The sequence below is a fragment of the Crocosphaera watsonii WH 8501 genome (assembly GCF_000167195.1).
Classification (GTDB): Bacteria; Cyanobacteriota; Cyanobacteriia; order Cyanobacteriales; family Microcystaceae; genus Crocosphaera; species Crocosphaera watsonii.
In genome coordinates this window covers 1-57,671 of the sequence record NZ_AADV02000004.1, presented here as the reverse complement: position 1 = coordinate 57,671, position 57,671 = coordinate 1, and the positions used below count along the sequence as shown (strand labels likewise).

Genomic DNA, 57,671 nt, shown 5'->3' with positions numbered 1-57,671 from the left:
GTTCTACAGCCACAGAAATGACCGGTTCTGGGATGTATAAAGATTCTAGGAGAATGGGATGTTTATCATCACATAGGGTATCCCCGGTGATGGTATTCCGCAGGCCAATGGCTGCACCTAAGTCTCCGGCCCGCAGTTCGTCTACTTCGATGCGATCGTTCGATTTCAGGACAATTAAACGAGATATACGCTCTTTTTGGTCTTTGGTGGCGTTGTAAACATAGTTGCCTTTTTCTAAGACTCCAGAATAAACTCGCATGAAGGTTAAACGACCGTAGGGATCGGAGGCTATTTTAAAGGCTAAGGCAGAAAATGGCTCATTATCGTCCGCTTTGCGGCTGTCTTCTGTTTCATCTTTTAATAACCCGGTGATGGGGGGAACATCTAGGGGTGAGGGTAAATAGTCAACTACTGCGTCTAATAGCAGTTGTACCCCTTTATTTTTGAAGGCAGAACCGCACAACATGGGAATAATGGTTTTATCTAAAGTACCTTTCCGTAGTCCCTGTTTAATTTCTGTTTCGGTGATTTCTTCCCCTTCCATATATTTCTCTAGGAGGGTTTCATCGATTTCTGCTACAGCTTCGACGAGTTTTGCTCGGTATTCCTGGGCCTGTTCTAAGTATTCGGCAGGAATTTCTGTATCTTCGATGTTTTGTCCTAAATCATCTTGATAAATTTTCGCCCGCATTCTCACTAAATCAACAATGCCACGAAATTCGCTTTCTGTGCCGATAGGTATCTGGATGGGAACCGCATTGGCTTTGAGGCGATCGCTGATTTGTTGGTAAACTTTGAAAAAATTAGCCCCTGTACGATCCATCTTATTAACAAAGGCAATGCGAGGCACGTGATAACGGTTTGCTTGTCGCCATACCGTTTCTGACTGGGGTTGAACTCCTCCCACGGAACAAAACACGGCGATCACACCGTCTAACACACGCATAGACCGTTCAACTTCGATGGTGAAGTCTACGTGACCTGGGGTGTCGATGATGTTGATGCGGTGATCGAGCCAGTTGGTACTAATGGCTGCTGCTGTAATGGTTATGCCCCGTTCTTGTTCTTGAGCCATCCAGTCCATTGTTGCTGTCCCTTCGTGGACTTCACCGAGTTTGTATGCTATTCCTGTATAGAACAGAATGCGCTCTGTGGTGGTTGTTTTGCCCGCATCAATGTGGGCAGCAATACCAATATTTCGCACCCTCTCTAGGGGGATATTCCTAGCCACAGCTACCTCCTTACTGCTTTGCCTTGTCTCTGTTTGAGGCGGTTTATAAGTTTACACTATTTACAATTCTATACTTTTCTTTGGAAAAATTTACCTTAGAGGAGCAAGAATCTGGGGGTTAGGGTTAAAATTTAGTAGCGGTAGTGAGCGAAAGCCTTGTTAGCGTCTGCCATACGGTGGGTTTCATCCCGTTTTTTCATGGCTGCTCCAGTTTCATTGGCTGCGTCCATAATTTCGTTGGCGAGTTTACCGGCCATGGTACGACCGCCTCTGATCCGAGAGTAGCGAATTAACCAGCGTAATGCCAAGGTAGTGCCTCTGGATGGACGAACCTCCATAGGAACCTGATAGGTTGCACCACCAACCCGTCTCGCTTTCACTTCTACTAAAGGGGTTAAATTTTTAATGGCTTTTTCAAATACGTCTAAAGGCTCTTCTCCGGTTCTCTCTTTAATCATAGTCATGGCATCATAAACGATACCAGCAGCCAGAGATTTTTTACCGCTTTTCATGACCCGACGGATGGTCATGTTTAATAAACAACTATTATAAATGGGATCGGGGGGAACGGGCTTTCTTTTGATATTTCCTCGGCGAGACATAGTGGTTTGTTCCTTTGAACTAAGTTGACATTACGATTTTCTTTATCGAACAACCATGAGGTTATTTATGGTTTTCAAGGTTCAGTATTGCTAATTCAAAGAGTGCTTATTTTACCCTTTAGGTTTCTTGGTTCCATACTTAGAACGACCCTGTTTACGGTCTTTTACCCCTTGAGCATCCAGGGTTCCCCGAATAATATGATAACGCACCCCAGGTAAATCTTTTACCCTTCCTCCGCGAATTAAAACCACAGAGTGTTCTTGTAGGTTATGACCAATACCAGGAATATAAGCTGTTACTTCAAACCCTGATGTTAAGCGAACCCTGGCCACTTTTCTTAGGGCGGAGTTGGGTTTTTTAGGGGTGGTGGTATATACTCTAGTGCATACACCCCGACGTTGGGGACACTGCTTCAGGGCAGGAGATTTCGTTTTCTTTTTCGCTTTGGAGCGTTCACTCCTAATTAATTGTTGAATAGTTGGCATAATTTCTCATATAACAAAGCTGCTGCAATTTTTAGTTTAATAAAATCGCTCACAAATTGCCATCATACCAATATATCCTATGCCCTGTCAAGGTTAACTGCTACAGGTTTGATGTTTTGTTGATTGTAAAGGATAAACCGCAACGACAGGAGGTAGTAATTAAGGAGTTATGGAAGCGAAACCCTCCTCCCATCAAGTCTTCTGCGTAGTCTAAGCGCAAGTCTGATAAATAGTTTAAACTTTGTTCATCTATGAGTAGGGAAATGTCTTCTATGGTGTGAAGGCGATCGCTGTTTTCTTTGGTATAACATAAGTCAAAGGTATAATACAGTCCATCACAACCTCCTGGTTTAACTCCTAAACGAAAGTAACTATCGGGTTGTTGACGACTATTTTGCATTCGTTTTATTTCTTTGATGGCTGCGGGTGTCAGTTCGATCATAATTTGGCTATCATAACCTATCAGTTATTAATTGTATTATGAGTTGGTCAGTTTTATTAGTAGGTGATGATCAATCTGGAATTAAAGAGAAATGCTTTAGGTTGGAATACGTTAAGAAATGTATCTTCTCCAGTACGTTGGGATACAGAATACCCAGAAATGTTTTCTAAAAAAATTATTTAGGATTATGACGAAAATGAAGGTTAACACAAAACAGGATATAATCACCTTAATTAAACAAAATCAAGAACGCTTTCAAGAGTTTGGAGTGTACCGTTTAGGGTTATTTGGTTCATTTATCAAAGCGCAAGTTAATCAACATAGTGATGTTGATGTATTGGTCACATTTCATCCTCATTTAAAAACCTTCGATAACTTTATGAGTTTATCAATTTTTCTTGAAGATTTATTAGAACGAAAAGTTGATTTAATTACCACTGAATCATTAAGTCCTTATCTCGGTAAAGAAATCTTACAAGAGGTTGAATATGTCCCCATCTTCGAGTGATTATTTAAGACATATTCTTGATGAAACTAATTACTTAATTACAACCTCTCAAGGTTTAAATAAGAAAGATTTTATCAATGATCAAACCTTAAAACGAGCTTGGGTTAGAAGTCTTGAAATTATTGGAGAAGCTGTCAAACAGTTACCCCCTAATTTTCGGACTGATTATCCAGAAATTGAATGGCGAAAGATAGCAGGAATGCGAGATAAATTAATCCATAATTATTTTGGTGTTGACTATGACATTGTTTGGGATGCTGTTATTAATGAAATTCCTCACCTTGAACAGAAAATTATGCAAATTTTGGAGGAAAATTAAACAGTATTCTTGCTATTTTTGCAGCTAGTGAGCAAGATGCTCACATTCCTATTGCCTCATTTTAGTTGAGAAAGTCCAGTATGGTGTACCTCATAAGTCCAAAAATGCCATAAATTAACTTAAAATATCTATTCTGGAAACCAATCTTTTTGTAATAATTCTTCTAAAGAATAAGGACATCTATCGGGTAAATTAGTTAACTGTACTTTTTTATTGACAATTAAACAAGCATTTTGATAAATTTTGTCTAATTCACTCCTTAAATAATTTCTAAGATTAGTTGTTAAGCGATCTTCTAACTGAACTCGAAAAGTTATAATTTCTGCTGACCAATGGTTAGAGTTTCTTTCTTTTTCTTCTGTCCAAAATTGGAGCAATAAAAGATGAATAATCACCTGTAAAAGTAAACTTTTTACCGCATTTTTTTCAGAACGTCTCAATGTTTCTAATTCCTCAATTAAATTATCATAATCTAATTGGTCTAATTGACGATTTTTTAAAATTTTTACTGTTTCCTCCAACCATTGATCATATTCCTGTTCGTAGAGTGTGTTTAAGTCAAGAGTTTCTATTTTCATCTCTAGTATTCTCTTTAAAAAATAATAGATTTAATAATGAATTATTTAGGGATTATTCATTATTAATCGTTAATTATTCTTGAAATTAAACAAGTTAACCTAGTTTAGCTTTAACTATTTCTTGAACTTGTTTACCATCAGCTTTACCTTTAAGTTCTTTCATAGCTGGACCCATAACTTTACCCATATCTTTCGGGGAACTTGCTCCCACAGATTCTATGATTTTATCGATAATAGCTTCTATTTCTTCAGGAGAAAGTTGAGCCGGTAAATAGGTTTCTATAATTGCTAATTCTTGAGCTTCTTTATCAGCTAAATCATCTCTACCACCTTTACGGTATTGTTCAATAGAATCTCTCCTTTGTTTAGCTTGTTGTGCTAATAACTCTAATTCCTGTTCAGGAGTTAATTGATCTTGTCCTTTGGGACGTACTTCGGTTTCTTTTTCTACAATAACTTTTTTAATACTTCTAATAGTTTCTAGACGAATTTTATCCCTAGCTTTCATCGCTGTTTTGATACCCTCACTGATTCTTTCTTTTAAGGTTCCTGTTGTTGGGTTAGATGTTTCACTCATGGCTTAATCACTGAGAATTAAAAATTTCCCTTATAGTATAACAGTTTGGAGGTTAAAGTTGCTAAAAATGTTTAAAGTAAATTTGCGATCGCCTGAGCAATATTGAGAGATCCTCCTGGTTTCCCGACTCTTTCTTCTCCATTTTTACGACATTTTTCTAAATAATCTTGATCTTGTAAAATAGATTGAATTGTTTTTGCAGTTGCAATAAAAATGTCAGAATTTTTATAACTTTTTCCCATAGTTTTAACCGATATTCCTAATAGTCTCATTTGTGCTTCGGCAAAAGGGTATGTAAACTGTGGACCTTTTCCTGGTAATTGAATCACTGGTTTCCCTAAACCTACAACTTGTTCTACAGCAGTTCCTGCCATACCCAAAGCTAGATCACAATGATTAATAATATCAGAAAATGCTTGATAATAACATTCAACTCTAATGGTATTTTCTTCTTGTTTTTTGATTAAAATACCACAAGATTGATATTGCCATCCTAAATTTTTAGCTAAAATTTCTAGCTCATTTTCTTGTATGGCTTTAACTAAAGCAACCCGAAATTGTACTTTTTCTAAACTAGCTAGAGATTCGCATACTTTTAACAATAATTCTAAATTATTAAGAGCTTCAGGAATACGACTTCCCGGTAATAAAGCGATGGTGGGGATATTATCATCAAGATGTAAATTTTTTTCCGTCGGGGTTAAAATATCCATGATGGGATAGCCTAAAAAAGAAGCTTGTTTAAATCCTTGTTGCTGTAAATCTTCTGCCGTAAAAGCATCTCTAGTAAAAATAGCTAAACAACGAGGCGATCGCAAACACAAACGGGTTAACCAAGGTAGATTTAATTTACCTTCATAATAACTAGAAGTAGACACAAGAAAAGCTACAAAAGGACGATTAGTTATGTAGGCCATGGTAACAGGAAAAATGTCCCCAACAGCAACAATTAAATCATAGCGAGAACAGTATTTAAGAAGGGTACGAATTTGATATAAAGTGAAACCAATCAATCCGGCACTGACATCCTTTAATAAAGTCAGGGGATTCATATAAAAAATGCCCCCAGAAGGTAAACTTTTGGGCTGCCCGATCAAAGGTAAATTAAGAGAACGATAAGTATTTCCTTCCCCCAACCAAAAGGCATTCCTGTAATGTTTATGTTAGGGGGCAATTTTTGGCAACTCTTGGAGAATTAAACTAGCATTTAAGTCCTCTCCATGGCCGTTACTCATAAATAAAATTTCTTTTTTCATTTATTTAATTAATAATTGAATAGATGTTGCTTTGGTTTGACTAAAAGGTAAATCTATGGTAAGTATAGATTAAGGATATAAAGTAATAATTCTTTAAATAAGAGGTTAACAAGGCTAAGGTTATTCTAGAATAGAAAAAGTTTGAAAATCATTCTAGCCCTCAAGGAGTCACCATTACCGATGACACAAGCCACTCAAACCCCCACAAAAGGAATTCAACTGACTGAAACAGCCCTCAAGCAAGTTCTCATGTTAAGGGAACAAGAAGGAAAAGACCTCTGCTTGCGTGTTGGGGTTCGTCAGGGAGGATGTTCCGGAATGTCCTATATTATGGACTTTGAAGACGTTAGTAATATTGGTGAACAAGATGAAGTCTATGATTATGATGGCTTCAAAATTGTTTGCGATCGCAAAAGTCTTCTTTATCTCTACGGCCTCGTCCTAGATTATAGTAACGCCATGATTGGGGGTGGTTTTGAATTTACTAACCCCAACGCCAACCAAACTTGTGGCTGTGGTAAGTCCTTTGGTGTTTAATCCACGAAATATATTGTATCTTGAGACTCCCTGGGTTAAAACCGCAGGGATTCTAGAGGTTGTCTAATCAGGGGATAAATCCACCTGATTAGACATTACTCTAGTTCAGGGGACTCCCATTGACCCCATCCTTTAAACCGTCTGCATCCATTACAAATACAGTTTTCTTAAGGTCTAAAGGACATGAAAACCCTAACCATTGACCTATATTTTGACTAGCATTCCAATCGCTATTACATTGATAACCGTCAAAACCTCGGAACCAATGTCCATTTCTTTTCCCAATCACACCGTTGCGATGGTCAGATTTAGAAGTATAAGGTGCTGGTATTAATTCAAAAGGTACACCATTTTTGATAGCTTTATAACGAGTTAGCGTTTCCAACTGAAAATATGACCAAGTATGGCGATTATTTTCAGCGTCAGACCTAACTTTTCTGGATTGCTTTGAAGTTTGTCTAATATTAAATAAATCTTCAAACCTTAATCCCATGCCATAGTCTTTAGCAAACTGAACTAACTGTTTAGAAATGCAATGGTTAATATAGGTAATAATTCGTCTTTCTTTTGATTCTAACCGTTTAATTACTTTGCGTTTATTGGCTTTTTGGAGTTGTTTTCTAAGTTTTTGATAGCGTCTTCTTAAATGTTTGATTTGACCACCATTCCAAAACTTACCAAATCCACTAGGCAAACTAGCAACAGCAATCTGGTTTTGCCCTCTATCTACTCCAATCCAGTTTTTTACTGGTTCAGCATCAGGAACATCCATTGACACTGACAACAAAACATACCAGATATTTTTCTTCGATTTCCATAGTTTAAGACTGCCTTTTCTTGGTGCGCATTCCCTAGGCGATTGCGAATCGCCGGGGTCGCACCGCTTTTTAGCTTCTTTTGCTATGACTTTATCTAAAGTATTAGTATGATTAGATTGGTGAATAGCTAAAGGAATGCGTTTTTTAACTCCTCTAATAATTGAGAAAGCCACTGAATAAGTATCACCTTTTTTCTCAATTCTCCATCCTTGATTGTTAACTTCAAGTGGCAAACATTTAAACTTTTTTACTTTAGTTGCAGCACAACTATTGCGGATAGTTTGATTAATCCAACCTGACCCAATCTCAACATGGTTGAAATCTTTACTGGTGTATTTTCTTCTATCCGTTTTAGGTACTTCTAATAACTGATTAGCAATACCCGTGTTCAACTCAGTTAATCGGTCAAACTCTTGCGCTTTGCATTGGTTTAACCGATAAAAAGGAAGTTTAAGTGTCAGAATTAAAATAGCCATAGACACATACTAACACATATCTTACACAAGTGTGCAAAATAAGATATAATTGGTTAAAACCAATTCGTAAGCATTTCATCCATCGCGCTATAGATGATGGCTTTCATGCTCCCGTGTTATTTTAGGTAAGTAATCGGGGCAGAAATAGGCTTTATGTCCCATTCTGTATTAATTTCATCGCTAAAAATGACTGAAACTGTTGAAAACGCCTTTGAGCAAGGGTTAGAACGTTATAAAGAAGGGGAATCTATTGATACTTTAATCCCTTATTTCAAAGAAATTTGCGATCGCTCCCCCAAAAACCCCACCGCTTGGGCCTGTTTAGCTTGGTTATACCTCTTAGCAGATAAACCAGAGTCGGCTCTCAAAGCAGCCAGAAAAAGCGTTAAAATCGATAGTAGACCGCCCCAAGCCCGAATTAACTTGGCTCTAGCTATGTTAGACACCGGCGCAAAAGGAGTGCGGGATCACATCGAAGCGGCCCAACAATTAATCTCCCTTGATGAAGATATCCGTAACGATATCATGGAAAACATCGAAGATGGATTAAGCCGTAAACCAGGCTGGAAAAGTCTGGAGCGTGTGAAAAAATGGTTAGTATCCCCTGAATAACAATGCAATTGACAAAAACCCCAGTTAATAGGCTTAAAAGCCGACGATTTTCGTCATCCTTTAGATTTAGAAGCCACCACAACGTTAAAACAACTCCCTGGCTTAGATATGATTGTGAGGAGTCTACTGGGTTCGGTGGCGGAACAGTTTTTCTATCTCAATAACATTGCTTCCTCGGTGTTAGTCAGTGAAAAACAATTACCCCATCTTCATAAATTATTAGTGGAAGCGTGTCGTATTATCGATCTCGAACCCCCACAACTCTATTTACAACAAAACCCTGTACCTAACGCCTACACCTTCGCTATGCAAGGGAAAAAACCTTTTATGGTGCTGCATACCTCTTTGGTGGAAATGTTGACCCCAGAGGAAATACAAGGGGTGATGGCCCACGAGTTGGGACACCTCAAATGTGAACACGGGGTTTACCTGACTTTGGCTAATATGATGGTCTTGGGTGCGAGTTTATTACCCAACTGGGGGGCAGCCCTCGCCCAATCTTTACAAGCGCAAATGTTACAATGGGTACGCTGTGCTGAGTTTAGTTGCGATCGCGCGGCTTTATTGGTGGCACAAGATCCCAAAGTTGTCATGTCTATTTTAATGAAATTGGCTGGCGGTTCCCCTACTATTGCCCCCCAGTTGAACCTAGAGGCATTTATTGAACAGGCGAGGCATTACGAAGCCATGAGCAACACTGTTTTAGGAGAAATGTTAAAACAGGCTCAAACTGAACAATTGACCCACCCTGTGCCTGTTTTGCGGGCTAAAGAGATCGATCGCTGGGCCAGTTCCCAAGATTATCACCACTTGTTAGAAACAGGCAAAACAGAGTATAATCAGAAGGCAACGACTAAGGGCGGATGGCGAAATTGGTAGACGCACCACACTCAAAATGTGGCGGCTTCGGTCATGGGGGTTCGAGTCCCCCTCTGCCCATTAACTCCTCTTACAAAATGTTAACCACTAAAACTCGTTTTCAAACATTTGAAGAGTATTTAGAATATGACGATAATTCAGAAAAACTCTATGAATTATTCAATGGAGAATTGATTGAAATGCCTCCAGAATCAGGTTTAAATATAGAAATTGCTAATTTTCTTTTTCTTAAATTTGCTTCTTTGGTAGGACATCGTAGGGTTAGGGGTCATGGGTTAGAATTAGAAGTGAGAGGGGAACCCAAAAACCGCTATCCTGACTTAACTATTATTCGAGAAGAACATATACAACAACTCTCAAAAAGGAATACTATTCGTCTGTTTATGTCCCCTCCTTTATTAGTGATTGAAGTGGTTAGTCCTGGTGACATTCAAAGGGAAAGAGATTATATTGCCAAAAGAATACAATACCAAGATTGTTCTGTTCCCGAATATTGGATTATTGATCCTCAAGCACAAAGTATTTTAGTCTTAGAATTGAAAGGAGATAGTTACCAAGAAGTTGGTAATTTTAGTAAAAATGGTTTGATTCAATCTCCTATGTTTCAAGAACTAGAATTAAAAGTTTCTGAAGTATTTTAAATAGACTCTTAACTAGGGATCCGATAAATAATCTAATGTCTTTTAGGATTAATTGTCATTATTGTCTAATCCTTCACCGTCTAGTTCAGAAAATAGATTTAATTCAGGATCATTGTTAACATCTTCAGCAATTTCTTGTATTATTGGTGATAATAGTTGATGTCTTTCTTCTAAATTATTAACTTGGGGGATAATTTTTAAGTAATTTTAAAAGGGGTAAATCTTGAATAGGAGTCTTATCTGTTTTTAATCTGAATATACAATCCTCTGTTTTACCTTTTTGTTTACCATTTCCATCAGATATAAAAAATAGCCAATTAGGGTTTGCTGAATAAAAGCAAAACCCTATTCTTTAAAAGGTTACACCCATATTCGCGATCGCAAAAAAGATCAGCTTTGTCGGCTACAAACCGCTATAATTGGTAGAAACACCTCCCAGTTGTTGGTCAAGAACAAATGTATCGAAAAGAGGAGCAACCTTTACCGCCCCCAGAAAAATTTGAATTACCTTTCGAGGGCAAATTGTCCCCCAATAATCGTTGGGTAATCATGGCAGAGTTGATACCTTGGGATGATTTTGAGGAAGAATATGCTAAACTTTTTTCAGCAGAAAAAGGTGCGCCAGCCAAACTATTTAGAATGGCATTAGGGACATTAATTATTAAGGAAAAATTAGGAACAAGTGATAGAGAAACTATAGAACAGATTAGAGAAAATCCCTATCTACAATACTTTATAGGTTTAAATTGTTATCAACAAGAGCCACCACTGGAATCTTCAATGCTAGTTCATTTTAGGAAAAGAATTGATGGAGAATTGATAAACAAAATCAATAAAAAAATAGTAAAAAGAGAAATAGACAAGAGTGATAAAGAAGTAAAAAAAAAGGATTATCTCCAAGAAAAAGGAGAAAAAATAAAAAATAAAGGTAAACTAATTTTAGATGCGACTTGTGCGCCAGCAGACATCAAATACCCAACGGATTTAGGCATATTAAATCAAGCCAGAATTGAGACAGAAAGAATAATAGATAATCTTTATACACCATTAAGAGTAAAATTGAGAAAAAAGCCGAGAACTTCTAGAAAAATTGCTAGAAAGGAATACTTAAAAGTAGCTAAAAAACGAAAAGTATCTTATCAAGAAAGAAGAAAAGCTATCGGGAAACAGTTAAAATACCTTAAGAAAAATTTAGGAAATATAGAAGACTTAATTCAAGCTGGGGCTTCCCTGGAAAATCTGAGTAAAAGACAGAAAAATTGTCTAGAGACTATCAAAAAAGTTTATGAACAACAACAGTCAATGTGGGAGAATAAGACCCAGAGTGTTCCTCAAAGAATTGTAAGTTTAACTCAACCGCATATTCGTCCAATAGTGAGGGGAAAAGCAGGAAAACCAATAGAGTTTGGAGCTAAACTCTCAGTAAGCTGTGTAGATAACTATGTGTTTCTAGACAAAATAAGTTGGGAAAACTTCAATGAATCTTGTCATTTAAAAGAACAAGTAGAAAAGTATAAAGAAACGTTTGGCTATTATCCCGAATCCGTCCATGTAGATAAAATTTATCGAACTAGGGAAAACAGAAATTGGTGTAAGGAAAGAGGGATAAGAATCAGTGGTCCGAAGTTAGGAAGACCTCCGAAAAATGTCAGTGAAGAAGAAAAGAAACAAGCCCACTCCGATGAATGCTTCCGTAATGCTATTGAGGGAAAGTTTGGACAAGCTAAACGAAGATTTAGCCTAAATCTCGTGATGACAAAACTCCCTGAAACCTCCATTACATCTACTGCTATTACATTTTTAGTTGTCAATCTTTCTAAACTTCTGAGGCAGTTTTTGTCGCTTTTTTTGTCCTTATTTACTAATAATAGAACAGGGGAACTCATCAAACCGCCTTTCATTAATTTTGATTATACTTTAAACAATTTTTATGTACTAAAACTTATTGATTTGTCAGAAAATTCTTGGTCAAAAGTGGCATAAATTTTGGAGAAACTTTTTCAGCAAACCCTAAATAAACACAAACATCCCACTCTTACCCCTTTGCTCTATATCGTGCCGTCATATCAAAGAAAAGGCAACGAAGATGTATCCTCACCGTGAAACAGAGAAGGATAGATGGTACTCCCAACTTACAGATGATTGGAGATATTGAGAGAAACCAAAGGAGTGTCTAAGAAATCAATTTATAGCAAAGCCACGGGGCCGATTAGGGGTCGAAAAAGTAATCACTTACCTCTCCTCCCAGTCCGAACCGTGCATGAAACTTTCATCTCACACGGCTCTCGGCAATTAGTCCCTTGTCATGGGTACTGTTAGTACATTGTCTCTCCATTCATAGCCATTATAAGTGCCAATCATAGAGGTAGTCATTTTTGCTTTTGACATCATGACAATGACGATGTAGAGCTTGTAAATTGTTGTACGTATCCTTTCCACCTTTCGATTTAGGGATAATGTGGTCAACTTCTATCAAGTCTTCAGGTGTAAAGTGTTGCTTACATTGAGGACATATACCTTTTTGTTTCTTTAAGAGTTTTGCAACCCTAGTTGGTGTCCCAGTATATGTACCCCGTATGTATGCTCCAATAAGTCCAATTTCCGTCATAAGGTGATGCTTCAGGCTTAACCAATGTATGTCTCATTATTTCCGTTTCGGCGTGACTGTAGAGGGCATATTTCCCGTTTTGGAATGTCCACTTTCCGTTTTTTCCGTTTGAGAAATATTTACTGAGAGCATTTTGTATTGATGTTTTTCCTTTTTTCCTGCTCACTGTCCATGCTCTGAGCATTCTCCATAATATGTGGTCTTCGGATGAGAATATTTCACTACTGGCAGCAGTTCTATAATAGTTACACCATCCTCTGATTATGGGATTTAATCTATTGATTAATGCTGATTGTGGGGCATTTCTGTTGGCTTTGATAACCTCTTTGATTGCCTCATGATGAGCTAGTATTTCCTTTTTACTTGGTTTCGTTAGGGTTATGAATCCTATCTTTTCTCTGGTTCTACCTCCGGTGTTACCACCTCTTGAACCAGATTTGTGTTTTCCAACTGGGTAGGACCTTATATTGAATCCAAGAAAGTCGAAACCTGCTTTTTCTGTCTTTCCATCAATTTTTATGTCATTTAGTGTATGACATATTCTGGTTTTTGATGGTTTGATTTCAAGTCCGACTTTTTCTAACCATTGAGCAATTAGTTCTTTACATTGTAGAATAATCTCGTACTCTCTATGAAGAACTACGAAATCATCGGCGTATCGGACGATTACTGGTCTGTAGTTATGTTCTGTTTTCCCGTTTCTATATTTAAATCTGGGAAATTTGGTTGTGATGTCGTTAATCATTCCGTGTAGTGCAATGTTAGCCAATAATGGACTTATTACACCGCCTTGGGGAGTTCCGGTTTTAGTTCCCTCAAATACGCCGTTATCCATTACACCGCATTTCAACCATTGTTTAATGATTCTTTTAATGTTGTATGGACAATCTACTTTGGACAGTAGGTAATCATGGTTAATCTTATCGAAACATTTGGCAATATCAGCGTCTAGGACATATCTTGCCTTCTTGTTGATGGTAGTATGTATCCTGCTTATTGCATCATGTGTGCTTCTGCCTGGGCGAAAACCATAGGATGTTTCCTCAAATTGGGCTTCCCAGTATGGCTCTAAGGCTGATTTAACCAAGGCTTGCATTGCTCTATCTTTCATGGTGGGTATCCCCAATCCACGTTTTTCGTCTCTTCCAGGCTTGGGAATCCAAACTCTTCTGAGTGCCTTTGCTTTGTAACCTTTTAGGGTAAGTTCGTTGACAAGCTTTACTCTTTGGTTAGGGCGTAGTGCCTTTATCCCATCAATACCAGCAGTCTTTTTACCTTGGTTATCTTGGGTCACTTTGCGTATGGCTAAGAGCTTTGCGTAATGTGACTTTAACAGTAACTTCTGAAGCTTTTTAGCTTTAACTTTATTACCTGATTTAACAGCTTGAAATATTCGCTTTTGAAGCTTGAACACCTTTCTCTGGACTTTTCCCCAGTTGATAGTATTCCATTCTGGCGTAGTCTTGGTTATACTCGCATTCGACATATTTACCTCTAATTGAGACTATTTCATCTAATTAACCAGCAATACGTTAGCTTATCCGTACTCATTACAAGTAGGCATTTGCTTCTTATTGCTTCTCACATCCATGACTCTTGCGGTTAAGTTTGTTCCTACTTACCTAATCGACCTTTTGGTAAGAGAAGTCATGGACTTAATTCGTTCCGTTGATTTGGGATTATTGGTTTTAGGTTTCATCTCTCCCCCAGGCTACTTTCAGGAATCTGTGTGGATAAGCGAAGAAGTTTTCCACTTTTCACCTTGTTCTTTTGAACACAGCCTGTCAAACAGATTAGGCTATATGGCTATTGTGAGGGTTCAAGTCGATGATTCAACGTAATGTTTAACCATGACCAATTAACTTGGGAATTTCATGTGCTGTTTCACAGTGGTTATTCCCTTTTAACCCTGCTTCCATCCTGGGTTTACTAAGTCCAAAACGGAGGGTTATGTCGTCACTCTTGGGTTTCCCCTTGATTCCGAGTTTGGCTCCAGATGCCAACAAATCAACAGTTATTCAGAAATCTTGGTGTATGTGTTGTTCGGTTATCCCTACTTAACTTGTTCGGTAAGTCGTTAGTTTTTTTTGTAACTTTCCGATTTTCTTACCTCCCGTTAGGATTTTTATCCGTTTGACTTTCTAGTTTTATTCCTTCGAGGATGCCCTTTGGGGGGTTTGTTCTTCTTAGGTCTAGTAGGTCGTTTACACCTTATTTTTACCCCTTTTTTGGGTTTCTGAATGAGCTACACGGTAAATCCTTGTCTAAGACTGGGTATTAGCTTTCTAGCTCAACGAATCGCACTCTTCAAATAGCCAAAGATAAGTGGTGAATAGACACCTCTATCGGTTTTTCAGAAGGGTTTGAACATGACCTTACTACCGCTACAAATTTATCAATTAAACGTTCAATAATCACCTTGGTTTCTCTTAATATCGCTGTTTGTCCCACTTTAAACTTGGGTTGGGCTTTGAGATCCTCCAAAAATTCTAGTAGTTGATTATCGGTTAACATCTGACAAGATTTTTTCCCATACTTTTCAAAGATGTACTGTTGACCTTTTTGCACATCCCATCCTAGTCGCTCCATTTGCTTATCGATGCCCTCAGTAATGTCATCCCACTCCACCATATTCACCTCCTCCTGTGGTGAGTCGGTGTTAGGTTGATGTTCCTCTGTAACCAAGGCAGGAGAACACTGTGGTGAGTGTGGTGGGTTATTTTCTAAATTTTCTATTTTTGTTTGAGACTTACTTGAGGTTAATGGTTGATCTAAAAGTGCAACAGACGATGGTTGATTTTTTTGGGAAGTTCCAGAAAAGTCTCCACAGTCTCCACATTCAACACTGATAGGCGTTTCAGCCATCACCTCCAGCACACAACTCTTCACAGACTCTCCACTAGAGAGAGTATAAATACCTTCAATCATTGGGGGACGATCCTCATCCAAATGATCACGAATTTTTAAACCCTCAATATAAGTTTTAACGTTATTGCGGTCTTTAATGATTGGTAAGCCTAGTTGATTGTTACACAGGTCTAATACTAGGTAGGAAAATCGGGTTAAGGAGATGGTGTTTATCCCGGCTGATGCACAATAAGCACAATAACTGGCATACAACCAAATTTCCTCTTTCGATTCTCCCAATGGTGATTTACACCCTACTTGGGTTTGGTATTTGGGCTCATAGATGATCTTCTCGTTTAACCATGCTGCTATACTATTGGTATCCATTAAGTTATCTAATTTGCTTTTGAGGAGTGCCGGGGCATAGTTATAGGGATCTTTAATGATTTGCGTCGCCATTTCACTATCCATCTCTAAAACCCAGTTCAAAAGTCCTGGGATGTGGGGGGCAAATTCTCCAATGATGTTATTTTGACGATCATGGTCGATTAATTTCTTTTGCTCTTTATCAGGAATTCGTCGGTTCATCGATAGGGGAATCTCTCGACGATATAAACCACTGGTATAGTCCCCTGTCTTTATGGGTTCGTTGGAGGTGATAATTACTAAGGCATCGGGATAGAAGCTGGCTAATGCTTGTTTATATTTCTGCTCGAATCTTAAGCGATCGCCCCCCGTCAATGCCTTTAATTTCTTCACCCCTTTATAACTGGTGGCTTCATTAATGATTACCAACCGTTTATCTTTAAGGTTAGAGGTTTCAAATTTATCTTTCTCTAATATATCTAAATCGGTGACGTGGACGTTCTCGAATCCCACTAGGGCGATCGCCAGTTTGATTAAGGTTGATTTCCCACTTCCCCCTGGCCCGCACAAGGCTAAAAATTTCTGCCAATCTGTCCGTCCAGTAACAATACCATGTAAGTAGGCTCTGATTAAGTTTACTAGGGATTCGTCTCCTTCCATCATCTCTAATAACCATTGTTTGATGGGGTTACATTGTGCCAAGGGGTTGTAATCGTAGGGTAAACTCCAGGTAAAGTAGTTTTGGGGGCTATGGGGCAGAAGTTCCCTTGTGTCTAAATCTAGCACTCCATTACGGAATGGAATTAATCCTTGTTGAGAGTTGGTTGCCATTTCTTTGACTAGCAATACTCTAGATAACCGTTTCCCTAATGCCTCCACAAAGGTGAATTTATAGTCTGATACTTTGGGTAATTGCTGCTTTAATTGTTCAATTATGTCTCCTTTCTCTGTTTTATCTCTGTTACTGGTTTTGACTGCATTTATGGCTTTGATGATTTGGTTGGTGATGGTTTGGGCTTTATCGATTAATGCGTCTAGTTCGAGCATTAATCTTTGTTCTAAGCGTTCTTTGCTTATTTGCTCCCAGATTCCATCTTTTTCTGCATTGTATAAATACCAGTCTTTTGTTACCTCTTCATAAATTAGCCTGTCTTTATATAAGTCCGCTAAATATTCACAGACCCTCTTTTCGTTCCATTTGGGTAGGTTATGCTCTAGGGGAGCGATTTTAATTGGGGCGGGCTTGATTCCACGTTTGGCCCATACGAATGTGAACCATTCTGAACCGTTGGCGACGATCGCATCATCTATCCCTTTCTCTTCTGTATCCCAACTCAGAAACAAAACTTTACAATAAGCTGACCGGAAACAATTGGCTAACCTCTCCCTCGCTGCTATGACACTGGCTTGGGTTTTTAGTTTACAGTCCTGGTCAAAGATAATCACTATCTCTCGTCCTGGTTGCGCAAAGTATTGTAGTTGTGGCAATAGTACGGGGTTTCCCTTATCGTCTTTGGGACTTCCGTTCCATATTCCGGGGATGCTAATGGCTGCTATTCCTTGAGATAGTAACGCTCCTGCTTTCTTGGTTCCTTCTACTACTGCGATCGCCACCTCCACATTCTCCTTCACCCATTTCCAGAATAACTTGTCCTTTTGGCGTAAGAATTCTTTATATGTTATCCCTTCGGTCATTATCCATTTTTCTCGGATACGCTCTCGGTATTCCTTTAATAGTCCTGCTTTTTTAGCAACTTTTAACCCAATACGATGAGACACTTTGGGACAGATTGCTTCAACTGGTTCAAAGGGGGGACATTCGTATTTTCGCACTTTTCCATCATTCGTTACTTTCGGTTTGTTGGGTTTGATTTGGCCCCAGAGGAGATCCTCTCCTGTTTCTGGATCAATGGCATTTACCCCCCATCCTCTGTCATCTAGGTGCTGGTAGGCTTTAAGGGTGTTTCCGTTTAGTCTTCCATCGTTTCTTCTTTTGAGTTGGTCTGAGTATAACAGGAAATCGTAGGTAGCAGGAGGGATTAGCGATCTCACATTCAATTTCACAATTTCTGGGTCAACACCGGAACCTGTAACCCATTCAAGGAGGTGTTTGTCATCAATTCGGTAATTATTCATGATTTCTCTAGATTTCTACAATTTACTAAGGTTAATTCGAGATTACTTGGTCAAATAATTTTTGAGACTAAAAGAGGAAAAGCATGACTCTATAGTTAGATAGTGAACTTACAGATCATGGGGTAGTTATCAAGCCATGACTACTCAAGGCATTTATGGCGGAGGCCATCTCCTCATTTCCACGCCTACGGCGTATGGCCTTTGGTTTTCAACTGTGTTTTTCAGGAAAATGGTCAAAGAGATCCTGTGACGACGTTAGTTAACGTCACCAGAAGAAGAACACAGCCTGAAAACAGAGGATAATCGAATTCGTCTAAAAATCATTAAAAACTGCGATAGATAAACAACGGAGTCAATCAATTGTAGGCTTGTGCTGAGGAACGAAGTATTGCATTCGCACGCCTGAAGCAATCTGCTTTTCGACAATCTCTTTGTCCAATCTTTGGGAAAATTTGCACAAAGAGAGTGCATGTCCCGCAAAATTTGATATGATATACTCATTGCGGGTTACATTCCGTTGTTCAATTCGATCTTACTTTTAACTTTTCATTGGATACCTCCTTTGAGTAACGAGTTTGAATCGATCATCTGTCACCCCCTTTGGCTTCTAGCCAAGTTACTTGACAAGGTAGAGAAACCCAGCACATAAGCTCTTTTAGAAACGTCCGTCAAACTTCCCCAAGCCGACGGCGTTTCGCTGTTTATAGAGCTTCTGTAACAAGTTGTTCTCTGTGTGAACATGATTAATCCTAATTTTTAACTAGGGATGTCCTTAATTATACTGCTAAAAGTAAAATGTTTGTAAGCATTGACTGTTAAAAAGGGATAGACAAAGATTGAACAGTCAAGATAAACCGCCGCCGGATGAAGAACCAAAGGAATAGGAGTTAGTAACGATAGGTCATCACTGCTCGCCAGTAGGGGGGACATAAATTACTCTCAAGAACAGCAGTATCTAAGAGTAATTATGCCTCAACTCAACAGTGGCCTGACATTAAGAATTTTGTAGCGATTACTTGGATTGACACTATCTATGAAAATCTGACAACGAATCGTTGTCAAATTTTACTAACAGCGAGAGACTCTTTGACGGAGGGTACCCGAATTTCTCACAAAATCTGCGATCGCCAAACACAGAAGCCTTACAGGAAGTGGGTTTGAACAGAGCGATCGCAGATTTCCCCAACCAACAGTCTGTTGTCAGATTTTAAGTTAAAATCAACCCGAATTAGACAAAGATGAAAAGATAAATCAATCACTCATTTTTCCAAAAAAATTATTAATAAAATGTAACTGCTCACCGCAACAAAAAAGTCTTATTGAAAAGCACTACAAACAACATCAGTTGAGTCAACAAAAATATAAGCCCTGTGATTTAGCGTAAAATTTAAGCTAATTTATTACGGCTATTTTAATGACTAACATTCCCAGAATCAAGTCTTTTAAAAACCTCAAATAAAAACAACAATATGAGAAAAAAAAATAGTAAGATAGTTTTTTGTTAGCGGAGATTATCCGCTAACCCTGTGTATTTTTGTGCAGAGAGATAGGGGGATCAAGAAAAATCTATCCCCCATCGGCTCCGGAGCCTTTTACATCTCTAATCCTGGGGGACTCCGACCAGCTAATGAAAATAATTCGCATAATTGGACAATGGCATTTTGCCCCTGTAATCTCATGGTCTCTAAAAAACTGAACATTTGGGTGACTAACTCTGCACCCCAGTCGCTTCTTGCTCCCCCACTTACTTTGCGGTGAATGACAATGGGACGTAAAGCTCTCTCAGCATCATTATTATCTGGTTTGACTTCAGGATAAGTTAGAAAGGTGAACCACTCTTCCCAATGACGTTTGAGACGGTTAATCAATCTTTGTGCATCATAAGGCCATCCTTTTTTGGGAGTTGCTTTAAAAATCTTTTGCAGTGAGTTCTCGACTTCTGTTCTTTTGGAGCCTAAGTCTTCAAGGGTTAAATTTCGAGCATGATAATGACGATAATGGATACGGGCGGTTGCTAAAACTTGCTGTACATCGGCAGCAAATTCTCGATTCGCTTGAAAACGACTGGTTTTAAGGGACTCTAACTCTCGTTCTAAATGTGCCAGACATTTCTGTTTGGCCATCGCACTTTGTCTAAAGTAGGCACTATAGCAGTCACTGGTGAGGATGCCCTTAAAATCTGCTCCTAACAATTTCTCGACTTCTGCGGAGCTTCTAGTGGGAGCCAACATCAACACACAGACCTCATTTGATGTGGCTACCCAAACCCAATACTTGATGCCATCGATGCAATAACTGGTTTCGTCAACACATCGGATTCCTGGCTGCTGGATGTACTTTAACCACTGTTTGGTCAAGGGTTCTAAACTTTCTTGAAACCATTTGTGCATTTTGGCAAGGCTCCCTTGAGAAATGGGAATGCCAAAGACATACTCTATAAAATGTTCCTGTTTACGCCATGTAAGATTACCCCCATAGCCAAGCCAGCCCACGATGCTACTTAATCGCGCCCCATAACTGAATCCTTCTTTAACTCCCAATGGAACAGGACTGTAATCTGACCATCCACAACTAGGACATTTATAGAATCCGCGACGATATTCCCTGATTTCTATGGGTTGGTCTACTACTTCAGCCACTTGCTGGACTTTTTCGGGAACTACTTCATCTCGTTCCACTGAACCCCCACAAACAGGACAGTTTTCTAGTTCTAAAGGGACTATCTTATCGGGCTGACCAAAACCATTACGGGTCTTCCCTGGGTGGTCATATTTTGGTCCGCGTTTAAATCCTTTTTTGCGTTTCTTTTTGTCAGAAGGCTTTTTTAGTGGGTCTGATGATGGGGGGACTGAACTGTTTTTTGAGTTACGGTTTTTTAGCTTATCTCTCTCTTCTTTCAATTTTTCAATTTCTTGCTGTTGTGTAGAGATTTGTTGTTGTTGCTGGTCAATCAGTCTTTGTTGAAGAGATAACTGTTGTTGTGCCTTGACTAGCCACTCAATCATGAAGACATTGTTCGCCAACTGTTCATCGGCGATAGCTCTAACTAGCTTTGAATCAATGGTAGCATTTGTGGTCATAACCCCCACTATACATAAAAATCCCCGATTTTACCTTTATGTTGTCAAGACAGATTCTTTATTGCGGTGAGCAATTACTAAAAATGCGCCAGGTGGTGACATCTTTGCCCGCTTCAAAAATTCCACCCTCAAAACTTTATACAAAAAAATACTGTCCGAGAGGCGAGATGGAAAATCGGATTAAAGAACAACAATTAGACTTGTTAGCTGATAGAACTTCAACTCAAACATTTCAAAGTAATCAACTAAGATTATGGATACATTCCTGGGCTTATGTTCTCATAAATGCTTTTCGTCAACACTGTTTAAAAAAAACTTCATTGGCTAAAGCAACTGTGGGAAGAATACGTCTAAATCTTCTTAAGTTGGGAGCCAGAATAAAGATTAGTTGTAGAAGAAATATTATCGCTATAGCTAGTGCTTGTCCTTATCAAGATATTTTGTCTATTGCTAACAAAAGAATTAAAACTATTCCTAATACTGGATAAGTAGAATAAGTTGTTTTTTAAAAAAGATATCTATCATAAGTTGTTGACTTACTGATACTTTCATTTAGTCTTATTTATCGTGGAGAAAATCAAAAGTTAATATAATTATTCCCTCTTAAACTCAATTTTTGGATAATCAAAGTCAATTTTTTTATTCATCTATATTCAAAATTTCTATTAGTCCTAAAAATTATCATTTTTCATCTCTGAATTGGGCTTTCAAATTAATTTGTGAGAAATCCGGGTATTGATGCTTACGAAGATGGAGGTTTAAATGCTTGGTTAAAAGCGATTGATAAATCATTAGGAATATGGAGAGAAGAAGTACAAGAAATTGTTAATGAGTATTTATATGAGCCAGAAATTATCGAAGTTGCCAAAGAATTAGAAATTAATCCGCAAAATCTTGAATTAGATGAAAATGGTAACATTTATTTTCTTACTTCTGATAATAATAAAATTTTAGTAAAAGTTAAATTTAGTCAAGAAATAAAATCATTAGGAGATGAAATTGATCAGCTTTCTTTCTCGGAAATGAAAGAAAAAATAGACGCTTTACCAGATGAGCAAAAAGAACAAGTTATCCAATATTTACGAGATAAATATGGTTCCGCAGAAAATTGGGAAAATGAACATCCTGTTTTAGTAGCTGATGGTGGAAATGTCGTCACAGATGTTGGGACTGATCCAGGGATAGAAGAAAGTTTAAAACAACAAGAAGTTAAAGATTTCATCTTTAATCCTTTCCTAACAGTTCCCAAGGGACAACTAACATTTGATGCAGAGGGAAATGATAATAAAAATAGCATTTATTATTCCCGTATTCCCCATGTTCCATTAGTTGGTAAATCAGGAGTAACTATTGGACGAGGATATGATTTATCTCAACATACAAAAGATACAATTATTAAAGACTTAACTAGCATTGGTTTATCAGAAGACGATGCCAAAATTTATGCAATTTTTTCTCAAGAATCTAACCTAACTGGAAATCAAGCAAAAGAGAAACTTGAGCAATATAAAGATCAATTACCAGAACTTACTCTTGAACAACAACACAAACTCTTTAATATTGAATGGAAAAGAAAAGAAGCAGTCGTTCTGAGTATTTACGAAAAAGCTGATACGGTACAAGAATATGGAAAAGTAGATACAGAAAATTTACATCCAGCAATTCATCAACTTATTGTTGATCTTACATATCGAGGAGATTACAATTCAGCAATCAGAAAACTTGTTCAACCTTTTGTAGCTAATAATGATTTAAAAGGGTTACTAGGATTAATGTCTGATGAAACTTGGTGGCAAAACAGTCAAATGACCGGGTTTGATGGTGAAACTTATAAACAAAAAATTCCTCAAGATAGATTTTATCGTAGAATGGAGTTTCTAGAAGAGGCAATTTCAAACTTAAATCAATCTGGTCAATCAAATACTTTAACCCAAGCAACATTAGGTTATAATAAGATAGACCCATTAACAGGAATTAATCTGTCAGATAATAGCTATCCTGGAAGAGATCGCCTTGATCCGATAACAGGTGCAAGCAGTTTAGACGTATTTGTTTTAGGAAATACTACGAATGTATTTTATAACGATAGTAATAGTACAAACACAACAGAATCAAAAAATGGCTATGCACAAATCAGAAACTTTGACAATAACATAGATAAAATACAACTTCATGGAGAATCTAATGATTATGTCTTAGGTTCAACCAATAAAGGACAAGCAATCTACCTCAAAACCTCTGGAGAAGATGAACTAATTGGTATTCTTGAAGGAGTCAATAACTTTGACTTAAATAAAAATGTAATTTATGTCGGAAAATATCAATGAACATTAATGTCAACTTAAGCAAGTCTAAACTGTCATTGCGAGGAGGCAAAACTTTTATTGAAGCTTGGTTTAAGACTTAATTCTGCCTCCGAAGCAATCTCTATTTTTCTGTTCAGTTGTGTTATAGATTGCTTCGGGGGGATAATGAGGACAAATCAGGATATAGTAGTAATTCACTCCCCTCGCAATGACAATCAATGAATAACTCCTATAATTTTCCGAAAAAATCAAGACTTTGTTATTAATCTTAATAACGAATTGACACTAACAGAAGCCGACTTTATCTTTTAATTAAGACTATCTTAGTAACAATAATACAGTTTGAAAAGTTCCCACTAAAAACCCTAAAATTCCCCCTAAATTAACAATGGCTTGTAATTCACTTTTAACAATACCTTGGACTGCCATTTCTAAATTTTGGGGAGTAGTGGCATTAACCCGATCAATAATAACTTGATCAATAGATAAAATAGGAATTGCTTGAGCAACAATTTTTTCTAAATCTTCCTCTAAATATCTTTCTAAAATTAAAGCTAATTCTTCACTAATAGTTTCCAAAGAAGAGGCGATCGCAGAAGAATCCTGTAGTCTATTAATAATTAAAACAGATAGTTTTTCCCAATCAACAGTTTTCCCAAAATCTTGAACAAATTTTGCCCCACTTTGTTGAATATAAAGTTGTACGGTTTCACGGGTAGTTTTGCGAAGTTGTCTAACAGTAGAAACAGGTAAATTCTGTAAGGCAAGACTCTGTAACCACTCTCGTAAACGACTGCGAACCTCTAAAGATAATAACAGTTCTTTCAAGCGAGTATTCGCCATTTCTTTGTCTTCCAAACAAAAACTTCTTAACCGTAATAACGTATTGCGAACCCCGAATAAATTAGCAACAACCCAATAAGTTCCACTGGTTTTTTCCCTAATACCTTCATCAATAACTTGAATATTTCTTTCCGTTAAAAAATCCACCAGTGTTTGTCTTATAGTATCAGGAGGTAAAACCCCTTCCAATAACCAATCAGCGAACTGTCTAGCTTGAGCATTATTGAGTTTAAAATCTAAAAGAATTTGGTCAAAAATTTGATTAATTTGACTTTCTAAAAAATCCTGTCTACGGGCTAAAGTTCTTAAAAGTCGGGGTAAAGATTCGCTAAATAAATCCTCTAAAATTCCTGATAAAATTTTAGCTGTTTTTTGCTGTTTATCTAACTTCACCTGTTTAATAGCTAGGTTTAAAAGCCATAAAATAGCTCCTTTTACCCTTTCCGTTTTTAATAAACGTTTGGCTAATTTTTGTAATTCATCAGGGGTTAATAATGACCCCATAATTGTATCAGAAACCTTCTGAGCTAATCGTTCTTGGTTACGAGGAATTAAACCAGGTGTAAACGGTAAACGACGCTTACCAATATAAATCGCTTTGTAAGGGCGAAATAACATATTAATAGCAATATCATTGGTAAAATAACCAATAATAGACCCCGCAATCGGCGGAATAATAATAGTAGAAATTAGAGATAAATCAATAGAAGAAATGTCTAACAAAGTCATGATCAAAAATCAATTATTTCAACTCATTTTTAAGAGTTACCAGTTATCAGTTATCAGTTACCAGTTATCAGTTATCAATGAGCTAGACACTAAAATTAAATTTACTGTTCACTGTTCACTGTTCACTGCTCACTGTTTTACTGCCAACCAAAACCCCCATAAATCCTCCAGCAATGGGATAATGAATAACAGAATTAAACCCCACTTCCTGAGCTAATTTTACTTGTTCTGTTCCGATAGGAAATCTCTCTAAACTAGGCATAATATAGGCATATTCGTCCTTTAGCCCATAATATTCTGCAAGAGGAACCACTAAATTATCAAGATACCATTTTTGGAACCCCTCCTGCCAAGGTTGGGAAGGACGATGGAAGTCCAGAATAGCAACTTTAGCCGATGGTTTCAAAACACGGTGTATTTCTTGTAAAGAACGAGAGATATCCGTGACATTTCGTAACCCATAGCCCATAGTGGCACAATCAAAAGTATTATCCTCAAAGGGTAAATTTAGGGCATCCCCTTGTATCCATTCTAACGGTAACGTAGGATACTTGTCATAGGCTCGTTGGGCCGCGATCGCCAATAATTCTTGAGAAAAATCTAAACCGATAACCTTCCCTGTTTTACCCACTTTACGGGCTAATAGTTGGCTTATATCACCACTACCACAACAGATATCCAAGCCAATATAACCCTCCTTAGGTTCACTCCAGTTTACGGTCATTTGCTTCCAGATACGATGCTGCCCAAAGCTTAACCAGCTATTAAGTTGATCGTAAACCGGGGCAATGCGATCGAAAATAGTTTGAATATCGTTGGGAGAATACCAAGTATTAGGGTTCATAAATACAAAAATTCAAAGTTAGAAATTAACTTAATGCAAATGTTTTGCTAATTATTTATTAAGCATCATTGTTTATCTCAATATCTGAAGATAAATGTTTTAAAAAAGCCTGAAGTTTCATCCGTTCGATGTAAGGCCATCCTCCTGTCTCGTCAATATCCCGTAATAACTCATACAAATCGTTGCGACTATTGGGTAAGGAAGGTTCTAATAAATTAACCCGAATATCTCTATGTAACGCCTCCAGGGTTCGCAGTAACTCAACTAACCGTTGGGGATCGTCGTCACACTGAGTTGAAGCAATATTGACCCTAATAACAATCTCTTCTAGAGACGCTGGAAAAGAACCATGTTTAGGATTAAGGGACGGATCGGTTGTTGCTGATAAGTTGGTTTGTTCCATTCTTTTTTTGCTCTTTTCCCTCGCCATACCAATCATAAAAGATTTTCGCCTCAAAAGAATTGCAAACTTAAAAGAGATGTGGGGGACGAATTTTGGTAGAGTAGATCCCGATGTGATTGCCTAACTCGTCCACTAGATGGCAAGCAATAGCCTGTTATGAGTGATGGCCAGAGGGACAAGACATTTGAATTTGAAATTAACAAAACGAGGATGATTATGAGATTTCGTGCATTACTGATTGCTTTTTTTGCCCTATGTTTAGGGTTAATCACCGCTTGTAGCGACGGACCCGATAGTACAGCTAACCCCCAAGACCTAACCTACGACGAAATTTTAAACACCGGAATTGCCAACAACTGTCCGCAAATTTCTGAGTTTACACGGGGTTCTCTTGCTATTGAACCCGGTCAAACCTATTTCGTTGACGATCTGTGCTTGCAACCCCAAGAGTATTTTGTCAAGGAAGAACCGGTTAACAAACGTCAAGAAGCAGAATATGTTCCTGGTAAGTTATTAACCCGTTATACCACTAGCTTAGAACAAATTAGCGGCAACATTACCGTTGATGAAGAAGGAGTTGTTACCTTCAAAGAAAAAGGTGGTATTGACTTCCAACCAGTGACAGTTCAACTTCCTGGAGGAGAACAAGTTCCTTTCTTCTTCACCATCAAAAACTTAGTGGGTAAAACCGAACCCGGGTTCAATTCTATTAATACATCCATTGACTTTGTGGGTGATTTCCGAGTCCCCTCCTATCGTGGTGCAACTTTCCTCGATCCGAAAGGTCGTGGGTTAGCTACTGGTTATGATAACGCCGTTGCTTTACCTGCTACTGCTGATAAGGAAGACTATGCTAATGTGAAACAAACTCCCATTGGTAAAGGATCTATTTCTCTTCAAGTGACCAAAGTAGATAAGGAAACAGGAGAAATATCTGGAGTATTTGAAAGTGAACAGCCCTCTGATACAGATTTAGGGGCGAAAGAACCTGTTGATGTCAAGATTCGTGGTATTTTCTATGCTCGTCTCACCCCCGAAGTATAAGGGGCAAAAGAATATAAATTGTCTCAGATTATTTCTATGAACCAAAGGGGCCAACAGCCCCTTTTTTTAATAAGACCGCGCCGTTAACTGCGGGGTCTAAATTCATTTACATTTTTTAATAATTAAACCCCATTTGTTGTAAAAATTCTTAATAAAAAATCCCTTTAAATTAGGATATGCTACACAACTAGGCGGGATTTTAAGCTTTTGCCATGAAGCCACCGGTCTAGTGTTCACTCAAAAATAACAGGAAAAGATAGGATGAGCGTTAATTTAGCAACCATGTTACGTGAAGGTACAAAAAAGTCCCATACAATGGCGGAAAATGTTGGTTTTGTCAAATGTTTTTTAAAAGGAGTTGTTGAGAAAAATTCCTATCGAACATTGGTGGCTAATCTCTATTTCGTATACAGTGCGATGGAAGAGGAAATGGAGAGATTATCTCATCACGAATTAGTTTCTAAAATTTACTTTCCCGAGTTAAATCGTAAACAGTGTTTAGAAAAAGATTTAAGTTTTTATTATGGAGCTAACTGGCGCGATGAAGTAGCCCCTTCAGAAGCAGCACAAGCTTACATAGCACGTATTCATGAGGTTGCTGAAACTCAACCTGAGTTATTAGCTGCACATTCCTATACCCGTTATTTAGGGGATTTATCTGGCGGGCAAATTCTCAAAAAAATTGCACAACGGGCGATGAATTTAGGAGAAAATGGCACAACTTTCTATGAGTTTGAAGATATCCCTGATGAAAAAGCCTTTAAAGATAAGTACCGTAAATCACTAAATGAAATGCCAATTGATCAGGCAACAGCAGAAAAAATAGTTGACGAAGCTAATGCTGCTTTTGGTATGAACATGAAAATGTTTATGGAGTTAGAAGGTAACTTAGTTAAAGCTATTGGAATTATGCTCTTTAATACCTTAACCCGTCGTCGCAGCACAGGAAGTACCGAGTTAGCAACTGCTGAAAATTAGGCTTTTTTGGTCTGACAGTAATTTTGAAATAACAATCCTGATAACTTGGTTTGGGTTATTCTTCTCTTTATCAAGTTCTCGGGATTGTTGTTCTATGTTTTTAGTATAATTGAATTATCTGGAAAAATTGATTGATGAGACGATAAGGAAGATAAATCAAGCAACGATGAGTCAAGTTCAGAATAAACAACTAGAATTATTTAACCATTCTAAACCATTAGAATTAATTTTTAAGCAAACCAGATTTACTTTTATTGACTTTTTTGCAACGGTTTCTATTAATTATGACAACCCTGAAGAGTATAAAAAGAAATTTATCCAAAAGATTTATAAACCTCAAAAATTTAAGCCCATAATGGCTCAACATTGCTGTAAATTACAAGGTTTTCCAGATTGGTTTGAATTCCATCATAAAAATAGTATTGCCAAAAAAAAGTTTGGAAATTCTGTTCCTATTCCTGTGGTTTATCATATAGCAAAAGAACTCATAAATTTCCTGACAATACCATAGTTTAACGGCTGAGTAAACTACCCCCTCTTGAAAGTAACTATTTTTTATTTTTCTCTTGGCTCTCACTTTTCTTAATTCTCCAACTGTTATTAGTCGAATCTATGATAAATTCACAGTTTTTAAGAATATCTTGGCCGATAATAGCATCCTCTTTAGGAATAGCTATTACTTCTATGTCTTCAAATAGATAATCATTGATTTTGATATTGATATAGTACGTTTTCAGAGATAAATTTCGTCCTTGAAAATCTTTCAATGTAATCTTACTATAAGTTAAAGCTCGGAGAGAATTCAGTGCAGCCTCGGGAACACAAGTCATAACTGCATCAGTATTAATAAAAGCATTAATTTTTTTTGTTAAAGAAGCATTTGATGGATTACATATTTCTATATAGGTTTTTGAGTTTTGATTTAATTTAGCTTCTTGTTGTTCATGACTGTACATCGATTTTTTTTGAGTTAAAAATTCAGCTTCATAATATTCAAGAGACATTCCAGTTGGTAAATTTACCTCCTTGCCTGAGACTTCTTCAATACGAATCTGTTGATTTCGATATTCTTCAGTCTGATATATTGATTGTAATAGATCATGTTTATTGTAACCTTCTTTGACTAATTTATTACCAATAAATGCCAAATATCTATTTTTGTATTCTTTTTGTTCTTCTTGATTAAATGATGACTGTTCATCCCTGGAAGTATTCTCTTTAACTTGAGGTTGAATATAAGCTCCTTGACTTAATAGATAATTCTGCATTGCTAAAGATAACCCTTGGTTATATCTAAAGATAGCATTTTCTACATTGGCATTAGTTAATACACTATTCCCTAAGTTAGCATAACTTAAGTCAGCATGACTAAGATTGGCCTCGCTTAAGTCAGCATAACTTAAGTCAGCATAGCTTAAATCTGTTCCTGTAAAGTCAGCTTTTCTTAAGTCAGCCCCTTTAAGATCACCGCCTTTCAAGCTAATTTGACTTAAATTAGATCCTGCTAAATCTCTCTTAATATCAAGTTTACCAATTTGCGCAGCTGCAAAAAAATCATCAGTATTGGCTTCAAGAATAGCTTTAATAGTTTGTTCATATTCTTGATCTTCAATAATTAAATACTCTTCTTCATTCATAAGACACCTCCGCAAAGCTTAGTGATCCAGTGTTTCTTTCGTAAATCGACTTTTGAGTAACAATTTCCATAACTCTTTGGCTACTTAAGTTAATATTGTTCTCATTAGCTCTTAACTCAAAAATATGAATATCACTTTTATATTTTAAGTTAAAAGTGGCTTCAATTCTACAAGGTTTAGCATTTATTCTGAATATTCCTAGTTGTTTTTTCTTGAGAAGTCCTAGTAATGTGGGTTGTTTACTTTTCACCTGAAACACCCAACAAGGACTTACTTCAATGGTTTTGTCTGGTGTTGCTCCTTTAGCGTAAACTTGACAAATTTCTTGTTTCTGTTTTTTCGATGATTTATAATTTTTTGTTATTTTCCCGTCAATTCCTGTTTTAAAACCAATTAACCCACCCAATTCTTGATTTGTTCCCTTTTCTTTTACTATTTCAATTTCTAAAATTTGACTAAAAGAGGGGGTTAGACCTAATGTTTCTAACAATAAAATTGAATTATTACAATCTAAGCGCAATTCAGCACTCTTGATCCCAAAAAGAACAATAGTTTTGCCAATTTTAAGATATTGTTGTCCAAAAAGAATCGTTGGTTTTAATTTTATCTTCTCAGTTGATGCTGATAGTTCAGTTTCTGTTCTATTCTCAGTAATAATCTCCCCCTGCAATTTCATAAATACACAATTGGGATATAGATTTTGATATTTCGAGGTTATCATGAATTATTACCATTTAGACGATTATCAAATTTAATGAAGAAGTTAAGGGGTGATGGTGAAGTGGCTGATCATTGCTAGTTAAAAATTAATATCAAGCTCGTCAAACCATAAAGAACTTGGTAAATCAATAGTTTTTTCTTCTACTTCCTCAACTTTTTTTAAAAATCTTGGTTTATCAGGGTATTCAATTCTTATTCGCTTGAGTATTTCCGACTTATTTCCATCGCTATCAACCAATTCACCATCAACAAACACAACATATTGATTTTTATAGTTTTCCAACCATTGCTGATCTTGTCTTTTGATGTTGTAAGCAATTAAATTAATATCTGACTTTAATATATCTAATTGAGATATTTGTTCATCAATTATCCCAATTCTATTATTCAATATCTTCTTCTTATGCTCCAACATAGCAGATGCTACTTCTTCAATATCCTTCCGACAGTTATACGGATCTACTGATTTTTCCTTGTATAAATCAGCCTTAAGCCTTTTTGCTATCGTCTCATTTCTTGGGTCTGGATGCCCAGTTAGAATGGTTACAAAAGCCTGTTTATCCCATTCTCTAATTACTTCCAGTGTATCAAACCCTTCTTGCTTATTGTGATTAATCCAATTATCTAAAATAAAATAAGCAGCTTCTCCGTTTTTTACTAGCTTAAGTGCTTCAGTTCTGTTGTCAACAAACCTAGTTTGCCAACCAATACGATCAATTACTTCTTGAATGGTGTTTTTCATCACTGTACTGTCTTCCATGACAACTACTTCGTCTATCATAAAAGGATTCAAATTGTGAGTACGATTGGCAATACTTGAAATCATTGAAACTTCTCCTAAAACAGGGTGATTTGACTAACTCAGTACGACGTTTTACAGTATGTTAAGGAATGTTTTGTATTTTGTTAACGTCTGCAGTCGAAATCCTTGTGATAATTGTACAACATAAATCCTAAATTTGATATCTTTTAAGGGGTAAGCACATATAAAAAGTTGTCCCTTTACCTACCTGAGACGTGAAGCTGAGTTTTCCTCCATAGTCACTAATGATTTCACGAGAAACAAATAAACCAATCCCCGTACCTCCTGACTCTGGATGACTTGTATAACCTTGTTCAAATACTGTTTCTTTGAGTTCATTAGGAATCTCAATACCATTATCTTCAATAATAACTTGAATGTATTGTATCTCATCAATTGTAACAATATTTGTTGTGATATTAATAGATTTATCTTTTTTGTTTTTTTCATTAATAGCTTCTACAGCATTATCAATTAAGTTATAAATTACATCTTTAATTCTATTTCCATCTATTTCTATCAAAGGAATGGTTAAATCGTATTGTTCTTCGATTTTAATTCTGTTTCTAGTCGATGAAAATAATTGAACGACCGCTCTAATGACTTCATTAACATCAATAGGACCTAAGTTATCGTGAGTTACTTGAAAAACCTCTTTCATTTCTTGCACTCGACTGTCAATCCAATTTTTTCTATTTTGAATAATTCTCCTTTTTTGCTGATTACTCTTTTGACTTTCATCAGAAAGTTGATGTAAGTCGTAACCAAATTCAATCAGTTCATTTTTATATTTATGTAAAAAATTTTTCATAACAGAATCAAATCCCAAAGCACGAGAAATACTGGTAAATTTTCGTCTTTCATGTTCAAGTTTAGATTGAGTCTGTTTAAGCTGATTCTTATAACGATCTATAGCGAAAATACCCGCAGTTAACAATGCTACGTTTTTTTAAAATAAATTTCACTATTATAAAACTTATGTTTATATCCAACATAAACAGAGAGAGTCCCGACTGGTTCGTCTCCTAAAGATAAAGGGAGACAAGTAAAAGACTGTAACTTATTTTTCTTAATTCACTTTTTATGAAAAAACATATCAAGTTTTTCCCCGATATTTTGAATATTTAAAGGTTCATTTTCCTGAAAAACTTCAGCACCAATATTATCTCCCATTTTAACAGAATCTTTTGTTCTATATTTCCAGGATATATCTTCAGATTTTGCTTTTTCCGCAATTTCAAGTTCCTTATCATCATTAACAATCCTTATAATAGCAACTTTATAAGGCGTTGTACTATCTACAAGATTATCCACAACAAATTGATAAACATTTTGAATCATAAAATTATTTTTCTCTGATTCTAACTTAATCAACATTTCAGTCATTTCATTGTAAATACGTAGTTTATTTCTTGTTCTAAAGTTCTCAATTATTCCAGATATAATTGTACCAATAAGCATGAGAATATAGACATCATCATTATCAAAATCGATCAATATATTATTATCTATTTTATTAAAAACTTCTATGGTCCCAAAAGTTCCATTTACTCCATTTAACGGCACTGAAATTCCATTTTTAAATTGCCCTAATTTCTTTAGATAAAATTGTACATCAATAATATCTTTATATTCTTCCATTATTTGATTAGAGTAATGGGGTTCACCGTAAGTTGACTCTGCATCTGGAGAAGGCACTGCTTTTCCTGAAAAGCTTTCTCCTGGTAGATATTTTTTATTAGCTAACCAGTTTTTACTATTAATTAGATTATTATTTTGATCAACGCCATCAATACCACAACGCTGAATATATCCGTCTTTATTAAATAAAAATATAGAAGCTAGTGCAGCTTAGCAAAAATAATCCACCAGTCACTTATGATCTTTAAAGCCCTTAAATTTCCAAACGAACGGCTTAGCAAAATGTTGATTAAAGTAATCAATAAAATTGAGAATTTTTTGGGATAGTTCTTCAGTTGAACGGACAGTAATTCTTTTGAGTAAACGCCTGACTAAGATCGAAAACCAACACTCAATTTGATTAAGCCACGATGTATGTTTGGGAATATAAACAAAGCGAATTCGATGAGATTCATCTGATAAAAAATCTGCTCTGCTGTCCATAGATTGCAAAATCCCCTCCTTTCCTTTTCTCCCCAAATCAATAGTAATTCCACAGCTTTCTGCTACTAATTTGACTAAGCTTTCCGATTTATGAGTGTTGAGTTGATCTACAATAAAAATCCATTCTGCTTTTTCATCAATCTTAATCGTTCTCTGGATATGTTCAGAAAAATCTTGTTCTGTTCTTGTCGGTCCAATAGAGGGACTAACAACTTTTCCTCTTGCCACATCCCAGTTCGCAATCAAGCTTAAAGTTCCGTGTCTTTCATATTCAAATTCGATTTTTTCTACTTGTTTAGGCTTGATTCTTTTGTTCGGAAATAATCTCTCAAGAGCTTGAATCCCTGTCATTTCATCTGTACTAATTAAATGAATTCCTTGTTCTAACAAAGTTTTAGCTTCTTGATGAAGTTCACAGATATATTTGACTTGCTTTTTAAATTTTAAGGGATCATCAATTTTGGCATTTAACCAGTAACGAACGAGATGTGGTTGTAATGTCGCTTCTTTTTAAAAAACGCCCCACACTACGGGGGGCAATCTTTTCGACAATTCCTCTTTTTATGGCTTCATCCGCCAACTCTGAAGGTGTCCAATGGCTCACTGGTCTGTCTGATTTTTCACATTCTTCACAAGCGATCTCTACAATCTGGACTACTTGTTCGACCGTAAAGGATTTTGTTGTTCCAGGTCTTGGGCGATCGCTTAAAATTCCTTTGATCAAGACCATTAATGCTTTCTCCGTTACCTGTTGTTCTTCGGCGGCACTCAGTTTTTCTCTCTCCTCAAACCATCGCGATCGCCACTGACGCACTTGTACTCGGTCTAATTCTAATCTTCGACTAATCGAACTATTGCTCTCTCCTGATGCTGCGGCTAAGATTAGCTTGGCTCGTCTAACAAGGCGATAGGGGTTTGTTGTCCCTCTCACTATTTGTTGGAGTACTGTTTTCTGTAGGTTGGAGAGGTTAATTGGCAATGCTTTTATCATGGACATCAACTTCGAGATTCTTCCGTTAGTTTTATTGAAACACATTGTCGTGGCTAGTCACGAAAGTTTCTGTAAAAATCTGGTGGATTACTTTCGCCAAGCTGCACTAGTTTTTCTAAGTTTTTTGCTGCGTTTAAATCCCTATCTATTTGATAATGGCATTTTTCACAACAAAATACTCTTTCAGATAATAGTAACGAGTCTTTTTTCTCCCCACAGTTAGAACAAGTTTTAGAAGAAGGATAAAACCTATCTACTATCACCAGTTTTGACCCATATAATTTACTTTTGTATTCTAACTGTCTTCTGAACTCATAAAACCCCATATCTGCTATGGCTTTCGCCAATTTATGATTAGCCATCATTCCTGATACATTCAAATCTTCTATCACATTGACTGCGTGGTTTTTGCTTAAGTGTGATGTCAATTTATGTAATGTATCTTTTCTAAGATTAGCAATTCTTCTATGCAGTTTCTGAACTTTTAATTTAGCTTTTTGGTAGTTAGACGAACCGAAGCTTTTTCTGCTTAATTCTCTTTGAAGTTTAGCTAATTTAGCTGATAGTTTTTTATAAGAGTATGCTCCTTCAAAAACTTCCCCTGTAGATAGGGTTGCTAAGGTTTTTACTCCCAAATCTATCCCTACTACATCTACTTCTTTGTCGGTAGCTATGGACTCTACCTCTATTCTAAAGGAAATAAACCAACGGTCAGCTTCTCTGCTGATGGTAATATTTTTCGGTTGATGAATAGTCGGTAATCTCTCATAAGTTTTCAATTTTCCGATGACGGGAACTTGGATTAAATGAGAAGATAGAATGCGTATAGTTCCATCTAAAGTAAAGCTATCATGTCGTCCTTTCTTCTTGAATTTTGGTCTTTTCTTCTTTTTGCTGAAGCAATCACGCCAAGCAACTGCTAAATGTCTCAGGGCAAATTGTGGAGCGCACTTAGAGACCTCATAATACCATTGATTATCGGGCTTAACTAATTTGTTTAACCATTTGTGTAAATCAATCGCTGTAGGAAATTTGATTTTTTCAGAGTCTGAACAACTTTTATTATTGTCTAAAATAGCCAGACACAAATCATTTCCCCAATTATAAGCATGACGAGCGACACCTGCATGACGAGCCAGTTGTTGACGTTGGGTTTGATTTAATTTAAGTTGGGTTTTAAAGCCTAACAACATGGCATTTTTGAGATAATGACCAAAACTGTTGAGTTTAATTGTATCATATTAGGGTTTTAAACATAAAAAACTACCTATTTATGAACTTTTGCTACTAATATGAGTAGTTTTAGGCAATATTAGGTAGGTTTTTGGGAGTAGCATCAACCCTTTCTCTATTTTAATTCTCCATTTTAAGCTCTCCTTTAAACACCATTTGTTGTAATTCTCGATATAATTTCATTTCTTCCTCTGTTACTTTGTTATCAGCAGCGATCGCCGCTTTAATGTCTTCATCTTCTTGACGAGATAGACGGCCATCGGCGAGAACTCGTTCGATCATTTTTTTGAGTTTATTGGGATCAGCAGTAATTGTCCTTTCTCCTGATGATTGGGGTTATATAACCTTTAGTATAGCAATTAGTAATCAGATGTGAAAATTGAATAGTTATTAGGACATAACAGCATTATGTCCCTAGCTATACAACTTAAACCCGATTGCTAGATAATGTCTTTTCAAATAAATATTTTGTTCCCATTAAATTTTTTTTAAACTGATTGGCAACATCTTTATTTTTTCTGCGTCTTGAGAAAACAAGCTTGTTCATAATAACTTATTCCTCACTAATTTGAGCTATTCTCATGACCATTTTTAAATCATTTTTTGCTCTTTCTTCTCTAGCTAGTTTCTTTCTAATAACTGCACCTGGTCAAGCTGTATCACGTTTCAGTTTATACCTACCTAACAATGATTTTTGTGCGGTATATCAGGGGAGAATACACAATGAATATAAATTTGTTCTCTGGGTTAATCAAGAAGATGAATTAACCATTGAAGCGAATGATTATCTAGAAGTTGCTGTCAGTCATCAAGGAAATGTTATCACCCCTCATCAGGTAGACTCCGATCATCAACCCATGAGTTCCCAATGGTTTTATTATCCAAAAATGCAACAAAAACATACAATTTTAGTCAAAGGAAATACCCCTAAAGCGAATATCCGTTTCTGTCTTCGTGAAAAATAAGTTAAAGGGAAAAATAGGGTTTTTTCCTATTTCTCCCTTCAAGTTCCAATTATGAAATCGATTAACCTGAGTTCGATATAAGGAAATTTGCAGAAAACTAACTCAAATCAGAAGTATCAAACCCTCATTGTCTGGTTAAAAAAATCATAACTCCGAACTCCGAACTCCGAACTCCGAACTCACGTTATTAGGCTAAAGTCAACGGGAAATGATGGGTATTGGGCGCGTGCATAGAGCGAATTCCTAAATTAGCACGGTTGAGCAGATCCGCTTCTGTGGGAATAGCTCGGCCTTGACTATCAAGAATGGATTGATTAAAGTTAAACCCGTTTAAATTGAAAGCCATGACACTAATACCTAAACCAGCACACCAAATACCAATCACTGGGAAGGCGGCCAACAGAAAATGAACGGAACGATCGTTCTTAAAGCCCAAACTCGGGATGAGAAGACGGCCTAAGTAGCTTAAATGTCCGGCTACTAGGTTATAAGTCTCTTCTCGTTGCCCAAAATGATACCCTTGGTTAATTGACTCGGAAATACTGGTTTCTCGGATGAGAGTAGAGGTTACTAAAGAACCCTGCAATGCAGAAAGCAATGCACCAGCAAAGACACCTGAAACCGCCAACATATGCAAGGGGTGCATCAAAATATTGTGGTCAGCTTGGAATCCTAACATAAAGTGAAACGTACCACTAATTCCTAATGGCATTCCTTCGGAAAAACTACCTTGTCCTATAGGATAAATCAGGAAGATAGAAGTAGCTGCGGCCACAGGAGCAGAAAAGGCAACGGAAATCCAAGGACGCATTCCTAAACGGTAACTTAATTCCCATAAACGCCCTAAATAGGACAAAACCCCGATTAAGAAGTGGAAAATGATTAATTGATAAGGGCCTCCATTATAAAGCCATTCATCAACCGAGGCTGCTTCCCAGATGGGATAAAAGTGTAACCCGATCGCTGCGGAACTGGGTATCACGGCTGCGCTGATCAGGTTATTACCCCCTAAGAGCGAACCAATAACGGGTTCTCTGATCCCTTCCATATCCACTGGGGGAGCCACCATAAAAGCGATAATAAAGGCACTGGTAGCTGCGATAAGAGTGGGGATCATCATAACCCCAAACCAACCGATGTAAATGCGGTTGTTCGTACTTGTTATCCATTCACAAAAGTCAAACCACAGGCAACCAAAATCTAGTTCTTTTTGGCGAGGAAATACATTCGTCATCGTTATTCCTCCTAATTATCTCAATTTTTTGTGATGAGAGTAGCACATCAGTTTTTAACTAAAGCGATCTGATGGCATCGATGAGTGTATCTTAATTTCATTGTACGCAATCGAGACACACATTCCTCGGTTCTTGTACTTTTATTAAGTTTTCTCATTTACTCCCTCCTTCTGACTATTCATTGAAATCAGTAACTAAGACCCTCGCAGCTTCGTATGCTGCATCTCTAAAGGGTAATAAAACAAGATCAGAACCTGCATTTTTAAGAATTTCCATTTCTCTTTCGGTATGACTGGTTAAGGCAATTTTACCTTGATATTTTTGATATTCTAAGGTGTGTAATAAAGTTAGACCAATTCGTTCCCCTGGTAAGGTACTAATTACCCATTTAGCCTGATTTAAAGGGAGGGTTGCAGCAAATTCAGGATCTTCTGCATCTCCATAAAAAGCTAGTAGTCCTTTGTTCCGCCATTGTCTCACTAATTCGGGGTTAAAATCCACACCTAAAACTTGTAAATCTGAACCTTGTAATGCTCTAATTAAACTACCCCCATATCTTCCTAAACCAAACAAAATAATATCAACTCCATAAACATCAACTTCGTCTAAGTTACCTAGTTTTTGGTGACGATGGGGTATTAATTTATCAAAATGGGAGACAATAGGTAATAATTTTTCATAAATAATATGAGAGCCCATAATCATATAAGTGGAGACTCCCATAGTAATTAATCCTACCAACGTAATTAACCCTAAAACATTCTCATCAATATGACCTAAATCAAGTCCTAATGCCGCAATAATTAAAGAGAATTCGCTGATTTGACTCAACGATAAATTGGTAACAGTGCTAGTATGTTTTCCATAACCCATAATACTCATTAATGCCATAATCATCACAGTTTTACCTACTAAGACAAACAGAGATAAAACCACTGCAGAAATTATTTCCGCACCCAAATAACTGACATTAACATGAATACCTAAATCGATGAAGAAAAACAGTAATAAAAAGTCTCTTAAACTGACCAATCTTGCCCCAATGGTTGCCCGATAACTGGTAGATGCTAAAGACACCCCGGCTACAAATGCACCTACCTCTTTACTAAACCCTAAACTGTCTCCCATTGCTGCTAAAGTAATAGCCCAAGAAATAGCAAAAATTAACAATAATTCCGTTGAATAAGCCAAAGCGTGGAGTAATTTGGGTAAAATATAACGGGTTAAAAAAGCAATAAATAATAAAAAGATTCCGCCCTTTAAAACAACTGAAACAATTTCTTGACTTAAGGACTGTTGAGATTCCTCACTAAAAGCAGTTAACAAGATCATTGCAACAACAACTAAATCTTGAACACAGAAAGAATAATAGATAATCTTTATAAACCATTAAGAGTAAAATTGAGAAAAAAGCCGAGAACTTCTAGAAAAATTGCTAGAAAGGAATACTTAAAAGTAGCTAAAAAACGAAAAGTATCTTATCAAGAAAGAAGAAAAGCTATCGGGAAACAGTTAAAATACCTTAAGAAAAATTTAGGAAATATAGAAGACTTAATTCAAGCTGGGGCTTCCCTGGAAAATCTGAGTAAAAGACAGAAAAATTGTCTAGAGACTATCAAAAAAGTTTATGAACAACAACAGTCAATGTGGGAGAATAAGACCCAGAGTGTTCCTCAAAGAATTGTAAGTTTAACTCAACGGCATATTCGTCCAATAGTGAGGGGAAAAGCAGGAAAACCAATAGAGTTTGGAGCTAAACTCTCAGTAAGCTGTGTAGATAACTATGTGTTTCTAGACAAAATAAGTTGGGAAAACTTCAATGAATCTTGTCATTTAAAAGAACAAGTAGAAAAGTATAAAGAAACGTTTGGCTATTATCCCGAATCCGTCCATGTAGATAAAATTTATCGAACTAGGGAAAACAGAAATTGGTGTAAGGAAAGAGGGATAAGAATCAGTGGTCCGAAGTTAGGAAGACCTCCGAAAAATGTCAGTGAAGAAGAAAAGAAACAAGCCCACTCCGATGAATGCTTCCGTAATGCTATTGAGGGAAAGTTTGGACAAGCTAAACGAAGATTTAGCCTAAATCTCGTGATAACAAAACTACCTGAAACCTCCATTACATCTATTGCTATTACATTTTTTGTTGTCAATCTTTCTAAACTTCTGAGGCAGTTTTTGTCGCTTTTTTTGTCCTTATTTACTAATAATAGAACAGGGGAACTCATCAAACCGCCTTTCATTAATTTTGATTATACTTTAAACAATTTTTATGTACTAAAACTTATTGATTTGTCAGAAAATTCTTGGTCAAAAGTGGCATAAATTTTGGAGAAACTTTTTCAGCAAACCCTAAATAAATCCAAGGTAATTCTAATAATTCTCTACTGTAAATAGTGGTAATAAAACAACGAACAGAAGCCCCTCGAAAACTTTTATTTAATCGCTTAATTTGGCTACGAAAGGGACTAAAATAACGTCGATATACATAGTCATGTTTTGTTTGCCAACTTAATCTTTCACTTGTGGGGTCGTACGCTAGTTTTTTAGCTTCATCTTGATACTCAGTTATACAATGATCCACCTTATTCACACACAAGAGTAAATGTCGAACTTGGGGACAATCTTTCTCAAAAAACTTAATCCACCGCTCAAACCTTCTTGTCCATTGTTCACGAGTCATGTAATCATCTTGAACAGCTTTTCTAGGATCAATAATCTCTCGATAGGGAGGGAAAATCAATAAAATCCCCTCCGCTTTTTGAATAGAATCTAAAAATATTTCCCATTGATCACGATTATTTTGTTGCCAACTTGTACGCCAAATGTCTCCAGGGGTATCAATCCAATCGGAAGAGATTGTTTTCGGTTTTTCCATTCCTAACTTAACTTCAACTTCCATATATTCTTTATAAATAGAAGCCTCAGAGTTTGTCCCTCTTGTTTCTCCTTTATTTGAATCATAAAGAAGACTTTTGAGGATGTCATAATCTAAATTAGTCACCTCAACACATTTTTTGTCAGCTTTATTGGTTAATTCCATCGCTAGATAGGTTTTCCCTGCTTTGCGATCGCCGATATAGATCACCCCTCCCAAAATCAATTACCTCCTCTAGTCAGAATAGCCATTCCTCGGGTTCCCTCCCTAAGCGCGATAACTTATAACTTAGCTTATATAAGTTTATCGATCTATCTTAAGTCGTTTATGCAAAAATGGGGAAAGACATGGTTTTGATAAGTAGTGAAAGTCTGGTATTGGGGCAGTTGGAGAGACTCAGCTTAGCAGGATCTCACAAGTTTGACTATCCGCAATGTATAACTGCGATCGCTGAACAGCTAACTGACAGCGTTCAACACTGGGATCTCCTGCAAAAATTTTACGGTTCAATAGATGAGCAATGGCTATCATATCTGGGTTTGGTAACCAAGGGAAAATTATCATTTGTCCTGGTTCGGTGAATAAGGTAATTAATTGGGTGATTAAACCCGAATCACTTTGATTTTCAGGAAAAATTAGCACAGATTTGGCCTTGTCTACCAACCAATCGTGATCCCAATCGTCTGTAGTGATGGCGATGGCTAAGGAGGCATAGGGAATGTTGTCAACAAACTGTGAGGAGGCCGTATCACCACAAAAGAGAAAATTTTGGTACTCTAAACAATACCATCCTCTTTGAATATTCTGAATCAGGCTTGTGTTTGAGGGTTCAGAGAAAGTAGTTGCCTCTTCACTGCTAGAACAAACTGAATGGTGAACTTTTGGGATTATCTTCATAATCTCAGGCTTGATAGAGAGTGGTTTTTCTTCAACATTCTCAATCTCAACTGTTGCCTGAGTTGCAGATTTTTCTTTTTGAATAACTTCCGATAGTTGCTTATAGGTAATAGTTTCTCCAGACCGAGCTTTTTGCAAAAATTCCTCTCTCACTTTTTGCGAAGTCGATGGAGCAGACAGTAAATATAATGCTGAGGTGGCAATATTAACCTTTGCAAGATTGGCACGTTCCCCAAAAGTTTGGTAAACACTGATAAAATTATAGGCGGTACGACGACTCCAACCAAACTCCGTTTTTAACCAGGTGTCAAACTGCCCATATTTCAGGCGATCTCGCACATCAGCCAGTTTTTGCCCAATCTCCCAAATATCTTGGGCAGAGCGTCGTAAACAATCTCTGATTTCTTGGGTCAATTGCTGAATTATCTGTTCCTGCTCTTTCCCCAAAGCTTCATAATCAAAGCTTGCTATGGATTCAACAAAACTTTTTGATTCATTCATTTTTCACTTTACATAACTCAATAAAATATATGAGTTATGCCTATCCCTTACTTCATCCTTATCTACTTTAAGAATAGCCAAAAATTAATCAAACGTCCATTTCATATTTCACTAATTGCTAATAATTATCAAATTGTAATGAAGATTGTTCAACTAAAATTTGTATTAAAACCTAATTTCTGTACAAAGTCTAAACATTTCATCGCCAGAGGGAAAAGACAGAGGGCAACCCGCCCTATCTTTCCAGGAGGGGTAGACCGGAAAAACATTCTCTGACCCTTGAAAGTTTAAAAAATAAATTAAGTATAGGAAGTTACATTTTTTTCAACGAGATATTATGTTCGATAATCAGCAATCTTCTCAAAGACGAATACAACAATCAACCCAATCCATTATTCAGCAAGCTTGTTTTGTGGCTTATCCTTACTGGTTTTCCTCTGAAAAATGGCGAGCTAGAGGACTATTATTATTAGTTATATTTTTATCGGTAAGTAGTAGCACGTTTCTCGTTTTAGAAAGTTTACAAAGAGGAGAGTTGATTTCTGCTCTTGTTTCGGGAAGTAATCAACGTTTTTTCAGAGCGATTTCCCTCTTTTCTGTTTTAATTGTTTTAGGAGTCCCGTCACTGGCCTTAAATAAATATGTACAAAATAAGTTAAGTCTTTATTGGCGAAGATGGTTAACAAATTCATTTCTATCTCAATATCTTACGGACAATAAGTTTTATTATCTTAGTCTAGATAAGCAAGTAGATAATCCAGATCAACGCATTAGTGAGGACATTAATGTTTTTACTGAACAATCCCTCTATTTTGTTACCACATTTTTAGATTCTATTTTACAATTAATTGGTTTTACTGCCATTCTTTGGTCAATTTCTGAAACATTAATGTTTTTCTTATTGATCTATGCTCTTGTGGGCAGTGTATTTGCCATTATCAGTTTTGGTCCTGTTTTAACTCGGATTAATATTGAACAACTGAAACGAGAGGCTAATTTTCGGTTCGGATTAGTCAGAATTCGAGAAAACGCTGAAGCTATTGCTTTTTATCAGGGACAAAGTTCTGAAAAAAAACAAGTTAAACAGCAATTTATACAAGCTTTTGAAAACTTTAATAAATTTATAGGATGGCAATTTAATCTTAGTCTTTTTCAAAATAGCTATCAATATCTAACTTTTATTCTCCCCTTTATTGTCTTGGCACCCCGTCTATTTTCCGGTGAACTAGAAATTGGTGCTGTTAGCCAATCTCAAGCAGCTTTTGAGCGCATCGGCTTTTCCTTGAGTTTAGTTATTAATCAGTTTGATAAATTAAGTCTCTTTGCAGCAAGTATTAACCGTTTAGCTACCTTAAAAAAATCGCAAAAAATGAATCAAAACTTGGATTTACCTAGTATTAATATCCAGCATAGCAAGAACTTAAGCGTAAAAAACATGACATTATTTACACCTAATTATCAAAGAACTCTAATCGAAGATATTTCCTTAACCATTCCTCAAGGTCAATCACTATTAATTATTGGTGATAGTGGCGTTGGAAAAAGCTCATTATTACGTTCAATGGCCGGTTTATGGTTTTGTGGAAAAGGAATAATTGCTTTGCCTAAACGAGAAGAAATATTATTTTTGCCCCAACGTCCATATTTGTCAGTGGGATCTTTACGTCATCAACTATTTTATCCCAATCCTGTTGATAATATAAAAGATGAACAGATGCAAAATATTCTCAATATTGTTAATTTAGAAGATGTAACTAACCGCATTAACTCTTTTGATGAGGTTATCAACTGGACACAAATTTTGTCCCCAGGAGAACAACAAAGGTTAGCTTTTGCTCGTTTATGGCTAATTAAACCAAAATATGTCATCCTAGATGAAGCAACCAGCGCCCTAGATGAAACAAATGAAGCTTTCTTGTATGAACAACTTACAAGCTTATCTGTAACTTTTATCAGTGTAGGTCATCGTTCAACCTTATTTAAGTATCATAACCAAGTTTTAGAACTTTGTGGAGAAAAAAGATGGCGTTTGGTTGATGTTTAAGTTTATCAATATGAAAATTAGTGTGAACAATTTTAATTTACAATGGTTAAAAAAGTTTTGGTTTCTGGCAAAGTTATATTGGTTTTCTGAAGAGAGGTGGGGAGCAATAACCCTATTATTATTGTTACTATTATTATCATTTTTGGGTGCAGTATTATTAATTATATTTAGTATTTTTTTAGGAGAAGTAACATCTTCTTTAGCTAGTGGTGAAGCAGAAAGGTTTAGACAATCTATCCTTGTTTTTATAGGGATTATTGTCATAGGAGTGCCTATTTTATCTACTAAAATTTTTATTCAAGGTAAACTTAGTTTATACTGGCGACGTTGGTTAACTTTTAATATTTTAGAACGGTATTTAAACGATCAAGATTATTACAAAATAACCTTTTACCCCCAAGTAGATAACCCTGATCAACGCATCGCTGAAGACATTAAAAATTTTACAGAGCAGTCTCTTACTTTTTTAGTGATTATGTGTGATTCAATTCTCCAATTATTGGGTTTTCTTGGAGTATTGTGGTCTATTTCTCGGGTTTTAATGATTTTTTTGGTAATTTATGCGGTAGGAGGAACTATCGTTACTGTAGTTATTTTTGGAAGGATTTTACTGGGAATTAATTTTGAGCAACTAAAACGAGAAGCAAACTTTCGTTTTAGCTTAGTGAGAGTGAGAGAAAATGCCGAAGCAATCGCTTTTTATCAAGGACAAAACCAAGAGTTACAGCAGATTAAACAGCAGTTTATGGCTGTTTTTAATAACTTTAATCATTTAATTCGTTGGCAATTAAACCTAAATTTATTTCAAAATGGTTATCAATATATTACTTTTTTATTACCTGGTTTACTCTTAGCACCACGTATTTTATCAGGAGATTTAGAAATAGGAGAATTCAGTAAAGCTGCAACAGCATTTAGAAGTATTTTAATCGCTTTGACTTTGATTGTAACTCAGTTTGAACAGTTAAGTGCTTTGGGTTCTAGTATTAAAAGGATCGATAGTTTATTATGGGCTTTAGATAATTCTTCTAGTATATTTTCCAAAAATCAAGAAACGATAAAAATTTTCGATTCACCAGTTCTAAGCATTGAAAACCTAACATTATACACCCCTGACTATCAACAGAAATTAGTAACAGATTTAGCAATCAATTTTCAGTCTGGTCAAGGTTTATTGATAATGGGAGACAGTGGTGTAGGGAAAAGTTCTTTATTAAGAGTTTTGGCAGGACTATGGTTATCAGGAGAGGGAACTATAAAACGTCCCCAACGGCAACAGTTATTATTCTTACCCCAACGTCCCTATATGCCCATTGGTTCTTTGCGAAGTCAATTACTGTATCCTGATATTAATAATGAGATGGAAGATGGGAGACTCCTCGAGCTTTTAGAAAAAGTTAATTTACCCAACCTCCAAGATAAATTTGGTGACTTAAATACAGTAGAAGATTGGACAAAAGTGTTATCTCTTGGAGAACAACAACGTTTAGCTTTTGCTCGTTTGTTCGCCACAGAACCCCGTTATGCCATGTTGGATGAAGCCACCAGTGCCTTAGATAGCAAAAATGAAGAACAACTTTATCGACAGCTACAAAAGACATCAATTCCTTTTATTAGTGTTGGTCATCGTTCAAGTTTATTAAAATACCATCAACAAGTTTTGATACTCAAGAAAAATGGCCTATGGGAGTTAAAAAAGATTAATGAGGTGATAGAATCATAAATATGTTTACAATTAAAACAGACCAGCTAAAAAACTTTAATATCTAAAAAATGTAAATAATGGTATCAACAAAACCAAATCAAACAGAATGTCAATACTGTTCGGTCATTTCCCAAACCAACAGAGAAGATCCTATCGGGACAGCAAGGACTCATGATCATTGGTTAATTTTGGAGTTAAAACAACCCTGGTCCCCTGCTATGTGGGTAGAAGACGAAGAACTGCAACCCTTAGTTAAAAATCTTAAACAGCTAATCTGGAAAAAAGGGATTATGGTTCGACCTATTGCGATTGCTCCCGATCGGGAATATTCTCAACCTGGTTACGCTCGACTTTTCTACTACTATCGTCCCGCTAAACTATTTGCTAGATACCAAAAAAAGGAATTTTTAGTTCCTCAAAACCAACTAATTCCTTTAGCAATGGATCTAGTAAAATCATTGACCGATAAATCACAGTCCTTAAAACATTGGGACACTTATCAACAAGACAGTGAGCAAATTCGTGATATTTTAGTCTGTACCCACGCGAATGTGGATCTCGCTTGTGGTCGTTTTGGCTATCCCATTTATAAAGAACTGCGATCGCACTACACAAAAAATTCAACACAACCCCTACGAGTGTGGCGATCTAGTCATTTTGGGGGTCATAAGTTTGCCCCAACATTAATTGATTTACCACAGGGTCGTTATTGGGGACATTTAACCTCAGAATCTTTAGATACTTTGATTAATCACAGTGATAGCCCTGAAACTATGCCATCATTGTATCGTGGATGGGCAGGGATGGGAAAATTTGCCCAAATTGTTGAAAGGGAGCTTTGGCAACAAGAAGGTTGGTCTTGGTTTAATTATCCCAAAGCTGCAAAAGTGATTAAAATCGAAGCAAAAGGAATTATGCCTTATATTTTCCAAGTTTTACGATTTCTTCCTTTCCCACAAGTTAACCTTTTATTAGATCGCTTGGCACAAAAAGCCACAGGGGTCTGGATACATTTGGAATTTAGTAAAGATAACGTGATCAAGAAATATGAGGCCAAAGTTGAAATTAGTGGACAAGTGAACAGTGCGCCCTATTCAGGAAAAGAGATTATCCTGCGTCCTGTTAACCAGTATCATGTAACTTATCTCAAAGAAATCTCTACCCCATAGTAGTTTTTATCCCCGACAGAAAGTAAACCCCAATTATCAAATTTATGCCTACTTTTTTTTTAATTTGGTTTGGTCAGATGGTATCAACCATCGGCAGTTACATGACCGTTTTTGCCTTGACAATTTGGATCTGGCAATTAACTGATTCAGCAACTGCCTTAACTTTGGTCTGGTTTTTCTCCCAACTGCCTCGAGTTTTTGTTACACCGATAGCAGGTATTATTGTAGACCGCATCAACCGTAAATATTTGATGCTTCTAGGAGACTTGGTAGCAGGGATCTGTACTTTTTCTATCGCCCTTCTTGCTTTCTGGGATAGTTTAGAAGTTTGGCATTTATATGTAGCCGTAGGCTTTTATAGTGTTTTTGGTCAACTTCAAACCCTAGCTTATTCCACTTCCATTGCCCTAATGGTTCCCAAAGAGAACTACACCAGGGCTGAAAGTATGGTGGCCGCAGTGAACTATGGTTCCGCTATTATTTCTCCTGCCCTAGCAGGCCGTCTTTATCCGGTGATTGGTTTACAAGGGATTATTGCCATTGATCTAATCACCTTTACAATTGCCCTAACAACCCTATTTTTAGCCAAGATTCCTCAACCTGATTTCACGGAAGTTGAAAAATCAGAAACCGTTGTCCAACAATTAACATTTGGCTTGCGTTACATTACACAAAGACCAAGTTTAGTGGCCATGGTTATTGCCTTTTCCCTATTTGCTATGGCTAGTGATGTGGGTAAAGCCCTATATAGTCCCATGATTTTAGCTCGTTCTGGAGGAAATGCCGAAGTATTGGGGAATGTAACCGCAGCAGCAGGTATTGGCGGCGTTTTAGGAGGGATTTTGTTAAGTATATGGGGAGGGTTTCCCCGTCGTATTAATGGGATGTTATTGGGTTTTATGGGAGCAGGGTTGTTTAAAACACTGATGGGAGTTGGTCAAAATGCCTTTGCTTGGATGGGAGCTCATTTCTTTGCCTCCCTCAATATTCCTTTGTTCTATAGTTCTAGTAATTCTATTTGGTATGCTAAGGTTCCCCCAAAACTTCAAGGTAGGGTTTTAGGTGCTGATCAAACCATTGGTTTAATTATTGCTTCTGGTGCCACATTAATTGCTGGCCCTTTAGCCGATAATGTTTTTGAACCTGCTATGCAAATAGATGGGCCCCTGTCTTTTATGTTTGGATGGTTGTTTGGCTCTGAGTCAGGATCTGGTATTGCCCTACTCTATGCTCTATCGGCTATGTGGATGTTTTTGGTTGGTTTAGGGGGCTATGGTTTTCGCACATTACGAGAAGTAGAAGTTAGATTACCCGATCACGATCAATCTTTAAAGTAAGATTTTATGAGGCACTTTTTAGGAAATTTTGTTATCATGTCCTAATCCTTAAATAATTTTTCAAGGTTAAACAACAATGGTGTATCATAAACATTCAACAGAAATATAGTCATATATAGTCAAACAATCACAAATATACTTAGTTTATATGTACTTGTCGTTCTCCTGCTTAACAAAAATTAATAACTTGCTTGAGTTGTTTAATGGTACAATTAAACCTAAACTGAAAAACGTCTAAAAATACAGACTGATACCACATTAATTTTTCACGCTTTCCAAGACATTAAACAACATGAGTTAGAGTTAATTGATGAGATTAGTTGAGAGACATATTATTTAAAAAAATCATCGGTTTTATGCTGAAATTGACCGACTATGTTTCTTATCTAAAAATCTCTACAACTATGCTAATTATTTATGTCGTCAGTCTTTTATATTTGAAAATACTTACCGTAACTATTATGACATTCAGAAAACCCTGCAATCTCAATTAGACTATCAAGCTATGCCAGCTAAAGGATCTCAACAAGTTTTGATGATACTTGACAGAAACTGGATAAGTTTCAAGGAGTCTAATTTAGCTTACAAAGAAACACCATCAAAATTTAAAGCTCGTCCTCGTCTTCCTGGATATAAACATAAAATCAAGGGTAGAAATGTGGTGGTTTATACGGCGAAGCTATAAGCAAAAAACAGCTGAAACAAGGTATCATTAATCCCAGTAAGACTGCGATTTACCTGAAAACCAAGGTAGAACCTTCAAAAATCAAACAAGTTCATCTTGTTCCTAGACTTAACCATTATGTAATTGAGGTCATTTATGAAGCAGAAAAACAACAATACGAGTTAGAGGAAAATAGTTATGCTAGTATTGATATAGGTTTAAACAATTTAGCTACATTAACTTTTAATCAAGCCGGAATAAAACCGCTCTTGATAAATGGCAAACCGTTAAAATCTATCAATCAATACTATAACAAAGTCAAAAGCGAGTTACAATCTATTTTAGGAGAAAATAAATCAAGCCAGAAACTAAAAAAACTTTGTAATAAAAGAGAATTTAATATTAATGATTATCTCCATAAAGCATCTCGTTTGATTATTAATACTCTCATTAATCAGAAAATAGGAACTCTGATTATTGGCCACAATACTGACTGGAAACAGAAGATTAACTTAGGGAAAAGAAATAACCAAAATTTTGTATCTATTCCCTATAATAAGTTCATAGAAATGTTGTCTTATAAAGCAGAAATGGTGGGAATTAAGATAATTATTACCGAAGAATCTTATACATCTAAAGCTTCGTTTCTGGATAATGATCCTCTTCCGGTTTATCAGAAAGGTCAAAAAAATCAAGTAACTTTTTCTGGGAAACGAATAAATAGAGGTTTGTATCGTACTGGCAAAAGAAAATTAATCAATGCCGATGTCAACGGTTCGTTAAACATCATGAGAAAAGCAGTCCCAAATGCCTTTGGCCATGGGATAGAGGGTGTTGTAGTTCACCCAGTCAGGGTTACACCTGCAAAATAAGGATATGTCATATTTGACTATATTTTTATGAACTATTTACTAATAGAAAGATAAACCTATAGCAATCAGGTTTCAGTGGTGAGGAGAAAATCAGCTTTCTGAGTGTAACCCCTACACAGATGTATTTGTAGGGACATAATACTATTATGTCCTCATATCTTCTTGCTTCTGACATATTATTACTGATTCTTATTAAGTTTGATTTTAATTTACGTTAACTTTAGAAAAAAACTTAGAATAATTCTTATTAAGAATGACTTCAGCAATCCCACAAATAGAGCAATTTCTTAGCCAACACCCGATTTTTGGAGAACTTCCCCCCATAGCCATAACTGACTTGGCTCAAGAGTTACGTCCTTTTCGCTATCCCATGGGAGAAGTCATCTTTAGAAAAGATGAACAATTATCCTATATTGTTATTATCTATCAAGGACAAGCAAGAACTCTAGGGTTTAACCCCTGTAATCAAGAGTTTACCCCCCTAGAAATGGTAGGAGTCGGGGAAGTTTTAGGTTGGGTTAATCTAGCTAGGGGACAAGGTTGCGAGACAGCTATTGCCTCCACTGACATCATTGGTTTAGTCTTGGATGAACAGGATTTTAACGAGTATTTAGAAAAATATCCTAGTGCAGCTTAGCAAAAATAATCCACCAGTCACTTATGATCTTTAAAGCCCTTAAATTTCCCAACGAACGGCTTAGCAAAATGTTGATTAAAGTAATCAATAAAATTGAGAATTTTTTGGGATAGTTCTTCAGTTGAACGGACAGTAATTCTTTTGAGTAAACGCCGGACTAAGATCGAAAACCAACACTCAATTTGATTAAGCCACGATGTATGTTTGGGAATATAAACAAAGCGAATTCGATGAGATTCATCTGATAAAAAATCTGCTCTGCTGTCCATAGATTGCAAAATCCCCTCCTTTCCTTTTCTCCCCAAATCAATAGTAATTTCACAGCTTTCTGCTACTAATTTGACTAAGCTTTCCGATTTATGAGTGTTGAGTTGATCTACAATAAAAATCCATTCTGCTTTTTCATCAATCTTAATCGTTCTCTGGATATGTTCAGAAAAATCTTGTTCTGTTCTTGTCGGTCCAATAGAGGGACTAACAACTTTTCCTCTTGCCACATCCCAGTTCGCAATCAAGCTTAAAGTTCCGTGTCTTTCATATTCAAATTCGATTTTTTCTACTTGTTTAGGCTTGATTCTTTTGTTCGGAAATAATCTCTCAAGAGCTTGAATCCCTGTCATTTCATCTGTAGTAATTAAATGAATTCCTTGTTCTAACAAAGTTTTAGCTTCTTGATGAAGTTCACAGATATATTTGACTTGCTTTTTAAATTTTAAGGGATCATCAACTTTGGCATTTAACCAGTAACGAACGAGATGTGGTTGTAATGTCGCTTCTTTTTAAAAAACGCCCCACACTACGGGGGGAAATCTTTTCGACAATTCCTCTTTTTATGGCTTCATCCGCCAACTCTGAAGGTGTCCAATGGCTCACTGGTCTGTCTGATTTTTCACATTCTTCACAAGCGATCTCTACAATCTGGACTACTTGTTCGACCGTAAAGGATTTTGTTGTTCCAGGTCTTGGGCGATCGCTTAAAATTCCTTTGATCAAGACCATTAATGCTTTCTCCGTTACCTGTTGTTCTTCGGCGGCACTCAGTTTTTCTCTCTCCTCAAACCATCGCGATCGCCACTGACGCACTTGTACTCGGTCTAATTCTAATCTTCGACTAATCGAACTATTGCTCTCTCCTGATGCTGCGGCTAAGATTAGCTTGGCTCGTCTAACAAGGCGATAGGGGTTTGTTGTCCCTCTCACTATTTGTTGGAGTACTGTTTTCTGTAGGTTGGAGAGGTTAATTGGCAATGCTTTTATCATGGACATCAACTTCGAGATTCTTCCGTTAGTTTCATTGAAACACATTGTCGTGGCTAGTCACCAAAGTTTCTGTAAAAATCTGGTGGATTACTTTCGCCAAGCTGCACTAGGTAATAATTGGGCGTTTTACCAATTAAGACAATTCTTGACTTATCAGTGTGTTTTGGTAGGGGTAAAACTAATATTAGTAAATCCTGCATGGACATCACAAACTTGTCATAAATGCTTTGTTATTGGTAATAGAAAGGGTAAGAAATTTACCTGTAATACCTGTGGAAAATTTGATGCTGATTATAACGGAGCAAAAAATATAGAAAAACTTGCATTGGGGCAGATTATAAACCTGCCTGAAGGTTCAGAGATGGCTTGTAAGGTAAAGCAAAAAGAATCGTATCTTCAGCTTACCTTAGGTGATTTCTGATAAAGGAGATCCCTTACGATCCCCCCTAACCCCCCTTAAAAAGGGGGGAATAATTGGAAAAGCAGGTATATTCAAGTGTGGAAATCACCTTATTTGACGCTCTAGGGCTGTTGAAAACCCCAACTTCAGCGTAGCAAGTTGGGGTAGTTTATTTTCCGAAGTAGAATCTAACCATAAAAATACACAAAAAACCTGTGATGGGTTACGGCGCAAATCAAAACTTATAAGGTTTCTCGAAAAATCATCTCTGTTCCTAACCCATCCTACGAATCATAAGTTTTGCTTATCACCATAAGTTCAGGAGAGCCTAAAATTATAACTGTTAATGTTCATTCTTTTTTAACCCAGAAACTGCGTGTAATTTTACAGATTTATTGGAATCATGAGATAGTTTTTTAAGACAACTTATAGCTGTTTGATTACCTAATTCTCCAAAAGCTACTGCCACCTTTTGCTTTATTTTTGGTTCTTGACTAATAGGATTATTCGATAATAAAAAATCTTCTAAAATTTCACTGCTTTGATTTCTAACTGTTTCACGTTTTTGGTTTCCTAGTAAATCAATTATTATTTTACAAATCTCTAAATCATCAGTAAATAATGTTTGTTTTAGATAAATCAACGCTTGAGGTAATTCTGTCCAACTTAAAGCTTTAATAACTTCTTTTTTTAGTTCTATGGGAGTTGTTTTTTTCTGGAGAACTATGGATAATTCTTCTATCGCTTCATCGGTTTTAATTCTTCCTAAAGCTAGGGCCGTTTGTTGACAAATTTCTAAATTTATGTCATAAAGTAAAGGCTTTAAATGGGTAACAAGATTAAATTCTGTTGCTAGTTTTGACTGCATTCCTAGAGCAATAATAGCTTCTTTCCGAACAGAATAAACAGGATCGCTTAAAGCATTGATTAAGATAAAAATAAGTGGTTTATGATGAAAACTTCCCAAACATTCTAAAGCGATCGCCCGAATTTCTGGGTTATAATCATCAACCACTGTTAGTAGGGGTTTAATGGTATCTGAATGACGAATTTGTGCTAATGCTTTAACCGCTAATAATCTAGAATATTCATCTCTTTGCAGTAATATTTCTAAACTTTTTACAGCAGAATTACCCATTTTTGTCAACCCTTCTGCCACGACATTTAATATTTCTTCTTCCTCTGTCGTTTGTAACAATTTAGTAAAGGCAATAATGACTTTTAGATCATTAAATTCCGATAAAATACGGGCAACAAACCAACGATACTCAGTCTCTATATTCTCATTTTCTAAGATAATTAATAAAGGCTCTATTATTTTTTCCCCAACTTGAGGAAATAACTTAGCTACGTCCCAACGTTGCTGAAAATCTCCTGATTCTAATAGAAATAATCCTAATTCTATCACATCAAAATCATCATAGTTATTTTGATAAATTGCTGTTTTAAATTGTTGGAGTGCTTGCTCATTATCCATAGATTTAATCTTTTAATCTATAACAGTAATATTAAGTTCATAATTAACCACTTTCTTACTTTTTGAAACAACAGTAAATTCATAATAACCGCTTTCAATTAGTTCTCCAGACCATCGATGATTTCCAGAGTCTTCTAAGATATTATTTCTTCCTGTAGGAGAATAAACGGATAAAAGTAAATTGCGATCGCCCTTTAATTTCACCTCCATTCTTTGGTTAGCGTTTAAGTTAGCAACATAAGCATCTCCTTGACCAGATTTTAATGTTTCCTGCCGTTTAATTTTCCCATCTTGCTGTAATTCAAATCCTAACCTTTCGTAATTATCACCTGCTTGTAAGGATGTGATAGTATCAAAAATCATAGCCTTCCAGATTTGACCAATAGGTTCGTCAACAAAGTCCTCATTTTCCTGTTCAGGAAAAACAGCAAAAAAACGCCCATCAACCAAATCATATAAAGCACGACTACTTAAATATAAACCATTAGCTTGTTGCTTCCACCTAATTTGCTGATTTTTCGTGTAACTACCGATATTTTGTGATGATTGGGAACTCAAAGACTCCAAACTATCTAATACCTGAATGGCGATTTCATCCCATCTATTGCGCCAAGTAACATCGTCTTTGCCATTGCTCAAAATATTGTCTTTTTGCTCTGGATATTTATTCCAAAACAGTTCATCAACCACCCCAACAAACCAACTATGGTCTAATCCTAATTGACGACGACGAGTGTTTATTTCTGTTTTCCTTTCTAACTCTTGGTCGCTAATTTTCGGGGTCGAAAATTCCTCCGAAAAAATCGGTGTACTTTGGTTATTTTCTTGAGCATTAAGGATTTGAGATATCCATAATTTTCCTGCCCACCATCCCATTGTCCCTGAGCCTAAAATTAGCATCAAAAGTAAAAATAACTTACCTAAACAGCCAGTAATAGGACTATTTTTGCTGTTGGTTGCTGTCATAGTTTGTTCTGTTTTTTGCCTAGAAGAAACGATCTCTTTTGCCGGAGAAGTCTGAGGCATTATAGCAGACTTTACTACCAGGGTGGGAGGGGTAAGAGGTTGAGGAGAAGACTGATTGAGTAGTTTAATGATTTCTTGTGCCGAAGAATAGCGATCGCCTGGATTTTTGTCCAACATTTTCCCTAAAATTTGCCTTAAATACGAACTAATAGGCAAGTCTGAGAAAAAATTTTTGCCTAAATTGTCCCTATCCTGTAACTCTAGAGGGTCTTTCCCCGTCAATAAAGAGCAAGCAGTAGCAGCCAACCCATATAAATCACTATTGGCTGTGACGATCCCTTGTTCGATTTGTTCCTGGGGTGCGTATCCAGGTTGACCCACTTGTACGATTTTAGTGGTTAATAATTCTGGATTTTTAAAATAGGTATTAGCAATGGTTGATAACTGTTTAACGCTGCCAAAATCGATTAAAGTTGGTAAATTATCTGTTTGACGACATATTATGTTATTTGGTGTAATATCCCGATGAATAATCCCTTTTTCGTGGAGATAATGGAGAACGGGTAAAACTCCCAGTAAAAATTGTTGAACTTCTATTTCTGTAAAAAGGTTTCCTGCTTTTAATCTTTGTTGTATTTGTTGACGATATGTCGATCCTTCCACATAATCTTGTACTAAAAATAGGTTCATTTTCTCTCCCTGTTGACAGGAAAATAGTTCCCGAAAACGAGGGATTTGAGGATGGTCTAAAGTGTAGAGAATTTGTGCTTTGCGTTGAAATAATTCCTCTGTTTTTCTTAGGGCTAAAACATCATAGACATGGGGAGCAAATTCCTGAAGAACACAAGACTCATTAAAGCGATTAAGATCCTTAGCTAAATAAGTTCTTCCTAGCTTCCCTTGACCGAGTTGACGTAGAATCAGAAAACGGTCATTGACCATAGTTTGAGATTGTAACCCAGTATTCATAGGAGGACTCAAAAATTTTAACTATTATATTCATTAATTGCTACAATTATAAGCAATATTCGACCTTTGAATCTAAAAATATCCTGTTCCCTCCTAACCATCAGGTTGAAATATCTTTCAAAGAAGGAGAAGGAGAACTTGGGGCAGGGCGTTGCGATTGTATATCTACTTGATTGGGAACAAACATAAACGTCTTTTCAGCAACCCAAAAGGTTTGCCCATCAATGGCGCAAGCGCCTCCTGCCATCCAATCAACCACCCGTTGCGCTTTATCTGTGCTTAATTGATCCAACACTAAAATAACTACTTTGCGAGCTTGCAAAAGTTGCAAAGCTTCACGGGTTTCTTCAACTACCTTGATGTTTTTGACAACAACCTCTGATTGAATATTTTGGTTAGCAGACCAATCAAATCTAGGAATACAACTCATTGATTTTGCTTTCATAAGAAAGGTATAAGGACGATTAATAGTATCGATTACACTTACTAATCCCTCTGTTAATTTTAAGGATTTTAATTGATGGTTTCTGTTGAAGAAAATACATCGGTCGTAAGTTGATGATTTTAAAAGGGTTTATTAAAAAAAGTAAATCCTAGTATATCTGAATTACATAGGTAATTCAGTATTATAGGTAACATTTTGTATTTACATTTAGGATTCAGGCGGGTAGTGGCCAACAGCTAAAGCTCACTCTAGTCAGTTTACGGTGCAATTTTTGAGTTATTAGAAGCAAACTAGCCCTAATAGTCATATCTTAACAATTATTTCTTATTTTTATGTGTACCTCCTTAACACGCACGTGATTTACAAAACTCTAATAATTTTCTTGTTTAGTTGGGAATTTCCCTAGAAACCTTGTTATGGAAGGTAACATATTTTTAAAAAGTAGATCATTAAATAAGTATAAAGTTTGTTTGCGTTCTTATAGTGTGCCAGGGCAAAAATAAGCTAAAAACCCCAAAAAATTGCCCAGTAGCAGGGTAAATTGTCAATGATTGGAGGTGGGCTAAATAATACAGAGTCAATATACCGTAGCAGAAGATCATGCAAAGTTTTAATACAATTAAAGCTCAAAAGGTAATAAATAGATTAAAATAGGAGTAATAACAAAACTAAAAAACACCAGCTTTTATACTAACAATTCCATATCTAAAAAAAGTTTAATAGTAAGACAGGAGAAAATAATATGACTGTGGAACATCGCTGTCCCTTATCCCGGATTTCTCACAAATTAATTTGAAAGCCCAATCCAGAGATGAAAAATGATAATTTTTAGGACTAATAGAAATTTTGAATATAGATGAATAAAAAAATTGACTTTGATTATCCAAAAATTGAGTTTAAGAGGGAATAATTATATTAACTTTTGATTTTCTCCACGATAAATAAGACTAAATGAAAGTATCAGTCAGTCAACAACTTATGATAGATATCTTTTTTAAAAAACAACTTATTCTACTTATCCAGTATTAGGAATAGTTTTAATTCTTTTGTTAGCAATAGACAACATATCTTGATAAGGACAAGCACTAGCTATAGCGATAATAATTCTTCTACAACTAATCTTTATTCTGGCTCCCAACTTAAGAAGATTTAGACGTATTCTTCCCACAGTTGCTTTAGCCAATGAAGTTTTTTTTAAACAGTGTTGACGAAAAGCATTTATGAGAACATAAGCCCAGGAATGTATCCATAATCTTAGTTGATTACTTTGAAATGTTTGAGTTGAAGTTCTATCAGCTAACAAGTCTAATTGTTGTTCTTTAATCCGATTTTCCATCTCGCCTCTCGGACAGTATTTTTTTGTATAAAGTTTTGAGGGTGGAATTTTTGAAGCGGGCAAAGATGTCACCACATGGCGCATTTTTAAGCCATCACTTCCATAAAAACTTTTGTCACTACTCTTCTTTGACAACTCCATGACTTTTCTGTTTTATAACGAATAGAGCGATACCAAGTAGAAATTGGTACTAATTTTTTAACTTCTTCTAAATCTTCTTTTTTCTGAAATAAACTATCCATTAATTCAGTTATTGGAGCT

Annotated in this window: 47 protein-coding genes, 1 tRNA gene and 7 pseudogenes (1 of these 55 running past the window's edge); 22 read left to right on the top strand and 33 right to left on the bottom strand. The window is 36.3% G+C overall.

Annotation, left to right across the window (positions count from 1 at the left end; genetic code table 11):
* The 4 genes and pseudogenes from fusA to CWATDRAFT_RS08995 form a co-directional block, all read right to left on the bottom strand.
* A pseudogene (gene fusA, locus CWATDRAFT_RS09010) lies at positions 1–1,231 on the bottom strand (elongation factor G); it reaches 862 nt to the left of the window's first position.
* 131 nt (positions 1,232–1,362) lie between these two features.
* Positions 1,363–1,833, bottom strand: coding sequence for a 30S ribosomal protein S7 (gene rpsG, locus CWATDRAFT_RS09005; protein ID WP_007304697.1), 471 nt, complete (start codon positions 1,831–1,833; stop codon positions 1,363–1,365).
* A gap of 111 nt (positions 1,834–1,944) precedes the next feature.
* A complete protein-coding gene (gene rpsL / locus CWATDRAFT_RS09000) occupies positions 1,945–2,319 on the bottom strand; it encodes a 30S ribosomal protein S12 (protein WP_007304696.1) in 375 nt (124 codons plus the stop codon).
* Between the two features lie 100 nt (positions 2,320–2,419).
* Positions 2,420–2,761, bottom strand: coding sequence for a HesB/IscA family protein (locus tag CWATDRAFT_RS08995; RefSeq protein ID WP_007304695.1), 342 nt, complete (start codon positions 2,759–2,761; stop codon positions 2,420–2,422).
* A gap of 187 nt (positions 2,762–2,948) precedes the next feature.
* Between CWATDRAFT_RS08995 and CWATDRAFT_RS08990 the strand changes: the two genes are divergently transcribed.
* Both CWATDRAFT_RS08990 and CWATDRAFT_RS08985 read left to right on the top strand, forming a co-directional pair.
* Positions 2,949–3,269 carry a nucleotidyltransferase family protein gene (locus CWATDRAFT_RS08990; RefSeq protein ID WP_231585823.1) on the top strand — a complete coding sequence of 107 codons (321 nt, stop codon included), beginning with the start codon at positions 2,949–2,951 and terminating at the stop codon, positions 3,267–3,269.
* A complete protein-coding gene (locus CWATDRAFT_RS08985) occupies positions 3,250–3,588 on the top strand; it encodes a HepT-like ribonuclease domain-containing protein (protein ID WP_007304833.1) in 339 nt (112 codons plus the stop codon). Before CWATDRAFT_RS08990 ends, CWATDRAFT_RS08985 begins: the two co-directional genes overlap by 20 nt.
* Before the next feature lie 128 nt (positions 3,589–3,716).
* On the opposite strand, the gene CWATDRAFT_RS08980 is transcribed toward CWATDRAFT_RS08985, so the two are convergent.
* The 3 genes and pseudogenes from CWATDRAFT_RS08980 to CWATDRAFT_RS08970 form a co-directional block, all read right to left on the bottom strand.
* Positions 3,717–4,166, bottom strand: coding sequence for a DUF29 domain-containing protein (locus CWATDRAFT_RS08980; protein WP_007304694.1), 450 nt, complete (start codon positions 4,164–4,166; stop codon positions 3,717–3,719).
* A gap of 94 nt (positions 4,167–4,260) precedes the next feature.
* Entirely contained in the window at positions 4,261–4,743 is a 483-nt protein-coding gene (locus tag CWATDRAFT_RS08975; RefSeq protein WP_007304693.1) for a GatB/YqeY domain-containing protein, read from the bottom strand.
* A 71-nt stretch (positions 4,744–4,814) separates the two neighbouring features.
* Positions 4,815–5,999: pseudogene (locus tag CWATDRAFT_RS08970) on the bottom strand (lipid-A-disaccharide synthase-related protein).
* Positions 6,000–6,179: 180 nt separating this feature from the next.
* Between CWATDRAFT_RS08970 and CWATDRAFT_RS08965 the strand changes: the two are divergent.
* Positions 6,180–6,536, top strand: coding sequence for a HesB/IscA family protein (locus CWATDRAFT_RS08965; protein ID WP_007304834.1), 357 nt, complete (start codon positions 6,180–6,182; stop codon positions 6,534–6,536).
* Positions 6,537–6,636: 100 nt separating this feature from the next.
* Here CWATDRAFT_RS08965 and CWATDRAFT_RS08960 read toward each other — a convergent pair whose 3' ends face one another.
* Complete coding sequence (locus CWATDRAFT_RS08960; RefSeq protein WP_007304691.1) at positions 6,637–7,830, bottom strand: RNA-guided endonuclease TnpB family protein; 1,194 nt, start codon at positions 7,828–7,830, stop codon at positions 6,637–6,639.
* Between the two features lie 186 nt (positions 7,831–8,016).
* Here CWATDRAFT_RS08960 and CWATDRAFT_RS08955 point away from each other — a divergent pair, with 186 nt between their 5' ends.
* The 5 genes from CWATDRAFT_RS08955 to CWATDRAFT_RS08940 all read left to right on the top strand — a co-directional run bounded on the left by CWATDRAFT_RS08955 (position 8,017) and on the right by CWATDRAFT_RS08940 (position 11,945).
* Positions 8,017–8,442, top strand: a complete 426-nt coding sequence (locus tag CWATDRAFT_RS08955; RefSeq protein WP_035825704.1) for a tetratricopeptide repeat protein — start codon at positions 8,017–8,019, stop codon at positions 8,440–8,442.
* 27 nt (positions 8,443–8,469) lie between these two features.
* On the top strand, positions 8,470–9,321 hold the full coding sequence (locus CWATDRAFT_RS33185; protein ID WP_071892199.1) for a M48 family metallopeptidase: 852 nt from the start codon (positions 8,470–8,472) through the stop codon (positions 9,319–9,321).
* Positions 9,300–9,381 (top strand) — tRNA-Leu (locus CWATDRAFT_RS08950). Before CWATDRAFT_RS33185 ends, CWATDRAFT_RS08950 begins: the two co-directional genes overlap by 22 nt.
* A gap of 17 nt (positions 9,382–9,398) precedes the next feature.
* Positions 9,399–9,962, top strand: coding sequence for a Uma2 family endonuclease (locus tag CWATDRAFT_RS08945; protein ID WP_021834435.1), 564 nt, complete (start codon positions 9,399–9,401; stop codon positions 9,960–9,962).
* 456 nt (positions 9,963–10,418) lie between these two features.
* Positions 10,419–11,945, top strand: a complete 1,527-nt coding sequence (locus tag CWATDRAFT_RS08940) for an IS5-like element ISCwa2 family transposase (RefSeq protein WP_007304838.1) — start codon at positions 10,419–10,421, stop codon at positions 11,943–11,945.
* A gap of 309 nt (positions 11,946–12,254) precedes the next feature.
* On the opposite strand, the pseudogene ltrA reads toward CWATDRAFT_RS08940, so the two are convergent.
* The 3 genes and pseudogenes from ltrA to CWATDRAFT_RS08920 all read right to left on the bottom strand — a co-directional run bounded on the left by ltrA (position 12,255) and on the right by CWATDRAFT_RS08920 (position 21,008).
* A pseudogene (gene ltrA / locus CWATDRAFT_RS08935) lies at positions 12,255–14,056 on the bottom strand (group II intron reverse transcriptase/maturase).
* A gap of 821 nt (positions 14,057–14,877) precedes the next feature.
* The gene (locus CWATDRAFT_RS08925) at positions 14,878–17,919 is read right to left on the bottom strand and encodes a phage/plasmid primase, P4 family (protein ID WP_007304689.1); all 3,042 of its coding nucleotides are present in this window, start codon (positions 17,917–17,919) and stop codon (positions 14,878–14,880) included.
* A 1,592-nt stretch (positions 17,920–19,511) separates the two neighbouring features.
* Complete coding sequence (locus CWATDRAFT_RS08920; protein ID WP_007304688.1) at positions 19,512–21,008, bottom strand: IS66-like element ISCwa4 family transposase; 1,497 nt, start codon at positions 21,006–21,008, stop codon at positions 19,512–19,514.
* Between the two features lie 56 nt (positions 21,009–21,064).
* On the opposite strand from CWATDRAFT_RS08920, the pseudogene CWATDRAFT_RS08915 reads away from it, so the two are divergent.
* Positions 21,065–21,487: pseudogene (locus CWATDRAFT_RS08915) on the top strand (transposase); the annotation flags it as partial.
* Between the two features lie 231 nt (positions 21,488–21,718).
* A complete protein-coding gene (locus CWATDRAFT_RS31630) occupies positions 21,719–23,326 on the top strand; it encodes a lysozyme family protein (protein ID WP_007304840.1) in 1,608 nt (535 codons plus the stop codon).
* Between the two features lie 297 nt (positions 23,327–23,623).
* Here the strand turns inward: CWATDRAFT_RS31630 and CWATDRAFT_RS08905 are convergent, their stop codons facing one another.
* The 3 genes from CWATDRAFT_RS08905 to CWATDRAFT_RS08895 form a co-directional block, all read right to left on the bottom strand.
* Complete coding sequence (locus tag CWATDRAFT_RS08905; protein WP_007304687.1) at positions 23,624–24,877, bottom strand: DUF445 domain-containing protein; 1,254 nt, start codon at positions 24,875–24,877, stop codon at positions 23,624–23,626.
* 115 nt (positions 24,878–24,992) lie between these two features.
* Positions 24,993–25,721: a bifunctional demethylmenaquinone methyltransferase/2-methoxy-6-polyprenyl-1,4-benzoquinol methylase UbiE gene (ubiE, locus tag CWATDRAFT_RS08900; RefSeq protein ID WP_007304686.1), complete on the bottom strand. Its 729-nt coding sequence runs from the start codon at positions 25,719–25,721 to the stop codon at positions 24,993–24,995.
* Positions 25,722–25,779: 58 nt separating this feature from the next.
* Positions 25,780–26,124: a hypothetical protein gene (locus CWATDRAFT_RS08895; RefSeq protein ID WP_231585960.1), complete on the bottom strand. Its 345-nt coding sequence runs from the start codon at positions 26,122–26,124 to the stop codon at positions 25,780–25,782.
* 216 nt (positions 26,125–26,340) lie between these two features.
* Between CWATDRAFT_RS08895 and psbO the strand changes: the two genes are divergently transcribed.
* The 3 genes from psbO to CWATDRAFT_RS08880 all read left to right on the top strand — a co-directional run bounded on the left by psbO (position 26,341) and on the right by CWATDRAFT_RS08880 (position 28,657).
* Positions 26,341–27,168 carry a photosystem II manganese-stabilizing polypeptide gene (psbO, locus tag CWATDRAFT_RS08890; protein ID WP_007304841.1) on the top strand — a complete coding sequence of 276 codons (828 nt, stop codon included), beginning with the start codon at positions 26,341–26,343 and terminating at the stop codon, positions 27,166–27,168.
* Positions 27,169–27,429: 261 nt separating this feature from the next.
* Positions 27,430–28,146: a biliverdin-producing heme oxygenase gene (locus tag CWATDRAFT_RS08885; protein ID WP_007304842.1), complete on the top strand. Its 717-nt coding sequence runs from the start codon at positions 27,430–27,432 to the stop codon at positions 28,144–28,146.
* 127 nt (positions 28,147–28,273) lie between these two features.
* Positions 28,274–28,657, top strand: a complete 384-nt coding sequence (locus CWATDRAFT_RS08880) for a DNA cytosine methyltransferase (protein ID WP_232287051.1) — start codon at positions 28,274–28,276, stop codon at positions 28,655–28,657.
* Positions 28,658–28,694: 37 nt separating this feature from the next.
* On the opposite strand, the gene CWATDRAFT_RS08875 is transcribed toward CWATDRAFT_RS08880, so the two are convergent.
* The 9 genes from CWATDRAFT_RS08875 to CWATDRAFT_RS08835 all read right to left on the bottom strand — a co-directional run bounded on the left by CWATDRAFT_RS08875 (position 28,695) and on the right by CWATDRAFT_RS08835 (position 35,935).
* A complete protein-coding gene (locus CWATDRAFT_RS08875; RefSeq protein ID WP_007304684.1) occupies positions 28,695–29,783 on the bottom strand; it encodes a pentapeptide repeat-containing protein in 1,089 nt (362 codons plus the stop codon).
* Positions 29,776–30,459 carry a hypothetical protein gene (locus CWATDRAFT_RS08870; RefSeq protein WP_232287050.1) on the bottom strand — a complete coding sequence of 228 codons (684 nt, stop codon included), beginning with the start codon at positions 30,457–30,459 and terminating at the stop codon, positions 29,776–29,778. The genes CWATDRAFT_RS08875 and CWATDRAFT_RS08870 overlap by 8 nt, the downstream gene beginning before the upstream one ends.
* Before the next feature lie 123 nt (positions 30,460–30,582).
* Complete coding sequence (locus CWATDRAFT_RS08865) at positions 30,583–31,329, bottom strand: response regulator (RefSeq protein ID WP_007304682.1); 747 nt, start codon at positions 31,327–31,329, stop codon at positions 30,583–30,585.
* 127 nt (positions 31,330–31,456) lie between these two features.
* Complete coding sequence (locus CWATDRAFT_RS08860; RefSeq protein WP_007304681.1) at positions 31,457–32,242, bottom strand: ATP-binding protein; 786 nt, start codon at positions 32,240–32,242, stop codon at positions 31,457–31,459.
* A 137-nt stretch (positions 32,243–32,379) separates the two neighbouring features.
* Positions 32,380–33,003, bottom strand: coding sequence for a GAF domain-containing protein (locus tag CWATDRAFT_RS08855; RefSeq protein ID WP_007304680.1), 624 nt, complete (start codon positions 33,001–33,003; stop codon positions 32,380–32,382).
* Positions 33,004–33,177: 174 nt separating this feature from the next.
* Positions 33,178–33,819 carry a transposase gene (locus CWATDRAFT_RS08850; RefSeq protein ID WP_007303151.1) on the bottom strand — a complete coding sequence of 214 codons (642 nt, stop codon included), beginning with the start codon at positions 33,817–33,819 and terminating at the stop codon, positions 33,178–33,180.
* Between the two features lie 64 nt (positions 33,820–33,883).
* The gene (locus CWATDRAFT_RS08845) at positions 33,884–34,465 is read right to left on the bottom strand and encodes a helix-turn-helix domain-containing protein (protein WP_007304679.1); all 582 of its coding nucleotides are present in this window, start codon (positions 34,463–34,465) and stop codon (positions 33,884–33,886) included.
* 8 nt (positions 34,466–34,473) lie between these two features.
* Complete coding sequence (locus CWATDRAFT_RS08840; RefSeq protein ID WP_007304678.1) at positions 34,474–35,613, bottom strand: RNA-guided endonuclease InsQ/TnpB family protein; 1,140 nt, start codon at positions 35,611–35,613, stop codon at positions 34,474–34,476.
* 160 nt (positions 35,614–35,773) lie between these two features.
* Positions 35,774–35,935, bottom strand: coding sequence for a hypothetical protein (locus tag CWATDRAFT_RS08835; RefSeq protein WP_232287049.1), 162 nt, complete (start codon positions 35,933–35,935; stop codon positions 35,774–35,776).
* Between the two features lie 299 nt (positions 35,936–36,234).
* Here CWATDRAFT_RS08835 and CWATDRAFT_RS08830 point away from each other — a divergent pair, with 299 nt between their 5' ends.
* On the top strand, positions 36,235–36,618 hold the full coding sequence (locus CWATDRAFT_RS08830) for a hypothetical protein (protein ID WP_007304844.1): 384 nt from the start codon (positions 36,235–36,237) through the stop codon (positions 36,616–36,618).
* Positions 36,619–36,805: 187 nt separating this feature from the next.
* On the opposite strand, the gene psbA is transcribed toward CWATDRAFT_RS08830, so the two are convergent.
* A complete protein-coding gene (gene psbA / locus CWATDRAFT_RS08825; RefSeq protein ID WP_007304677.1) occupies positions 36,806–37,852 on the bottom strand; it encodes a photosystem II q(b) protein in 1,047 nt (348 codons plus the stop codon).
* 175 nt (positions 37,853–38,027) lie between these two features.
* Positions 38,028–39,185 (bottom strand): cation:proton antiporter, encoded by a 1,158-nt coding sequence (locus CWATDRAFT_RS08820; RefSeq protein WP_007304676.1) that lies wholly within the window; start codon positions 39,183–39,185, stop codon positions 38,028–38,030.
* An 18-nt stretch (positions 39,186–39,203) separates the two neighbouring features.
* Between CWATDRAFT_RS08820 and CWATDRAFT_RS08815 the strand changes: the two are divergent.
* Positions 39,204–40,178 (top strand): annotated as a pseudogene (locus CWATDRAFT_RS08815) (IS5-like element ISCwa2 family transposase); the annotation flags it as partial.
* Here the strand turns inward: CWATDRAFT_RS08815 and CWATDRAFT_RS08810 are convergent.
* Together CWATDRAFT_RS08810 and CWATDRAFT_RS08805 are read right to left on the bottom strand one after the other, a co-directional pair.
* Entirely contained in the window at positions 40,138–40,941 is an 804-nt protein-coding gene (locus tag CWATDRAFT_RS08810) for a hypothetical protein (protein ID WP_232287048.1), read from the bottom strand. The pseudogene CWATDRAFT_RS08815 and the gene CWATDRAFT_RS08810 sit on opposite strands and share 41 nt — an antisense overlap.
* A gap of 186 nt (positions 40,942–41,127) precedes the next feature.
* On the bottom strand, positions 41,128–42,129 hold the full coding sequence (locus CWATDRAFT_RS08805) for a DUF3102 domain-containing protein (protein ID WP_007304674.1): 1,002 nt from the start codon (positions 42,127–42,129) through the stop codon (positions 41,128–41,130).
* A 337-nt stretch (positions 42,130–42,466) separates the two neighbouring features.
* Between CWATDRAFT_RS08805 and CWATDRAFT_RS08800 the strand changes: the two genes are divergently transcribed.
* The 6 genes and pseudogenes from CWATDRAFT_RS08800 (at position 42,467) to CWATDRAFT_RS08775 (ending at position 50,557) form a co-directional block, all read left to right on the top strand.
* Positions 42,467–44,173, top strand: coding sequence for an ABC transporter ATP-binding protein/permease (locus tag CWATDRAFT_RS08800; protein ID WP_007304846.1), 1,707 nt, complete (start codon positions 42,467–42,469; stop codon positions 44,171–44,173).
* Positions 44,166–45,896 carry an ABC transporter ATP-binding protein/permease gene (locus tag CWATDRAFT_RS08795; RefSeq protein WP_007304847.1) on the top strand — a complete coding sequence of 577 codons (1,731 nt, stop codon included), beginning with the start codon at positions 44,166–44,168 and terminating at the stop codon, positions 45,894–45,896. The genes CWATDRAFT_RS08800 and CWATDRAFT_RS08795 overlap by 8 nt, the downstream gene beginning before the upstream one ends.
* A gap of 59 nt (positions 45,897–45,955) precedes the next feature.
* On the top strand, positions 45,956–47,047 hold the full coding sequence (locus CWATDRAFT_RS08790) for a sucrase ferredoxin (RefSeq protein WP_007304848.1): 1,092 nt from the start codon (positions 45,956–45,958) through the stop codon (positions 47,045–47,047).
* 44 nt (positions 47,048–47,091) lie between these two features.
* The gene (locus CWATDRAFT_RS08785; protein ID WP_007304849.1) at positions 47,092–48,384 is read left to right on the top strand and encodes an MFS transporter; all 1,293 of its coding nucleotides are present in this window, start codon (positions 47,092–47,094) and stop codon (positions 48,382–48,384) included.
* 364 nt (positions 48,385–48,748) lie between these two features.
* Positions 48,749–49,920: pseudogene (locus CWATDRAFT_RS08780) on the top strand (RNA-guided endonuclease InsQ/TnpB family protein).
* 253 nt (positions 49,921–50,173) lie between these two features.
* The gene (locus CWATDRAFT_RS08775) at positions 50,174–50,557 is read left to right on the top strand and encodes a cyclic nucleotide-binding domain-containing protein (RefSeq protein ID WP_007304852.1); all 384 of its coding nucleotides are present in this window, start codon (positions 50,174–50,176) and stop codon (positions 50,555–50,557) included.
* Positions 50,558–50,574: 17 nt separating this feature from the next.
* Here CWATDRAFT_RS08775 and CWATDRAFT_RS08770 read toward each other — a convergent pair whose 3' ends face one another.
* Positions 50,575–51,216: a transposase gene (locus CWATDRAFT_RS08770; RefSeq protein ID WP_007304673.1), complete on the bottom strand. Its 642-nt coding sequence runs from the start codon at positions 51,214–51,216 to the stop codon at positions 50,575–50,577.
* Positions 51,217–51,280: 64 nt separating this feature from the next.
* Positions 51,281–51,862, bottom strand: coding sequence for a helix-turn-helix domain-containing protein (locus tag CWATDRAFT_RS08765; RefSeq protein WP_007303122.1), 582 nt, complete (start codon positions 51,860–51,862; stop codon positions 51,281–51,283).
* Positions 51,863–51,866: 4 nt separating this feature from the next.
* Between CWATDRAFT_RS08765 and CWATDRAFT_RS08760 the strand changes: the two genes are divergently transcribed.
* A complete protein-coding gene (locus CWATDRAFT_RS08760; RefSeq protein WP_232287047.1) occupies positions 51,867–52,238 on the top strand; it encodes a transposase in 372 nt (123 codons plus the stop codon).
* Positions 52,239–52,560: 322 nt separating this feature from the next.
* Here the strand turns inward: CWATDRAFT_RS08760 and CWATDRAFT_RS08755 are convergent, their stop codons facing one another.
* The 4 genes and pseudogenes from CWATDRAFT_RS08755 to CWATDRAFT_RS08740 form a co-directional block, all read right to left on the bottom strand.
* Positions 52,561–53,694, bottom strand: coding sequence for a HEAT repeat domain-containing protein (locus CWATDRAFT_RS08755; protein WP_007304672.1), 1,134 nt, complete (start codon positions 53,692–53,694; stop codon positions 52,561–52,563).
* A 12-nt stretch (positions 53,695–53,706) separates the two neighbouring features.
* A complete protein-coding gene (locus CWATDRAFT_RS08750; RefSeq protein ID WP_007304671.1) occupies positions 53,707–55,629 on the bottom strand; it encodes a serine/threonine-protein kinase in 1,923 nt (640 codons plus the stop codon).
* Positions 55,630–55,729: 100 nt separating this feature from the next.
* The gene (locus CWATDRAFT_RS08745) at positions 55,730–56,059 is read right to left on the bottom strand and encodes a cell division protein SepF (protein ID WP_021829819.1); all 330 of its coding nucleotides are present in this window, start codon (positions 56,057–56,059) and stop codon (positions 55,730–55,732) included.
* Positions 56,060–57,089: 1,030 nt separating this feature from the next.
* Positions 57,090–57,671: pseudogene (locus tag CWATDRAFT_RS08740) on the bottom strand (transposase); the annotation flags it as partial.

Excerpts from the sequence above, each read along its gene's own strand:
- CWATDRAFT_RS08820 (WP_007304676.1), bottom strand. The coding sequence starts at position 39,185 with ATGATCTTGTTAACTGCTTTTAGTGAGGAATCTCAACAGTCCTTAAGT.
- CWATDRAFT_RS08965 (WP_007304834.1), top strand. The coding sequence starts at position 6,180 with ATGACACAAGCCACTCAAACCCCCACAAAAGGAATTCAACTGACTGAA.
- CWATDRAFT_RS08995 (WP_007304695.1), bottom strand. The coding sequence starts at position 2,761 with ATGATCGAACTGACACCCGCAGCCATCAAAGAAATAAAACGAATGCAA.
- rpsG (WP_007304697.1), bottom strand. The coding sequence starts at position 1,833 with ATGTCTCGCCGAGGAAATATCAAAAGAAAGCCCGTTCCCCCCGATCCC.
- CWATDRAFT_RS08885 (WP_007304842.1), top strand. The coding sequence starts at position 27,430 with ATGAGCGTTAATTTAGCAACCATGTTACGTGAAGGTACAAAAAAGTCC.
- CWATDRAFT_RS08955 (WP_035825704.1), top strand. The coding sequence starts at position 8,017 with ATGACTGAAACTGTTGAAAACGCCTTTGAGCAAGGGTTAGAACGTTAT.
- CWATDRAFT_RS08960 (WP_007304691.1), bottom strand. The coding sequence starts at position 7,830 with ATGGCTATTTTAATTCTGACACTTAAACTTCCTTTTTATCGGTTAAAC.
- CWATDRAFT_RS08940 (WP_007304838.1), top strand. The coding sequence starts at position 10,419 with ATGTATCGAAAAGAGGAGCAACCTTTACCGCCCCCAGAAAAATTTGAA.
- ubiE (WP_007304686.1), bottom strand. The coding sequence starts at position 25,721 with ATGAACCCTAATACTTGGTATTCTCCCAACGATATTCAAACTATTTTC.
- CWATDRAFT_RS08790 (WP_007304848.1), top strand. The coding sequence starts at position 45,956 with ATGGTATCAACAAAACCAAATCAAACAGAATGTCAATACTGTTCGGTC.
- psbO (WP_007304841.1), top strand. The coding sequence starts at position 26,341 with ATGAGATTTCGTGCATTACTGATTGCTTTTTTTGCCCTATGTTTAGGG.
- CWATDRAFT_RS08875 (WP_007304684.1), bottom strand. The coding sequence starts at position 29,783 with ATGAATGAAGAAGAGTATTTAATTATTGAAGATCAAGAATATGAACAA.
- CWATDRAFT_RS08835 (WP_232287049.1), bottom strand. The coding sequence starts at position 35,935 with ATGATCGAACGAGTTCTCGCCGATGGCCGTCTATCTCGTCAAGAAGAT.
- CWATDRAFT_RS08785 (WP_007304849.1), top strand. The coding sequence starts at position 47,092 with ATGCCTACTTTTTTTTTAATTTGGTTTGGTCAGATGGTATCAACCATC.
- CWATDRAFT_RS08845 (WP_007304679.1), bottom strand. The coding sequence starts at position 34,465 with ATGTGTTTCAATAAAACTAACGGAAGAATCTCGAAGTTGATGTCCATG.
- CWATDRAFT_RS08990 (WP_231585823.1), top strand. The coding sequence starts at position 2,949 with ATGACGAAAATGAAGGTTAACACAAAACAGGATATAATCACCTTAATT.
- CWATDRAFT_RS08895 (WP_231585960.1), bottom strand. The coding sequence starts at position 26,124 with ATGGAACAAACCAACTTATCAGCAACAACCGATCCGTCCCTTAATCCT.
- psbA (WP_007304677.1), bottom strand. The coding sequence starts at position 37,852 with ATGACGAATGTATTTCCTCGCCAAAAAGAACTAGATTTTGGTTGCCTG.
- CWATDRAFT_RS08925 (WP_007304689.1), bottom strand. The coding sequence starts at position 17,919 with ATGAATAATTACCGAATTGATGACAAACACCTCCTTGAATGGGTTACA.
- CWATDRAFT_RS08800 (WP_007304846.1), top strand. The coding sequence starts at position 42,467 with ATGTTCGATAATCAGCAATCTTCTCAAAGACGAATACAACAATCAACC.
- CWATDRAFT_RS08750 (WP_007304671.1), bottom strand. The coding sequence starts at position 55,629 with ATGAATACTGGGTTACAATCTCAAACTATGGTCAATGACCGTTTTCTG.
- rpsL (WP_007304696.1), bottom strand. The coding sequence starts at position 2,319 with ATGCCAACTATTCAACAATTAATTAGGAGTGAACGCTCCAAAGCGAAA.
- CWATDRAFT_RS08805 (WP_007304674.1), bottom strand. The coding sequence starts at position 42,129 with ATGAATGAATCAAAAAGTTTTGTTGAATCCATAGCAAGCTTTGATTAT.
- CWATDRAFT_RS08755 (WP_007304672.1), bottom strand. The coding sequence starts at position 53,694 with ATGGATAATGAGCAAGCACTCCAACAATTTAAAACAGCAATTTATCAA.
- CWATDRAFT_RS08980 (WP_007304694.1), bottom strand. The coding sequence starts at position 4,166 with ATGAAAATAGAAACTCTTGACTTAAACACACTCTACGAACAGGAATAT.
- CWATDRAFT_RS08870 (WP_232287050.1), bottom strand. The coding sequence starts at position 30,459 with ATGAAATTGCAGGGGGAGATTATTACTGAGAATAGAACAGAAACTGAA.
- CWATDRAFT_RS08765 (WP_007303122.1), bottom strand. The coding sequence starts at position 51,862 with ATGTGTTTCAATGAAACTAACGGAAGAATCTCGAAGTTGATGTCCATG.
- CWATDRAFT_RS08795 (WP_007304847.1), top strand. The coding sequence starts at position 44,166 with ATGTTTAAGTTTATCAATATGAAAATTAGTGTGAACAATTTTAATTTA.
- CWATDRAFT_RS08830 (WP_007304844.1), top strand. The coding sequence starts at position 36,235 with ATGACCATTTTTAAATCATTTTTTGCTCTTTCTTCTCTAGCTAGTTTC.
- CWATDRAFT_RS08975 (WP_007304693.1), bottom strand. The coding sequence starts at position 4,743 with ATGAGTGAAACATCTAACCCAACAACAGGAACCTTAAAAGAAAGAATC.
- CWATDRAFT_RS08985 (WP_007304833.1), top strand. The coding sequence starts at position 3,250 with ATGTCCCCATCTTCGAGTGATTATTTAAGACATATTCTTGATGAAACT.
- CWATDRAFT_RS08775 (WP_007304852.1), top strand. The coding sequence starts at position 50,174 with ATGACTTCAGCAATCCCACAAATAGAGCAATTTCTTAGCCAACACCCG.
- CWATDRAFT_RS08745 (WP_021829819.1), bottom strand. The coding sequence starts at position 56,059 with ATGAGTTGTATTCCTAGATTTGATTGGTCTGCTAACCAAAATATTCAA.
- CWATDRAFT_RS08905 (WP_007304687.1), bottom strand. The coding sequence starts at position 24,877 with ATGACTTTGTTAGACATTTCTTCTATTGATTTATCTCTAATTTCTACT.
- CWATDRAFT_RS08840 (WP_007304678.1), bottom strand. The coding sequence starts at position 35,613 with ATGTTGTTAGGCTTTAAAACCCAACTTAAATTAAATCAAACCCAACGT.
- CWATDRAFT_RS08945 (WP_021834435.1), top strand. The coding sequence starts at position 9,399 with ATGTTAACCACTAAAACTCGTTTTCAAACATTTGAAGAGTATTTAGAA.
- CWATDRAFT_RS08865 (WP_007304682.1), bottom strand. The coding sequence starts at position 31,329 with ATGATTTCAAGTATTGCCAATCGTACTCACAATTTGAATCCTTTTATG.